We start from the raw sequence: 49,177 nt of genomic DNA on the forward strand, positions 1-49,177 counted from the left end.
GCACATATCTATAATTGATTGTTTTTCGCTGCTTTCATTGATTATCAAGAAACAACCGAAGCCCCCGAAACCATTAGGTTTTGGGGGCTTTTTTGTTTTCGTTTGTTTTATTGGCTTTCATTCTTTATCATTCTTTTTGAGTACACAAATGAGTACATGATTTGAATCAGTACTTGTTTCGTAATTTTATTTCACAGGGAATTACAAAATGATATCGGATGCGTGGCTGAAGAGTAATAACGGCAAGGCTCGGGATAAGGTTGAGGTGTTTTCAGATCGTGATGGTTTGGGGGTGCGTGCGACGATTAAAGGAAAGCTGGTTTTCCAATGGCGCTATCGATACCACGGCAAGCAGTTGCGTTTAGACATTGGCGCTTATCCTGCGATCGGCTTAAAGCGCGCTAGAGAAAAAATGATGGAGCTGCAGGCGGTTCTTGAGGAGGGGCGCGATCCTAAAGCTTATCTTATTAGGCAGTCTTTGTTTGATGCGCCTGACAATAAGCTCGAAGCACTTTATAGGGATTATCACAATGCCTTTGCTGTGCATCATCAAAAGAGCGCTGGCGACTCGCTGAGAAGCATGGAGCTGCACGTTTTTCCGTTACTGGGTGATTTTTCCGCCTCTGACATTGAGGTCTATCAATGGGTTAGGGTGTTTGAAGCAATCGCAAAGGATGTGCCGTCCATATCTGAACGTGTATTGACTGCGGCTCGTCAGATGTACGCGTGGGGCATTCGCATGCGACGTGTGACCAGCAATCCGTTATCTGATATATCAGCTAGAAAAGATCTCAGGATTAAGAAAAATAGGCGGGTGCGATCGTTAAGCGATGATGATCTTAGGCTTATCTGGAAGGGGATTAAAGAGTCTAATATTCGCCCTAAAAACCGTATATTGTTGCAGCTGCTTACAATGTGGGGGTGTCGGATTGGTGAGTTGAGGTTGGCTAAAAAAACGGATTTTGACTTGCATAACAATGTTTGGACCATTCCGCCAGAAAATCACAAGACGGGTCGTTTAACTGGGCGACCATTGAAGCGGCCGATAATGCCAGAAATGGCCGCGCTAATTAAGCAGCTTATGCTTTGTTCGCCAGAGTCTTATGCTTATGCGATTCCGCTGGCGAAGGCGGATAGACCGGCTGTTGAAACGTCTCACTTATCGATGCCTAAGAATATCAATCATTGGATCAAGAAGCGCCTGGCAGCTGATGTTGATTCGTGGTCTGTGCACGACTTGCGAAGCACTGCGCGGTCGCGCTGGTCAGTATTTGCGCCGCCCCATATTTGCGAGATCGCTCTTGGTCATGCGCTGCCAGCGATGTGGCAAACGTATGACCATCATGACTATCTCGACGAGCAAAGGGCGCTTTACGAGCAATGGCTTAAGAAGCTGCACGAGATTGTTTCTTAGCGTTTGCTTGCTCCCACGCGATAACATCATCCAGCGACCATCTTGCCTCGACGCCCTCGCCAAACAACGGCTTGGGGAATTTAAACGCGTGGTCATCTTTCTTCCAGCGCCAGAATGTTGCAGGGCTTATTCTGTAGCGCTCTTGGATTTGCTTGCCGGACAAATATTCGCTTGGTAGTCCGTTCAGTGTGAATGCGTCGACCAGGCTTGTTGTTTGAGGTTGGCTCATTCCCCTTGCTCCTTTGCTTTGTCTAATGCGTTTTTGGCGATGTCGCCAGCGTCTGGCCAGTGTCGGCCACGGTTGCGGATCTCCATCAGCGCTTCTTTCATAATAGTGTTTTGTTTTTTATGCGTTTCGTATTCGACGTTGGCGGCGTCCATGATTGGACCTAGCTTTTTGACGCCTCGAAGGGTGTCTAAAATTAAGCGTCTTTGGTTGTGCATGGCTTCCTCCTTGCTTTCGTACCCTGGGGAAATCCCAAGGAACAGCATTGCATCGAGCAGTTTTTCAAGGTCGTCATAATCCAAACCGTATTGATCGTATTTGCTCGGTATCTCTGTTTTTATCAATTCGGCAATTTCAGCGTCACTGAGCAGGTTGTTTGAAAAGTCACCTTTGTGGTGGCTGTGCCAAAGCCTGCCATCCATGTTCACGCCAAAGTAGGCGTGAGCTTTATAATTGAACATTGTGGCACCTTCTGATTCTCTTTGTGCTGCTCCACCGACTTTCGCTAGGTTCATGATGTGCCTGTATGTATCGAAGGAAACTTGGCTGTTAGGTATGCAAAAGCCTTCAGGGTATTTATTTAAAATGCTCATGCCGCACTCCTAGCTTTCGAAGATTTCAATTTTTTATACCATTCCTCTATTTCCCACGCTTTGCTCGGTTTCACTGGTGAACTAGGTGCGAAGAACAAGCACCGGATTAATTCGCTTGCATCTTCTTCGCCTGAGCGCTTCTCAAGCTGATCAATAAGCTTTCGGTTTTTCGCTTCTACAAGATCAAGAACAGCCCAAAGCAGTCCGCTTTTAATGTCGCCTCCGCTGGCGTGGCCGACGGTAACGTCGAGTTGTTTTTCAATGCTTGCAAACTTGCTGTCGGCTTGGGCTTTGAGTAGCTCGTTAGCAATCCATCGCGCATGGGTGCTGTTGCCTGTTTTTTTGAACTGCTTTAGTTCTTTTTGAATGTTTAGGGTTGGTTGACCTTCAGGTTTTCCATTCACCCGAGACTCGATAGCTTTCCACGCTAGCTCGTATTCAGGCCAATCACTTTCAATGACTAAGCAAGTTAGTGGTTTTTTATTTTGCTCTTCTCTATGACGATCTGCTTTTGCTAAAAGCTTTTCAAGAAGCGCTCTCTCTTCACTCGTAAAAGCTGCCTCAACATCTGATGCTTTTAAGGCGTGGTATCTGTTTTCTCGTTTAAATGTCATGATATTTCCCGTTATTTGTTAAGATAATATTTGTTGTTTTCTTCGGTCAAAAAGCCTTCTTTTTTTAGCTCTTCGAGTGCTTGTTTGGTGCGTTGGTAGTTGGTTGTTTCGGCTGTTCGCATGACGGCTCTTACGCCCACTTGACCCGCTGGCATTTGTTTGATTGCCTGCTTTATTTCGTCCAGTGTTGGGCGTCCTGTTTCGGCGTTTGTTTGGCTTTCGTCTGGCTGTTCGTTTGGCGTTTGGCTTACTGTTGGGCGCTGTTGTTCAGGTGTTTGGTTTGGTGTTTTTTCGTCTGTAACGCCTGTTTTTACTGGTGTTTGGCGTACTGCATAGCTAGCAAAAGCAACGAGCGGACAGAGGTCGACAAGGGCGGCTAAAACGATCCAAAGCGCCCAGCGACCAGCGCCAATAACAGAGACTAGGGCGGTTGTTGCGTCGGTGTTTGGCGCTGTTTGGTTGCTCAGTTGAGCAATAGCAGAGCGGCGTTTTTCGCTCGCCTCGGCGGCTTTTATGAGCAGCTGTCCAGCGTACCAGCCGTTGCCTTTTTGTTTCTCGGAATTGGCGGAATCTGTTAGTGTTTTCGCCTGTTTTTCTAGGTCATCAATGACAGACATTTTTAGTTTGTAGTCATTGGAATTGTATAGCTGTGTTTGCTGGTTCTCTTGGAAGCGAGATTCAAAAAATCCCGCAGTGGCTGAGAAACTGATGGTAAACAACACGGCGGTGATTAGGTACATGGCGCACGCTATCAAGCGTTTGCTCGCCTGCCAAAATTTGGCAGCGGTCGCAGCAAAAAGGAATTGAAAGCATACCAAGGCCAAGCCGATGATCGCCGCCAAGGCGGTATCGATCGGCATAACGGTTTGCTCGGTAAAAAGCAGCACTTCACACACAACCGAGACAGCGGCCAGAACGAGCGCTAGGGCAAGCATGGTAAAGCGCTCTGTTTTGTTTAGGACTAAAGACATGCTTGGCTCCCTATGCTGCCTTGGTTTGTTTGGTGCTGAATCGTTTTAGGTGATTCGTTTCAAAAAAGTGGTAGCCGTAGTTGGCTCCGAAGTAGCTCATTGAGAAGTTTTCGTGCTGCACATAGGCTAGGTATCTATGCTGAAATTTCATGTTCCAATCATTTGGCTCGCGTTTTCCGCTTGCCGCATGGGTGGCGCTGAATAATTTAAACTCGGTGACCTTTCCGTCTTCTAAAATGACTCGAATGATTCCTTCGTATGTTTGATACCAGCCATCAGAAAGCATGACTCCGTTTTTGTAAGAGCAACCTTTTGTACCGAGCTGAGTAAAACTATCACCGGCTTTCAAACGCTCGCCATTTCCTAGAATCAGATCAGGCATACCTATTTTTTTCTTGTCATCGAAAGCTATGACGTAGCAAGTTTCCGCTGCGACGGCATCAACTTCTTCGCTGAACAGTATTGGCCACTGAGGGCATTGCTTTGACATAGTTGCTCTCCTTAAACTCTGTCTTGGCGCTGCTGTTCGGCGTCCCAGTAGCAAAAATCGATAAAGCTTTTGAAGCTATCGCCATATTCTAAAAATCGCTTATATCTCTGCTGAGATTTGGTTAATTTGCGGATGGCTGCGAACTCGTCAAGGTATATGACCTTCCAAGTGGGGTGACAGCGAGAAACAACCGATGCCTTATCTGCGTCAAAATTCACACCAAGGTGATGGCTTTTGTTTTCAACAATGACGCCAGACTTTCCGTCGACAATTACCTTTCTTCCTATATCAGCGGGGACGTTGTAGGTTTTTTTGATGTAGTTGCTCATGGTTACTCTCTCTGATCCGCTGCTTCGGTTGCTTTTATTTCGTCATAGCGCTTGATCACTTCTATGATGGCGTGGCAGATCCAAAGGTATTGCTCTGTGAATTCCTTGCAGTCATATTCGTAGAAGCTTTCAAGCTGGAAGTCGTTACACTCAAAATTCAGAACCCACTCGTTCGCCTCTTCTTCATGATCGATTTCTTTTATTGCCTCATCGATCGCTCCGCGAATCTCTGTGTTGATCTCGATGTCTTCCTCGTCATCCAGAGTTTCAATTGGATCTAAGTTGTTTTTTAGATAATCATTTACGCATGATCTGAAAGCATCTGCTGTCCAACGCTTCCCTTGCTGCGAGCGGTTTGGCTCGGCTTTAAGTTTTTCCCCCCAATAGCTTGGATTAATTTTTTTAGCACGAAAGAAACTGAACATGTCGTTTTTTCTGGCAAAAAGGTATTCGCCCATGTCGCCAGTTACAGCCAAATAACCAGGCCAAGTAACTATTTTAATGGCGTAAATTGAAGACCCGTCATCGAAACTAACATGGCGATAAACCCCATCATCTTTGATGATTTTCAGAGCGTGATTTACGGTGTCTTTTTTGAATGTTTCCAATGATTTGCTGTACATAATTACTCTCCCTGTGGGGCGGTTTAGGCCGCTTGCTCTTTGTTTTGTTGTAGTGCTTGCGCGGCGATTTCGAAGCCGTGGAATCCTTTGATAAACACGCTGCGCTGTTCTGTTTGCAGGTCGCCATGCTGATTGCGCGGGTTTGCCCAGTTGCGTGGGTCTGCGTAGATGGCTAGGGCAGATAGTGCTGCGTCACGCTTGATGTCTGCATGTTCGCTAAGCAAGTTGCTGATGCGTACATGGGCGCTGTTTAGGGTGCTTTCTAGCTCTTTGATTGTTCGCTGCTGATGCTCGTTTTGCGTCTTAATACGGTAGTTTTCAGCGGCGCGCATAGCCAGTGCATCGCGCATGCTTTCTGGCATGGCTGCGATTTCTGCAATGGATTCGTAACTCTCAATGGCGGCGACCAACTCGCGCACACTGATTTCATTTCCGTGTTTGTCGTGGCCAGCGAGGCCGCTTAAATTCCAATCGATAGAATGGGGGTTCATGCTGCTTGCTCCTGTTTTTTGCCGTTTAGCTCGACGATTTTGAATTCAATGATCCACACCCAAGGATTTTCACTCCAATTTTTATAGAGGGAGTCCCATGTTCCGCGAAACCAAGTTCGCGCAGGCGCGCCATCTTTGGGGTGCGTTTCCATGCGTGGGAAGCCTTCTTTTTTGGCGTCTTCTTCGGTGATGTCTTGGATTCGCTCAATACGCACATCGGTGATTTCCAGCACTAAACGGCATGCCCAACGGGGCATGTGGATTGACGGCTTCCAATCGTAACCGCGAACATCTGCGTCTTGACTCGCAAGCTTTTCAGTTGCCTTGTAGCGGATATCTTGATTCATTCCTTTAGTGGGCTTGGCTTGCTCATAGCTACCAGCATCAAGTGCGGCAAACGTCTCGCGCACCCATAGATGGTCGCCAACCTTGCCAAGCGGAAAAGCTGGGGCAATAAAATTATTCTTAGTTGCTTTATCGCTAAATCCAGCACCATAAAGATGGCCTTTCCAAGAAAAACCACTGTCATTTGTAAGTGTTGGCTGTGGGTTAGCTGGTCGACGCGTTTGGGTTTTGCGGCCGTCTAAGATGGCTTTCACCATTTCCGTATTGAATAGAATAGGGCGCTCTTTCATGCTGCTTGCTCCTGTTCGCTCACTTCGCGCTTTACTGCGGCCAACATTAAAATCTGTCCATCTTTTACTTTCACATCGCCAAGGCAGTGCTGTAAATTTCCTGATAGCGCGCCGCCCATGGGTTGAGAAAGCATCACAATGCGACCAAGTAGGTCGGCAATTTCTTCCCATCCGCTTAAATCGTTCGCTAGCTCTTGAGCAAACTCAAAAGCCTCCTCTTCATCATCAATTGCTTCAAACTTTTCAGGGTAAGCAAGTAGCAAAAGCTCATACATTTCTAGATCATCTAAAGGTTTTGATTTCATGCTGCTTGCTCCTGTTCTGGCGCTGAGATTTCAAACCAGGCGCATAGGCTGGCGAAGAATTCGCGGGTGGTGAGTGTGGTTAGGGCAAAGGTAGCGTCCATATCAGATAAGCCACCGCCTTGGGAGTCGTTGAACGCGGCCTCTTTAAGCTGGTCGTCCCATTTGATTTTTCGGATAGTCAGATCATCGTGTAGCACAAAACTAATTTTGTCGGTCCAGCGTAGGGCGAGGCTTTTAACGCTCATGCCTTGCTGTAGATGACGGGTGACGTCTTCGGACAATGGCTCAAGGTTTTTAAACGCAATGCTTGCTTTGTCTTCGCTGCGGTCTTGAATGTCGCACGTTGCGCCTGTTTCTAGCCAAGCGGGTACGGCGTTCATCATGAGCCAGTGAGTCATGATGGCAGATGGCGACACTTGTGCCTGTAGCGGTAGCATCGGGAAGCTGCCGAGCATGGTTTGCAGGTGCTTGAATGCTTGCTCAATCATGTTGGCGCTGGTGCTGTAAATGGCGATGAAACCCGCTTTGCTGTCGATGTGCATCCACACGTCGGTGCGTTTCGCGTACGCTTTTGGGCGCATGGTAAAGATCAGCTCGTCTTTCATGTCGGTTTTTTCTTTACGGTAGACTTTGCGGCCTTCGATTAGCTCTATTTGCGCCACTTTCTCTTCCAGTGCTTCGCGGACGATGGCGCTGGGTAGGTTCTTTTCTTCTTTACCAAAACGCATAAGCAAGCAATCGCCAGAGCGTAGCGACCATGTTTCGCTGTTGCGGATCAGCGGCATAGAGCCGAACGTGTACTCGTCTTGTGAGCCCACTTCTTTTAGTGGGAAATTAGGAAGCGCGGCTTCTAACGTGTCGAAATCGACGGCTTCTTTTAACTGGAAAATGGTTGCGTTAGTGAAAAACATGGGTGGCTCCTATTTGTTTGCGTCTACAGAGACAGGGCAGTCTCTAACAAGACTGGCGGCCATCAACATTCCAACCTTGAACCACTTGACCTGCTCAGGCTCTGTGAGCTCAAACTCACCAAAAGAAACTTTAGTGGCGTCAGTACGAGCGGCGGTTTCAATGTCATGTATCTGAATTTCATGCCATAGGCTTATATAAGCCGCTGCACTTTCTTGGTTGAGGTTTTCGCCTAACGTTTTAAGCTTGATTTTTCGGTTTTCTTGCGTGTTTTCATAAGCAAATATCGCGGTATAGTCGCCTTCTGCCCATGCTTCTCTCTGGAAAATGGCCACAGGAAACGCGCCCTGATAATTGGACTCTGGCGTCCAGTAGTTAATCGAAAAATCAGCGTCCTCAATTTCAACGATGTGCGCTTTAAGGCCGTGTTCTTTTATCCATGCTACGGGCTTACAGCCGTTCTCTAATTTCAACTCAGGGTGAAAGCGGCCTTGATCATTTTCGATAAGTTCAGCTGGCAACAGTGTTTTCTTTTGCTCTGTCATGATGATTCCCTTTAGCCGTTTAAGGCTGTTTTGTAGTTTTCGTGGCGCACGACTTGTAAGTAGTGCGGGAATTTTTCGATGGTGATTGCTGTGCGGTGTGGTTTGCTGTCTGCGTTAACAGAGAACACCACCTCCCCAACTGCGAATTGATCTCCATCGCTGCGTGTGTGGTCTTTCCGGCTTACTTCGCCATTTGAAATGGTGGCGATTTTTAAGCGGGTTTGGTGACCCTTGCGGCTACCGAATTCGATGATGGCCAGCGGCAGGGCTTGATCATTCAAGATGATGATCTTTTGCCCTTTTTTGCGTGTCATCGTGAAGCCAGACATTACGCGGCACCCTGTTCAGCGGCCTTGCGGTCGCGTTCGATCAGTTCATCACGTAAAACGCTGACGGATTTTGGCGCGTTTATAGCAAAGCGGGTTTGCTTGGCGTTATGCGGGTTTGGCTCCGCGATAACGTGTATCACCGTGCCTTTTTCGCTGGCTGGCACGTTGATCGTGATTCCTTCACCTGGCTTGCGTGTTAGTAGTAAATTTCCCATTTTGCCTTCCTTATGGTCTGCGGTGTGGTGCTGGTTGTGGCGGTGCCGCTGGGTGCTGCTGTTGTGGCGCTTGCTGCGGTGCATTGCCCCAGCTGCCGTAAGATTGTGGTGCTGGCTGCGGTGCTGGCTGATAGCTTTGCTCTGGATAGCCTTGCTGGTATCCGCCTTGTTGTGGCTGTTGGTTGGCGTCTGCTCGGCTGTCTAGTAGCTGCATTTCGTTAGCAACGATTTCTGTTGTGTAGCGTTTAATGCCGTCTTTTTCCCATTCGCGAGTGCGTAGGGAACCCTCTACATAAATCTTCGATCCTTTTTTGATGTACTCGCCCGCGACTTGACCAAGGTGAAAGTTTCCACGATCCATAAACACTAGGCGGTGCCATTCGGTGCGCTCTTGCATTTGGCCTGTTTGCTTGTCGCGCCAGCTTTCTGATGTTGCTAGGTTGACGTTTGCCACGGCTGCGCCTGATGGCATGTAACGCACTTCGGCATCATTGCCTGCGTTACCAATTAATATGACGAGGTTTTTTCCGCGAGCCATGGTGTTTTCTCCTAAACGATTAGTAGGTCAAGTGGGTTATCACGACGTCCGCCCTTGATGCCGCTTTTATGGCCGCGGACGTGGCGAGCGGTGCGTACAAGGGAATGATCAACATCGCCCACGAACGGGGTGTCGATGTAACTGACGAACCCAGCGAGCAGGGCGAACAAAAACGCACTGCAGCGTAGGGTGTTGGCGTAGGTTGATTCGTATTTGAATTTGATGTCGCCCACTGCGATGGCCACAGCCACGGCATGAATGTTGTTGCGGGCGTTGTAATGCTCACGCGCTGCAACAAGATGATGGACGATGGTTGGCTCGGCTTTGCCAAGGTTGTACGCAATGGTTTTGGCTGGAAGGCCGTAAGCAGACATGACTAGGGGTTCTAGTTGTGTCGCTTTGAGCCCTGCGGTTTTTGATGGGTAAAACGTAATGTTTTCGTGTGACATCTTGTCATCTCCTGTGTTGTTGAATATAAATTACACATATCGCATTTTTTAGTCAACAAAGAAAACAAAGAAAACATTAATAGTTTACTGTTTATATATACAGTAAATAGATGTTAGGATAGGAAATACAAGGCTTAGCGGTCGCTAATTAATTTTGAAAAATGTTCAATGATGGTGACGGCATGGTGTTGTTTTTTGGGCGGCAGGCGCGATATAGCACGGCCAAGGTTGCTAAGGGCGGTTGTGTAATCGACGTCTTTTGAGCAGGTGAGGTGGCCTTTTTCGAGGCCAAACAGCACCTCGATACGGGCCATAATTATGGGTTTCGGGCGGTGTCGATCCAGCTCCCACGATTTGATCGTGTGAATAGAGCAGTTAAGATGTTTTGCTACTTCGTTCCGTGACATGTTGGCGGCGATCCGTGCGGTCTTTAGGCGCTGGCCTACCGTCATAGTATTCACTGTATTGAATTAAACTCCGCATTGTACAAAAAAGCCGTGTATTAAACTGTGTGATTATTGTGTTGAACAGTAGGCGGATAGCGGGTCTACACGTTTTTTGGGTAAAGCGGGTAGACTTTTGCATATATCGTGTAGACTTTTTGTCACGCACTTGTCAAAAAAATGTAAAGCGGATAAAAAGTAAGGGAACGGAGGAACACCCTTATGGAACATACGGATTTAGAGGGGCGCATCAGGCGCTTGCAATGCTTGCTTGATGCGGCAAAAGAGAATGGTAATTATGGGGTGGTGGTTTATTATCAAGTGATGATGGATGAGTTAAAGCAGGCTATCAGGGAGGCCGTATATGAGGACTTGTAAAAACTCATATTGCGTCATGGTTTTCATTGCGCGATGACGGTATTTGCCTTCTGTTTTTTTGAGCACCGAAAAATCGACTAGGCCGTAGTCGATTAAATTTGTATCTTTTACTCGTCTTACGGCGTTTGCCATTTTAACTTGTAGGCTATAGTTTCCGCATTTCGAGATAAGCAAATCGCCTTCTTTAAAATAAATATAAGGGCTTTGCGTCCACACCATGTACGGAACTTTGCTTTTCCGGCGCTGATCAAACGACAACCCTAGCGCATCTCGAAAGGCATAGCCTACGCAAAAAGTCCAATGGTCATTGTTCAGATGGCCGTTTTTCTGGTGTTCATCAAACGTAACGCTGCTCACTATCAATTTTGTTGATTTGTCGGCGCGATAATATTTTTCGCCAGTTTCTTTGTTGGTAACAAGTTTCCAGAGCTTATCTAGGTGCTGTGCTTCTGCGAACATACTATTTTCCTTCCATGACTCTCGCCAGCTTACGCTTGGCATTTTTTAGTTCTTTTGCAGCGTCTTGCGCTTTTTTCTCGTGTTCTGCGAGCCCCTTGAGCGCCGCTTCTAGTTTTGTGCCAGGTATCCATGACGCAATTAACTTTAAATGCTGTGCCGTTTCTTCTGTGTAAATGACGTTTTTATAGTCACCCGTTAGCAGTGCGATTCTATGTTTACAGTGCGTCCCATTGGTGCCGGCAAGGCAATCACAAAGCATTTCCAATTGACCGTCTTTCTGCTTGACGGTATTGATGTGGTAGGGCTCGGCTTGGGATCCGCGATATAATATTTGCACACTTTTCATCATCACCTCTTTTTTATTTGCTTCTTTGTGCGCGACGACTGAGTTTTCAGTGCCGCGCGTTTGGTGTGATCAGAAAGACACAGTGCCTTTTAGCTCCGTAAAGTCTGCATCGTCCATGGTTGAGTAGCCCAATGCTAAAGAGAATTTGTCGTTAAAGTGATAAGCGCCAAATGCGCTTAAGATAGTGTCGCTGTCGCTTTCGCCGTCGTCGCTCAGGCGGATGAAGTTGGCAGATGCGCCTAGCTCTACGCTGTCCAACACTAATGAGCGCAAGCCGAGCTCAAACGAGCCACCACTGGCGTCCTGGCTCACGCTTGTGTTTCTTATTGTGGCTTTTACTTCGTAGTTTTCGGCTGATAATTTACCGTAAATATCGGTAACATCGCTAACAGCGTGGCGGTAGCCAATGCCGATGTGTGAGCGGTTGATTTCAGCGTTGACGTTCTGTCCGTTCACGCGAATGTCTGTGTCTGTGGATTCTGCGCGACCACCGATGAAAATGTTATCATTCAGCAAGAAGCTGCCGCTAAGCGCAACGCCTGTTAGTTTGTCTTCTAGTCCATCAATGTCGGCCGACACTGCGCCAAAAGAGACCTGATTCCATTGCGGTGCATCGACGGCGTGCGCTGATACGGCGGTTAGTAGTAGCGCTGAGGCCAAAAGGGTTTTGTTCATTGTTATTGCTCCATGCCCATCCATTAGATTGCCAGCGCTTAGGGCAGCAGCGCTGGCAACAGGTTAATCAAATTTCCACAGCCCCTCTTTCATTTTGAGCTGCATGGTGAGTTGGTCAAATACCACTTGGAATTGTGCCGCGTCGGTCTCTGGGTCAAATCCATCGCGCGTTGCTATTCGTGCGTTGTAAAGCTGTGACACGGCTGTTAGGTAGGGCACGAGTAGGTCGCTGTCCACGTCAAAGCCAGCTTGTTTAACCGCACCTAACAACTGGCTGCTGGTTTTGGCGATTAAATCAGTATTTATCTGCTGACCAGCTGGCGGCGTCATGGGCTTTCGGTCTAGCCATTCCTCAGGAAGTCCAAGGCGCTGCTCAACGACGCGACAAATCCGCCCGATCAACTTCCCTTTTCCAGCCAATATTTTACTAATCCAGCCCTTCGTATAGCCGCACATTTCAGCGATTTGTGTCTGAGTCAAGCCCCTGTCTGCTTCAAGATGCGCGACGTATTTAGCAAGATTTTGTCGGCGCCACTGATAAACCCAAGCGTTTTGAAATTCTTCATCAGACATGTTGGCGATTTTTAACGCATCAGCTATCGGTATATCCATTAAACGGCAAATTAACATCGCCTCTTCTAGCGCAAAACTTACAGCCCCGCGCATGCGACGGTCAATTGCCGCAACAGATAGCCCTAAATACTCCGCAACATCGCTTTTATCGTAGCGCGAGGCGTTAATGATCCTCTGCATAGCAAGTGAGCAAGCCGCTTTTGAGCTTTCAATCACTTCTTTTTCTAGCGCTTTTTGTGCCGTCATTGCGAAACCTGTTGAGTGGATATTGCTGTTTTTGATGTTTCAAATCGCTCTATTTGCGAATTGTGACATTGTAGAGTGTTTTTTCAACACAACAAAAATAATAAACAGTTGAATAAAAACTACGCTGAGTGTTATATTTAGTTTCAATGTGACGGCAGGGTAAATGATAAAGTGTTATCAAGCCGTTAAATTCACTCTGTTTTCCCGCTGTGAAGCGCCATTCAGAGTATTTGAGGAGGGGTTATGTCTAGTCAGCTTAACACATTAGACCACACGATTATGGGGATTTTATTCAAATCCGATAGGGCGTTATCTATCCCGACCATAAGCGCGCTGTCTGAGTCACCTACTCACAAGGTCCGTTATTCGATTTACAAAATGATGGATTTGGGTTTTGTGGTGCGTCGTGTTGATGTTGGTGCGTTTCCTCTTTATTCCGCTGTGATCGATTGCCCTTATTTCCCGCCTGTTGCGCTTGTAGCAGAGCGGGCTTTTTTGGCTTTTGATGATGCGGAGTTTTCTAAACTGGTGGCGGACGTTGAAAGACGCGCCAACACCAAAACTTTACACTGAATATCGAAACAAGAGGTTTTTAGGACAAGATGTCCACGATGTTCTGATTATCTGATTTGACAGGTACAGAGCAATGATTAATAATTTAACCGTTACTGCAAAATCAGTAACCTGGATTACCACCCAGCAAAATTACAAGGGCAGACGAACCGCCCATAAAAGCGGTTTTTTTATGTCTGCACGCCTGTACCTACCTGTTATGGTCGGATTGGCGGGGCCGTCTTCGGGCGGACCAGTTTACCTTGTAGCTGGTTGTGGTAACCCTGTTAGTCCGGCCACCCAAATTTCGAAATTACCACTTCGATGTGGTGGCCCCAAAAAATATACAAGGGGTTCCATCATGGCACAATTACGTCAAAAATCTGACATGTTGTCTGTATACGGCAGACGTGTACGCAACGCTATCCAATATCACCTTCCTAAATTTGGCGATTCGCCACGCATCTTGTTAGATCCTAACGAGATTTCTGAGTTATCCCGTATTTCTGTTGATAAAGTTCAGCTCGCTGTAAAAGAGCTGGAGCGCGAGGGCTATATCGCCCGTATGTTCAAAGGCCGCCGCACGAAAGCGCACGTTTACGCACTGTTGAACCCTGAGCTAAAAGGACAAGCGGGGGTGTGGGCATGAGTGAATCAATGTCAAATAATACGAGTCCACTGTCTGATTTTGATATTTGCAAGCTTCAGCGGGCGTTTGAGCATCTAAAGGCAGAGAATGACCGTCTGCATTCTAATTTAGGAAAACTAGCTCGCGTCCAGTTTCGTCGTTTTAATGATGAGGAGTGTTGGATTTGGCAGGGTGATGGAAGCGATCACCTTGAGTCTCTCGTTTGTCCTGTTGTTATTTCGGCATCAGATCTAATGGCGTTAATTGGTCAAAATCGCGTCGCAGTTAACGAGGTGACGCCATGAGTATGGATAAGCGCTATCAAGAGAAAATTCGTAAATTGTTGGCTTTGTCTCAATCTGATAATCCTCATAAAGCAGAAACCGCAAAGCGTCAAGCTATGTCGCTGATGAGAAAATACCGTATTGATGCTGATGAATTGAATATCATTTCAACGTATTCGCGACCAATTAAGCGCCAAAGCGTCAAGCAGTACGAACAAATTTTGGTTTCGGCCATTATGGAAATTTCAGGGTGCTATGCACAGCATGGAACCCGCAGACGAATTTCTTGCGGTCGTATTGCTTGGGAATCTAGGGTTGAATTTATTGGTTTGGAGCGCGACGCAGAGTTGGCCGCTTACTCTTTCGATGTCATTTATCCGCAACTAGAGAAAGCCCGAAAAGAGTTTCAAAAAACATATAGCGCCAGCGCTCAGCAAGCCGATTTGTATTGCAAGGGCTGGATTCTTTCAGCCTGCCGGAAGTTGATTAACGTTTTTGGTGAACGCGACCGCCCCGAAGAGGTTGTCAAACACAAGACCAAGAGACAAGAGGGAATGGAGGCGACCAAAGTTAAAGAGGCCAAACTTTCTGGTAATAGCAGCGTGGACGCCCATTGTTTAAATCTCGGGTCACGCGACGGACAGGACGCAACATTGAATGTTGCCACCACCGATCAGCAAGAAAAACAGCTGAGACTTGGGGGTGTTCCTGCATGATTCAGCGCCTTATTTCCCTGTTCAGGCCCCGCAACGTGCATTACTACCGCTGTACGTTGGCTTATTGTCGAGTCGAAAATCTTCAAGCACGCGAGATTTGTAATAATTATTTTACGTTTCAGATGCGTGAAAAAAATGGCGTTATCGATATCTCTGATCGTTACATAAAGCAGAATGTCGCGCCTTTTTTGATTGGAAAAACGCCTAAACACTTGCTATGCAATGGCGAAGTTAAAGTGGTTAATGTGCAGTACCTCGGCGCGTTTAAGGCGTTTCCGAAACAGAAAGCGGGGGTGTCGGCATGAGTGTTGATGCTACCCGTTGGGCTTGGTTGGCTAGTCCAGCTAAATCTTCTGAGCTGCTTGTTTTGTTGTCTATGGCTGATCGCGCAGGCGAAGACCACACGTGTTGGCCGTCTGTTGCTCGTTTGGTAAAAGATACGAAGCTGAATGAAAAGACGGTTAACACGGCCTTAAAAGGGCTGGTTGCTCAGGGTCTTATACACGATACAGGTAAGCGTGTAGGCAGCACTGGCCGCGTTAAAATCTATCGTTTGGTGGGGGTTTTGGGGCGTGATGAGCAATCCGGTAATTCAGGGAATTCACCCCAATCAGAAAAATCAAATACACCCAATAATGGTGGTATTCAATCTGGGGATGAAATAGGCCCAAATACGGGGGAAATATCTAATACCCCCAAAAACGGAATACTTCCTAATTTACCGTGTAATACCCCCGAAATTGGGGGGACTAAATACCCCCAAAATAGGGGGTCAGAACCTATCACTTTAGAACCTAACATAGAACCTAACACTTCTTTGGGTTCGCCTCCGGCAAACGCTACCAAAAAACCAAAACGTGCTTGTTCGTATCCGAGTGATTTTTCGGTTGATCAGGACATGGTTGACTGGCTGAACGAAAAAGGGATTACAACACCTTGGCCGCTGGAAACGGAAAAGTTTGCCAATTACCACATCGCGAAAGGTTCTACGTTCAAAGATTGGAAGGCCGCATGGCGAGGCTGGATGCTGAATTCGATGAAGTACAGCGTTCCTGCTCAATCAACAGCGCCCGCTCAAAACGGTCGCCAAGGCGTTAACGACGAGCTTAACAACATTCACAACACGGATTGGTAGGGGGGCTGCCATGTTTGATTCTAATAACGATTTGTTTAACGAATTTCCAGCGGCGGCAGATGCCTATTTTGAAGCCGCGAACAATGCCCACGATGTGGCGAGCTGGAAACCTAGCCACCCAGTGGTGATGGAAGCAGCGCGCCGTGTAGGTTTTCAGGCTCTTCGTCGTCGTGACACTGGCGCGGGTAAACGAGCCTTTGGTAAGCATTACAACGATGTGTGCAAGGCGTATTTGCGTGGCGAGCGATTTAAGCCGGTGATCATTGATAAACCGAAATTCGCGGAAAAGTTAAGTGAGCATGAGCTTCATCAGCGAAAAATGGTTGGGCGTCAGCGTGTTGGTGATCTTAAAGCACTGTTGGGGAGGGCGTGAGGATGGATAATTCAGTTGTTTTGAATGCGTTGAGGTTTTACCGAGACAAGGTGCAGAAGGATTTCGATAAATTGGATGCGGTTTTTAGTGCTCGCCCAGGACAGGAATTAGTAGACGTTTTGAAGGAAGCCCAAGAAATTATTTTCAAAGAAAACTGGTTTGAGTCTCATGGTGAGCGAATAAAAGAATTAGCAGACAAAGAAAAACAACTAAAAGCGGTTATAAGAAAGCAGCTCGACATTAAAGCTGGCGATAAACGCACCGCGCTACGGATTGAGCTTGATGAGATAGCTCGGGAGATAGTAAAGCAAGAGCACTTATACTTACAGTGGCGGAGGGAGCGAGGATGAGTGAATTAGATTACGTCGGTTTTTTGGCGATGCTGTGGATTGCGTTTGTTTTCGTCGGCATTTATTACATTTTGACTAACAAAATAGCTCAAAAAGAATCGGCTGAAATGCCGTTCTTGCATTGGATGGGGGCGTTTTGGCGCTTACCTGTTGGGATTATCGATTTGGTATTCGGGCGTAAGTTGCCCGATTGGATGGGGCCTGTTATTTGGTTTGCTCCGGTTTATTTGGTGGCGATTGTTAAATATTCGGAATTTCATTTTCTTGACTATGGCTGGGCTTTTTCTGTCGGAAAATTGATCATTATCAGGCTTTATTAAGAGGTGGGTATGTTTGAAAACAATATGAAGCATGAGGCTGGGTTAAATAAACGCTACAAGCAAAGCATGAAGGGTAAATGGTTTAAAACCATTGATCGTATTCGTCTGCGAAGAAATGGCGCCACGATTAACATTCATAGGCACAAGTTGAACAGAAAGATACGCGCCTGTTATCCGAGGGGTAAGGCATTTTTTAAAATGGTTGATCTGATGATATTAGCAAGAGATCAAGCGTAGTTTAAACAATCATCGCTGTGAAGCGAGGAGGTCATTATGTTGAACATTGAAACACCCGCCGCGAAAGCCGGTGACCCAGAAACCAGCCACTTAGCAGCGGAGGCGATCACGAAGAGTGGTGCGCGTCAGAAGCAAATGGAGCGCGTTGTTGCCATGGTCCAGAAAACCAGCGGTCTGACAAGCCGAGAGCTGGCGAGCAAACACGGTGAAGATCGCTACATGGTTGGTCGTCGATTGAGCGAAGCGGAAACCGCGCAAGAAGTGGAAAAAGGCCCTGTTCGTATTTGTGAAATCGGTAAGTGCAAAGCGGTTACCTGGTGGGTCAGGGGGACGGCTCCACGTGATTGATAAAAAGAAAGAGCTGTTTACTTTGGAACAGTTGTACGAATCCGGGCTTATCTCTTTGCAGCATTACACAGAGCAGAAGATAGATATTTTAAATAATAGAGAGGGCGTTATGTCGAAAGTTGTTTTGGTTGGGTGTGATTTAGAAACGGGTGGTTTGAACGGTTACGAGACGTTAGCGAGCGGCGAGCGCGTTCATGGAGCGTTGCATTATCCGATTTTGGAAATGGCGTTTGTGATTTGTGATGACAAGTTGAATGAGCTTCGCAGCCTTAGTGTTGGTATTTGGGACGAGTCGTTTTTAGAGCGTCTTAGCCCTTGGGCGCTAAAGGCTCACACAGAGTCAGGCTTGATTGATCAGCTGCGCAATAAATCGGGTGAGCATACCGCAGTTTATGGCAGCAATGAGCTGGCGGTGAGGCATGTTTTAGGCTGGCTGATGCATCATGGTGTGGCGAAATACGACCGCAAGGCGAAAACAGGCGGTATTTTGTTTGGTAATAGTATTGCGTTTGATGTGTCGTATCTCGATGCGCAAATGCCAAACCTTAAAGACTTCTTTCACTATCGCACGATTGATGTGTCCACCATTGATTTGCTGCGCCAGACCGCTTGGGCGAGTGTTGGCTTGCCAAAAGCTGAGAAGGTTTATGCCCATACGGCCATGAGCGACATCAAAGAGACGCTGACGGAATTGAAGGGTTATACGGATATATTTCGTCCTATTTGCGTTACAACTGGAAGTAACGATGTGCTAATGAGCCGTGATAATCGTCACGGCTGGAAGCTGGAAGAGTTGCTTGGGAAGGTGGCGGAGGAGCTGGCTGTCAAAACCAAGCGGCTGGAAGAGTCATTGGCGGGTGATTTGGCTGATGAAGCGATTCGCAACAATCTAAGAATTAGAGACTTTCTTTTGAAGGCTCAGTCAATACAGTTTTCTACAATGAAAAGTTTTGAAAAGTTAGGTCCTGATCGCGGGCCATCTAACCCACGCATTTAGTTTTCATTTTAAAGGGCGTTCGCTGAGCGCCTTTGTGAATGTTCTCTATTAAACAGAAAATCAATCATCGTCGTGATGACGAGGAGTAAATTATGCGCTGGAAAGATTCAACTAAAGTTGGTTCGTTGGGCTGGTTGTCGTGGACAATCGTTAATCGCCACATTGACACGCTCATCAGTACGTCTGCGGATGCAGGGTGGCGCGGTGTCAGCAACGCGGGGAAGATCTGCGATATGTTGGAGTCTGGTGTGGTGCCAGAGTTTGGCGGTGGGGGCGACTCTAATGCGAAGATGATCAAGGCTATTGAGCAGCTGACGACGAAAGACAGCGGTTACGCGCATTTGTTTGACTCGCTGTCGCCTATGCAAAGGCTGTGTTTGTTTGCGGCTGTGTTGGCTGAGGGGCGACGAGACGAGCGAGGTCAACCGCCGCTTAACGCTGTAATAGCGTCTCAAATCGGTCGGTATGCGGCTGAGTTGAGAATGAAAGCGCCACTCAAACGCCTCACTCCTGTTAATTATTCGGTGCATTTGTCGCGTGGCCGCGATGCTTTTTTAAAAGCTTTGCTTGCTGAGATCGCGGCGGTGGCTGAATGACTAAGCGCATTACGGATTCATCTATTAAGTTTTTCTTGGCAAACAGCGATAAAATGTGGTGTTTTGACTCTCGCCGTGTTGAATTTCGTGCCAATCCATCCCGCACGGGTGGCACGTTTTACGATGTGGTTTACCAAGGTAAATTGAAGAAGCGCACGGTGCTGGGAAAGTGGCCAGCACTGAAAGCCTCTGATTTGTTTAAGCGATTGAGTGAGATTCGCGGTCAATTGATGGCGGGTGAACGTACTGGCAAGAAAGTTGATACAGTGGCTGAGTGCGGTGCGCTTTTGTTATGGTTTGTTGATCATATCGAGAGCGATAAGACGTTTAGTTCGAACTATGTCAAAACCGCTTATTCGATTATTCATACCCATTTATTGGGCTGTTTTGAGGGTTTGCCCGTGGTGGGGCTGACTCGTAATGCGATTTATAAGCGGCTTTATCGCGCTAAGCAAACAGAGCTGGCGCTGTCGTCTATTCGCACCGCTTGGGCGGTGTTAAAGCGCGCCTGTTCGTTAGCAGCTAAGCTGGAAGTGGTTGCGGCGGATCCGTTAAAGGGTATCGGCTGGCGGGATTTTTCGACCAGCAAAGAAAAAGTGAAATCGGGGCGTTTAAAGGTCGATGACCTGACAACGGTTGCGGCAGCGATTGGTGAGGCGCAGGCGTTGAGGCGTTTGTTTTTTACGTTGCAGTTGTGCCAAGCCACACGCATTGAAGAGACATGCTTGGCGGAATGGTCGCAGTTTTATTTAGATCGTGGCGAATGGGTTATCCCCGCTGACGATACAAAAACGGGCGTGGAATTACGCACTCCGCTGGCCCCTGAGATTGTTGAGCTGTTGCGGCACGCTAAAGCGATGCGACGCGGCAAGTACGTGTTTAGCCGTTGCGGCACGCGACCCATTAGCACTATGACGGCTAGCAATTGGTACAAGGATTTGCGGCACGGCATGGATATGTATTTTACATCGCACGACATGCGCAAACTGGCCAATGATTATTGGATGCAAAGTGGTGTGGATAGTACTGTGCGGAAAATGCTGCTTAACCACACGCGCGGGGATTTAGAGGGGCGATACGAAAGCGAATATGCATGGCCGCTGATGAAAGAGGCTGTTGGGAAACTGGCAGGGGTGGTGGTCAAATAGAGCGATATTAATTGTGAGGTGTTGCCTGAAGCAAAATAAGCCCAATGATGAATCATTGGGCTTACAGTTATTCCCATGCATATGGGTAACGTAGATCATGTCAGGTCTATTATTAGGCTGACTATTGGTTTATCCCCGCGTTTGCGGGGAGCAAAAAAATATTAGAGTGTTTATTAGTTTTCGTCAACATCAAAATTATATATGATCAGGCCATTAACAAACGCCTCTAGCGCCTCGTCGGGCATGGGTTTGTACATATTAACAGCTTTGCCATGAGTGTTCCCGCTAGAGGTTTTTTTGCGGTGTGGTGCGCTTAGCCATCTGTCTATTTGAGATTTTGATGTCTCGTATCCGCCCGCCGCCAGGATGCTCAGCATCTCTGATCGGCTTGGTTTAAGTATGTAGCACAGTTTTTTTAGTACAGAATTGTTGTCGATCATTATCCTAGATCCCTCGATCCTGTTATGTGGTTTTCTCCCGCCCAAATTTCGCTTTCAATTTGCTCGGAAATTTCTTTGGCGGTCCAGTCGAGTTCGCTAACTCTCAGCCACCCAGTAGTGAGGAATGACACTCGCCACTCCCCTGATTGTTTTATTCCGTTAGAGTAGTGCGCCCTCATTAAATACATTGTGCCGCTGCTTCCCTCTTCTGGCTCTTGTCGAACCGCTTGTCCATTAACAATTACAGGTAGGCATTCGTAGTGGTCCACTATGTCGCCGTTGCTGTCCATGTGAATTTCCTCTGGTTTGAGCGCGCTTATGTCGTGAGCAATACCACCAAAAACAGCAAACACCTGATTTCCTCGCTGACGGATCGCGTCGCTGCGTGGGTATTGCACCCATCCGTCTGATTCGCGCTCTCGCTCCTCGCATTTTTTCAACTCGTCGCTGACCAACTCAAGTTGTTCTTCTGTGTATTGAGTATTCAAAATATCCATGACTTCTCCTTGTTTCCGGGTTTGGGACGACCTGACAATCAGGCCGTATGTTTTTGGTGATCAACATCTATATTTTTTGGTGTATGCGTCTTGACGTTCAATTTCCTCAATGTCGGTTTGCTTGGTGTCGTACTGTAGCAGTTCCGCTGGCAGATACTCGCCTTTAGCGGATGGGTAAAACCAGAATTTGTAGTCTGGGTTCCATTTTGCGCCGTGTGATTTTGCGTTGTTTTTTTCGCTATAGTCGACGTCTAGGTAAATGTTGCAGGCACTTTTAGTCAACTCGGCTTCTTTTTGGTTTGCCTGGAATTCTGCGAATTCGTTCACGTGGGCGTCAACTGGCTCGCCGAAAATTGCAATAAAGGCATCTTGAATGTCTTCTACTGGTACAGCGTGGAAGCTGTTGTATTCTGCGCTGAAAAGCACTTCGCCTTGGTTTTTGTTGCGAGGCTTTTCGCCTTTAACGATTGTGACGATGGTATCTCCACGCTTATTTTTGGTAGTAATGAAGACGCGGATGTTGTCGCCGTTATCAAAAGTGCGGAAGTCGTTTGTGGTTGTGTATTTCATGTTATCACCTATCTATTCGTGATTTGGTTAGGGCCAATCCCTCACTCCATGTAAGTTATATTAATATGGGCTAGCCCATAAGTAAAGCGTTAATTTGAATTTATTTTAAATTATTTTCTAGGGCTTCAAATGCTGCTAATAATGCGGCTTCACGGGTGCCGCCGTGGCGGGAAACCACGCTCTCTATCCATGTCTTTTTCTGCTCTGGCGTTTTATCTGCTTCAGTGAATCGGACCGGTGCAAACACGGCGGCACCTTTTCTTTTTTCAGCGCGTTTTTTTTCAGCGCGCTGCTGTGCTGTTAATTCCACTTTTTCTGTCATGCTATTCCCCTGTTGTCGCGTTGATCAATAATGGCGGTAACCATTTGTAGATGAACTTTCTATCCTGCCCTGCTTTCGCCCCTGTCCAGTAGCCATGCCAATGGGCGCGGCGAATGTGTGGAGCGGGGCCGTTTCTTGTTTCGCCTTTTGGCTCGCTGTAAATTGCCCTTAATTGCTGGGCGACTTTCTCGCCAACTTTCCATGTTTTCGGCTTTTTGGGAGGGAAAAGCTTCCACTCGCCCTTTACTTTTTTGGCTTTCGGTCGCTGCGGTAGTTCGTGCTCTATGCGCGCTATGTCTGGCTCTTCACTGCACAGATAAAGCAATAGGCTAATGCAGTGGTGCGCTATTTTGCTTTGATGTTCAACCATTTTTTCAAACGGCCAGTTGTATTTATTAATGCCGCCTTGCTTTGCGCCTTCGCTGATCGCTCGGTCTATGGCTTCGGTCACTGTGTGTTCACCCATGTGCAATATGATGGGGTAGAGCATTTCGTCACTGTCGATTAGTAAGCGTAACTCACTGCGTTTTGTGTTGATGTCGAATTCTAGGTGGGCAAAAAAACCATAAATGTCTTCTAGACCTGGCGTTTCGATATACATGCCCCATTCAGGTAGGCGGTGCAAAACTTCGACAGGCAAGTCGCCCTTGGCCGTGGTGCTGGAAATAGCCTCATAAACGGCCGGTTCGAATTGGTAAACGCCTTGCGTGTAACGCCACGCGATTAATGCGGATAATCGCGCCACATCGCCAATGCGATTCGGTGGCATGGCACCACCTTCTGACACGATGGCGTAAGTCGCGGCCATGGGAAGGAAACACCAAGACGGCCAATCGGGCAGATCTTTGCCTTTGCTTTGACGGAATGTGTTTACCTGTTTCCAAGCGTTTGGGTACATGTGGCCTGCAGCGGCTAAATGATTTGATGGGCGCATATTGGTTCCTCGGTTTGAAAATTGGGCGACTATCGGCGCCCGATTTTTGATTAGTCGTCAAGCTCTGCGTCAGGGTAGGCGAACTCGCGTAATTCGTCTTCCCATGCGTCTGGGTAGTTGCCGCGATCTAGGATAAATCCTGCCACCGTGATTGGTAGTTCATGGCCTGCCACCAAATACTCAATCCAAACGCCCTCTAACTGATCTAGCATCCACTCTAGCGTAGGCTCCCGCTCAAACAGGTAGCCGTTATCCTCGCTGTCCGCCACTTCTTGGGCAAACGCTTTGATTGACTGGTTTTCGTTCGGAAATAGCTGGGTTTCAATCCATGTAGCAATATCGATAATCCCGCCATCAAAATTGCTCTCTAAATCTAGCGACTCAATGATAGATAGGGCTTCGTCAGTAAAACGACCAACGTAGTTGTTGCCGTCCCATTCCTCAGTCGCGCCGTCGAGGATGGTTTGGAATTTCTCGGAGTTGTCTCCAATGACCTCCGCTATCTGATTTGCTGGTGTTTCTGGATTAATGGGAAAGCGCAGTTCGGGGCTGTGCCATACCGCCGCACTTGCAGCATTGTCAGTTTCGCGACTGTAGTCTGCATTGATTTCGCCGGTGCGAATATCCAGAGAAATAAAGGCCAACTGGGCCTGAATTTCCTGAGGGTATTTGCGGTAAACAGGGAAGCGGTGCGCTGATTCAGGGTTAAAAACGATGGTTAGTTGAGTAGTCATAATTTCACCTATCTATTCGTGAATGGGTTCGGGCCAGTCCCTCACTCCATGTAAGCTATATTAATATGGGTTAGCCCATAAGTAAAGCATTAACTCTGATTTATTTTAAATTATTTTCCGTCACCATGCCGTCACTAATGGTATTTTGATGAGTGGCATTTTATCAATGTTTTTGCTGCTTTCGCGTCTGTTGTTTTGTATTCCAATGAAGAATACAAAGTTGGATATTCGCGCGCGTAGGGCTTGCTGATCGCTAAGTTAGGGGCTATATTTTGTTCATGCTCTGATAACTGCGTTTGAAGGGCGAACACATTACCAAGAACCCGCCGGATGAGCGGGTTTTTTCGTTTCTGGCCTTGAGGGTTTCTATGACTAATTAGATTGGCGTTGCTATAGCGTGTTAGATCGCACGTTTTATCCGTTAGATCGCATGTGATGTCGACGTATCCCGCATGATGTGGCCCAAGTGGCAGGGATTAGGTAGGGTTCGCGCCCCTTTAGTGAGTAAGTTAGCGTTATATGATTTTTTAGAGCCTCGCATTCGCGGGGCTTTCTTGTTTCTAAAAGGCCATTTTATGAAATTCCTACCCGATGAGCTGCTTCAGACTGCCGCATTTGTGTTGGTGGGGGTTCTGGGGGGAGCTGTGAAATACCTTCGTGATTTTCAACAAAACGCCAAAAAATTCTCATTAATTCATATGCTTATCGCTGTTTTTACTGGCGGCTTTTTGGGTATGTTGACGTTCTTTTTGTGTACGTCGATGAACATGCCGCCCGCTGCAACAGGTTTTATGTCCGGTGTGGCAGGGTTGATGGGCGATGAAGCAATCAAGCTATTTATCAACCGATTCAAGCGGAGCTTGTCATGAGTTTAAATCTCTCTCAATTTCGTGAATACGTTGTGATTCCTGCGTTAAATCAATTAGATGGCATTGCTTATTCGTTAGTTGCTGATCAGTTAGTGATGGGGACGCTGGCTCAAGAGTCGCATGGAACATACATCAAGCAGCTCGGCAAAGGCCCTGCAATGGGGTTGTTTCAGATGGAGCCAGCAACGCATAAAGATTTGTGGCTTAACTTCATCAAATACAGACGCCCTGTTCAGTGTTCGTTATTGCTGATGACTTCGGATAGCGTGGATGCGAATTATTACTCCAACGGCTGGCCCGACCATAACGCGCTCGTTTGGAACAATCGTTATGCTGCAGCAATGTGCCGAGTTCACTATTTCAGACGGCCTGAACCGTTGCCGAAAGCCAATGATATCAAGGCGTTAGCGTCATACTGGAAGAAGCACTACAACACTGTTCACGGTGCTGGCACTGTTGAGGAGTTTATTAAAAACTTCCCATACGATCTGTATGGGCTAGAGAAAGAGGGTTAGTTATGCGTGTAAGAAAGGTAATGATAATTGGGGTTGGTATTGCTGTTGCTGCTGTGGCGGCGATGGCATCGCTTGCTGGCTTTGATGCGGTTTCGGCTTCTGGGTTGTTAGCGATATCAGATGGTTGGTTGGGCTTGACGGTTGGTAAGTCGCCAATGGCGCTTGGTCTGCTTGTTTTTGCTATTGGCGTGTTGTGTTCGTTGGTGTTTTATCGACGACTTCTTCTTGGCTCTTTGCTGTTCTTCTTCTCGTTTGCTGCTTATGCGGCTGAGGTTGTAGCGGTTGATGATGGCGGCTTGATTGCCATGATTTTTGGTGCATTGCCTGCGTTGATTGAGCTGCTACCCGCATGGGTTGGTGTGCTGGTTGGTGTGCTGTATGCGGTGGCGCACTTGGTTGCTACATTGCCCGCTAAATTTACGGCCAATTGGCCTAGTTGGTTGAAATCATTGATTAATTTGATGGCCGCTAACTATGGCAAGGCTAAAAATAAAGATGGCTAGTTTGCTGAAATTACTGCTCATTCTTATTGAATGGGCAGTGCAGTTGAAGAGACGTGATGATGAAGCACAGAAGCAAGAGCGACTTGATGAGGCGCGCAATGATCCTGCCAGTTATCTGCGTCGGTTTGGTCGGGTGCAGCGCGCTAAGCCCTACGACTCAAGGGCAGACATGCACGACGGTGGAGCCAGTACTGATAAACACGACAGTCAATGACGTGGCTTTCATCGTGCCGATAGATGAGATGGGGCAGATAACCGCCTACATAGAGCAGCTGAGGCAGTGTGTTGATGGATGATTTCAGATTCTCAATCAAAGATGATGCAAAGTATGTCGAGCGCGTATTGAATCAGTTGCACAAGGATGTGATTCCAAAGGCTACCGTCCGCGCTCTGAATCGTACAGCCGACAAAGTTCAAGAGCATTTGGTTAAGGTCGTCTTGCCAAAATACATAGACAGACCAACAAGATGGACGCTTAATTCTGTTTATAATCGATACTCCAATCAAAAAAACTTAGAGGCCGCTGTGTTCTTGAAGGGGGCCAATGGTGGTGTGTTAAATCATCTAGACCCAATGATAGCGGGCGGAGACCGAAAGCCTAAAGCTTTTGAGAAAAGGTTGCGTCGCGCTGGTCTGATTCGGGCAACTCAGTACGCTGTGCCTGGCGGTGATGTAAAGCTGGATAGCTTTGGCAACATAACCAAAGCTATGACAGCCCATATATTACGTGATGTACAGGCGTTCACAGAGGCAGGGAGCCATCAGAATACATCGCGGCAAGCGCGCAAGTATTTCATTCTACCCAAATCGCCACACAAACCTATCGGCATTTACTACAAGCAAGGGAAGAAACTTAAGCAAGTCATTGCGTTTACTGAGAGCGTGCCGAGTTACGAGAGGCGTCTGCCGTTTTATAAAGAGGCTGACAAGATGGCACGACAGGTAATAAGTGAGGAATTTTCGGAAGCTGCGAAATATTATGCGTCTAAGATGGCTAAGTGATTGATAAATATACTTTACGGGTCCTTCCCAGCCCTACCCCCTATGGGGGTTATTCTGACCCCATAGTATTTCTAGCTATAAAATGTTCCTAGGACTTCCTTCCTTTTTGATGACTGGTCACACGAATTCATAACCTTTATCTTCGAATTTTATGTGATCGATTTTGCAATGGTTTTTTATTCCAATTTTCATTTTTAAAACTGGCGGTTGAGGCGACCACTCCGACCGCCTCTTTATCTGTTTTTCACTAAGCAACATTGTTGTGCGCATGAGGGTGCTTTCTCTTGATCGAATAATGTTTGCTTTCAAATGTTTAGCTTTTCTTTGTGGGTTTTTGAAATGGGTAAAAAAGTCCAGAAAAAAGAGCTTGCCGACATACTCGGAGTGACTGAAAAAACACTCACTACGTGGCAAAAAAACGGCATGCCTATCGAAATTGTTGGCGGTCGAGGCCAGCGAAATACATACGACACTGAGGACGTAATTGAATGGCTTGTTACCCAACGAATGATGAAAGCAGGAGTGGGGCAGGGTAAGGAAGTTTCTAATGCTTATGATCTGGAAATAGAGACCGCTCGGCTGAAGCACTGGCAAGCAACAGAAAAAGAGATTTCAGTGCGCGAAGAGGCTAAGCAGTTAATAAGGAGACCTGATATCGAATTTAAGCTAGGCCAGATTATTACCTCTGCAAAATCAGGATTGATGAACTTAGCACCGCGTCTTTCTCAGCGCCTTGGATTAACTAAAGAACAAAAAGCGATCGTAGAAGACGAAGTGAAATCGGCGTTGGTGAGTATGGGGGGTGATCATGTCATTGATGAGTGATAATTTCCTGCCAGATATAAACTTCGCCAACATGGACGAAGTTTATGAAAACCTAGAATCGCTTTGGCTACCACCGCCAGATGAATCAATCACAGAATGGGCGGAAAAATACCGCAAGCTTTCAAGAGAAAACAGCGCATTACCTGGTGATTACCGAGTATCGGTAACACCGTTTTTAAAAGAGATCCAAGACGCGTGCTGTGACCCAGAGATACCGCGTGTTGTTTGTCAAAAATCCGCTCAGGTTGCTTGGACAGATGGCGTAATAAACAACGTTATCGGCTACCACATTCACCGCGACCCCTGTCCGGCGCTTGTGTTGTTCCCGACTGAGGATATGGCCGAGCGTTATTCAAAAGAAAAATTCGCGCCCATGATTAGGGATAGCGAACCGCTTGCCGAAAGAATCAATCAACAATCTCGAAACGCTGGCAACACGATATTAAGTAAGCATTTTCGAGGCGGTCACCTTGAGCTGGTCGGTTCGAATGCACCATCAAAACTGGCATCGTCTCCCATTCGATTGATATTGGTCGAAGAACCAGACCGCTGTTCGCGCAACTCAGGTGGCGAAGGTAACTCGCTCAAGCTCGCATACGAGCGCGGCAAAACCTTCTATAACCGAAAAATCATTCTTGGCGGCTCCCCCACATTAAAGGGGAAAAGCGAAATAGAACGCGAAATGGCGCTTAGTGATAAGCGCCATTTCTTTATCCCATGTCCATGCTGTGGCGATTTTATAACGCTTAAGTGGAATATGGTCGTGTGGGAGAAAGCCCAAGAAGAAATTCACGAGGTTTACGAAGAGCACTTACCAGAAACCGCCAAAATCAAATGCTCAAGCTGTGAAGGGCTTTTTACAAATAACCAAAAAAACGAAGCGCTGCAGCTTGGCGAATGGCGAGCGACGGCCCCCTTTACGGGCGTGGCAGGCTTTTACATAAATGAGCTATACAGCCCATTCCCGAACGCCAAACTGCAGGATGTAGTCGAGAAATTTTTAGAGGCTCATAAATTCGAAAAGATGGGTGACAACACCCTGATGACGACATGGAAAAACACGTCAATGGGTGAAACCTTTGAAGTGGAAAGTGAAAGTATTGACGCCACGGGCTTTGAAAATCGTCGTGAAGTTTATCAAGCCGATGTACCGCACGATGGCATCATCATAACGTGTTGGTTTGATACACAGGACGATCGCTTGGAGGGTGAGTTCGTTGCGTGGGGGCCAAACGAGGAAACGTGGTCACTAGATTACGTCAAATTACATGGCGATCTATCCCGTCCTGAAATTTGGAACGAACTAGAAAAACACATGAACCGCGAATTTATCAGCGCTACGGGCGTGATTCATCGCGCTAGATTGTGCGGCATTGATGCTGGCGGTCACTTCACGTCAGAGGTTCATAAATTCTGTCGTCGTGATCCGTTCCGATATATCCCGACATTCGGATCAAAGGAAAAAGGCTCAACGAAACCTGTTGCCAGCTTCCCAGATAAAGCCAATGCCAAGCACAAAACATACCTCACTGAGCTAAATACAATCACAGCTAAACAGGTGATCTATGCGCGAATTAAGCACCAGAAACACGGCCCCGGCTACTGTCATTTCCCTCTCAAAGAGATATATGACGAGCGGTACTTTCATGGGCTCGTGATCGAGAAAATGACGATCAAGCATAAAAACGGCCAAGGTTATGTGGATTTTGAAAACCCACCTGGAGGCCGAAACGAGCCGCTAGATTGTCGCGTCGGCAACTTCGCAATGATCCGAATACTACAGCAAAACTATGGTATGCAGCTCCGATCACTCCAAAAACTCATGGACAAAACAATGCCAACGATCGAACCGTCCGCGCCTCAATTCGTGCAAACCGAAATCGAACCAGAGTCGCCAAAGCCAACCGAAGCGCCAGCGCCAGCAGCAAAGCCAGCCGAAGCGCCAGCGCCAAAGACAGACGAGAAAGCGGTGACATCAAGCGAGCCACCAAAGCCTAAAAAACGATCCTTTGGCAAGACGGGGAGTATCAAAACGTGACAGAGCTACAAGAAGCGCAAGCTGAATTGGCCGCACTCAAAGCGGCCAAGTTAAAACGCCTGCAAGGCACAGCAACACAAAGTGTATCGGGCGATGGTGACAGCATCACATTCGCCACGGTGTCAATTCCACAAATGAATGCCGAAATAACCCGTCTTACTCGTCGCATTCGTGCGCTCGGTGGTGGGGGTCGAGGCATCACAGCTAATCCGGTGCCACGATGATACTTGACCACACAGGACAACCTTTTCGAAGCGAGCCAGCGTATCGAGGAGCAAACAGCGATCACCACAAGAATTGGCGGCCACGAAAACGCAGCGCAGACGCTGACCTACTGCCAGAAAAAAGCATTCTAGATGCCCGTCAAGCGGATCTTTTCCGCAACAACGGCGTAGCAAAAGGCGCAAAGCAAACCATGACCGATCACGTTGTCGGCTCCATGCTAATGCCAACGCCAAAGCCAAACTATCAAGCGCTTGGGAAAGATCCTGAATGGGCGCGCGAATGGGCCAGAAAAGCAAAAAACCTATTCAAGTTATGGGCGAACTCGCTAGATGCATCATTGGCGCGAAACCAAACGTTTCACTCCATGACGCAGCTTACCTTCATGCAGTCGTTTGATGCGGGTGAAAGCTTTGCCGTGCCGCGTTGGAAAAAGGCGCGCGACAATGCATTTTGCATTCAAATTATCGACCCTGATCGCGTTTGTACGCCATATGGCAAAACAGACGGTGCAGGAATGCGACGAGGTATAGAGAAAAACAGTGATGGTGAAGCAATCGCGTATCACATAGCTAATCGTCACCCGATTGATGTTTCTCGCGACCTGCTGAAATGGACAAGAGTGCCAGCACGAACCCCTTGGGGCCGTCGCATGGTTATCCATACTTACGACATTACGCGGCCGGAGCAATCGCGTGGCGTCGGTGCGTTGGTATCTGCGTTATCTGAATTTAAGATATTAGACGATTATTCACAAGCCGAGCTCAAAGCGGCGGCTAACAACGCCCTGATCGCGGCCTTTGTTAAATCGGATATGCCGGATGAGCTGATAAAGCAAATCTACAGCCCGACCGCAGATAGTGATGCAGGCGCCACGGTATCAAGCGAATACCTAGACGCCAGGAACAGCATGGATTACTCCATGAGCCCTAACTCAGTTATTCCGCTACTGCCGAACGAGGATATCACCCCGTTTTTACCAGGGCGACCAAACCCATCGTACAGCGCTTTTGTAGAAAACATCTTTCGTCAAATCGGCGTTTCGCTCGGCATGCCCTATGAAATGCTGATGAAGGATTTCAGTAAAACCAACTACTCAAGTGCCCGAGCCTCCATGCTTGAAGCCTACAAGTTTGTGAAAAATCGCCGTGCTTGGCTTATCTCGTCATGGGCACAACCCGTTTATGAGTTGTGGCTAGAGGAGCAAGTCAACAAGGGCACCTTAGATGCGCCTGATTTTTATGCAAATCGCGCGGCTTATTGCCAGTGCGGATGGATTGCCAGCGGCAAAGGTTGGGTTGACCCAGTGAAAGAAGCGCAAGGCGCCAAGCTTCGAGTTGAGTACGGTTTTTCAACGTACGAAGCCGAATGCGCTGAGCAGGGGCTAGATTGGGAAGACAACTTAGAGCAAATAGCTCATGAGCGCCAAGTAATGGAAGAAAAAGGCGTCAAACTCTCCGACATTTACCAACTCATAGGTGATTCCAGTGACACAGAAGAATCGAATAATGCTACTGCTTGACGAGATTTTTAACCGAAATCTAGCTATAGATCAGCAGTATTTATTGGTGGCGCTTGGTGCGCTGACCAATCTCGGAAAAATCGACTTTTCCATGTTAGAAATGAATGGCGAAATTTTTGAGCCAGCACAGTTGGTTGGTATGGCCGCTGGGTTTAGTCGAGAAACAGTTCGACCTTATCACATTCAAAATGGTGCGGCGGTTATTCCGGTTCATGGCTCGTTAACGCATCGTTTTGGTAGTTTGCGACCATCTAGCGGCATGACGGGATATGACGGCATTCGTGCCAACATCCAAATGGCGCAAGATGACCCACAAGTGAAAGGCATTATCTACGATATTAATTCCCCTGGTGGTTCTGTCGATGGTTTGTTTGATTTAACCGATTGGGCAAAAGAGTTTGTTACCAAGCCCACTCGCGCCATCGTTGACCCACAAGCGTGTAGTGCCGCGCAAATGTTTGCATCTGTTGCGGACTTGGTAACGCTTTCCCGCACAGACCGCATGGGTTCCATCGGTGCCGTTTCTGCGCACACAGACGTATCTGAAATGATGAAGGGGCGCGGCCAAAAAATCACCTTAATTGCTGCGGGCTCTAGGAAGGTCGAGGGCAATCCGTACGAAGCTCTTTCTGAAGAAGTCTACAACAGCCGCAAAGCATCGCTTGAAGATCTACGAACCATGTTCGTGCAAACCCTTGTCGACAATCGTGGCTGTGATTTTAACGCACTGATGGCCACCGAAGCGGCGGTACTCAATGCAAAACAAGCCGTCGAGCTAAAGCTAGCCGACAAAATCATGTCTCCAGCGGATTCGTTGGCAGAATTCATTGATCAGATCAACCCCACCAACGGAGTAATCCCAATGCTAAAACCAGATACAAACGCAAGCGTGACAGAATCACAAAGCCCACAGCTAGACGAAAGCGCAATTCGTGCCGAAGCAACCACGGCTGAGCGCGCCCGCATCAAAGGCATCATCATGTCGGCACAGAGTGAAGGTCGTGTCGCTATGGCTCATCACATTGCGTTCAACACAAGCATGAGCGCAGCGGAAGGCGAAGCCTTGCTTGGTGTTTCGCCAAAAATGTCCGCAACACTTGAAACAACAACCGAACAAACGACAACGACTGACTTCGCCAAAGTCATGGGCTCGTTTGATCCAAACGTACCGTCAGACGACAACGATTTGGATGCTAGCGCAGACACTGATGGCAAGAAAAAATCTAGAAACCCGCTGATCGCGGCTCACTCACAAATGCATGCCTAACTGAGCGCCAGCGCTCTTTTCTGACTCATAGCTAATTAAATAAAGGTTTGATTATGTCTGATACCTACGGAATGGCGTCTTGTGAAGACGTTAGCGAAAACTTTGTCCCGTTTATTACCGGTGAAAAACCACAAATCACTGACACGGTCACGATTGCCAGCGGTAGCAATGTTGCTCAACGAGCGTTGCTGGGCCGTGTGACAGCGACGGGGAAATACATCCCTTGCGTGAAAACAGCGACCGACGGCTCACAAATTCCCCGTCGAATTGCGATTTATGCAACCGATGCCACAGAGGCCGACGCGCTATGTCCTGTTTACTGCGAAGTGGAATGCAACCCAAGCTTGTTGGTGCTGGATGCATCATGGTCCAGCACGGACGAAGTTAAAGAATTGTTAGCAGATCAAGGTATTTACTTGCGCTTGCCTGCTTAAGCAGCCCCACAAAAACGCCCTTTTAAAAAATCAATCAAGAACGCCCCAAGAGGGCGTTTTTTTATGGAGTTAAGTTATGCCTAATCCAGTAAATGACCGCTACGAGTTAGCCCAGTACATCGAAGAACAAGCCGTCACCCCAACGTTTTACCTAAACCGTTTTGCGTCGACCATCATCGAAAGTGAGGAAGAATATGTCCTTGTCGAGATGAAGTTCGCAGGCAAAGAAGTAGCGCCATTGGTGATGCCAATGGAGCAAGGCCAAGTGATTTATGAGCGCGCAACCTCTACTAAGCGCTTAACACCTGGCTACACCAAGATGAAAGATATTGTTACCCCGTCTAATTCTTTGCGTCGACGTGCTGGCGAAAGAGTACGCGACAAGGTCACGCCTAAAGATCGATTAAACGCAGCAACAACAGAGCAATTTATCACCCATGATCAACGTCTAACACGATTATGTGAATTGATGGCGGCACATGGCTTTGCTGATGGCAAGCTAACGCTCACTTACAAAGATGGTCGTCAAGCCTTGGTTGATTTTGGGCGTGCGCCAGCGTTGACGGTTATTTTGGATGGTTTAGCAGGCAATGAATACTGGAATAACCCAGCCGCTAAAATTGTTGATCAGATCGACATTCAGTGTAAGCGCATGTCAGACGCTGAAGGCGGCGTGGCGCCAACAGACATGATTTTGCCGTTAGATGTGTGGCAGCCGTTCAAAAATAACGCCCAAGTGAAAGATTCGCTAGATACGGACTTTTCTGGTCAGTCTGGCGCATTAGAGCGTGGCGTAACCATGCCCGAAGGCATTGTCTTGAAAGGCGTGTTGGGCAATAACTTAGCGGTCTGGGTAGACACTCGCACAGTGTCAGTAAAAGGCGTTCAAACCGCTATGCAGAAGGCCAAGAAAGTGACTTTCTTGTCTGATGCGGTGGCAGGGGCGCAGCACTTCGGCGCTATTTTAGACGTTGAAGCCATGATTGCTATTCGAATGTTTAGTAAATACAAAGACGAGTTTGATCCATCTCTGCGTGTCGCTTTATCCGTTTCCGCCCCACTTGTTGCGCCTGGCAACCCGAATGCAACGTCTTCCATGACTGTATTGGAATAATTCAGCGGCCATCAAGTAAAACCACCTAACTAAAAGCGGCCCGCGGGTCGCTTTTTTTATTGGAGAAATACCATGACTCAAGCAAAAAGCAAAACAGCAGAAACTAAAGCAGCGGAAGAAGCCAAAGCAGCGGAAGAAGCCAAAGCGGCGGAAGAAGCCAAAGCGGCGGAAGAGGCCAAAGCAGCGGAAGAGGCCAAAGCGGCGGAAGAAGCCAAAGCAGCGGAAGAAGCCAAAGCAGCGGAAGAAGCCAAAGCGGCGGAAGAATCCAAAGCAAGCGGCCTCGATATGATCGCCATCAATACGGTTGGTAATCATGCGCCAGGCGCTCGCTTCACTGCGAAAGACAAAGCCGCCTTTGATCGCTTTATCTCACTAGGTGCAGCGAAAAAGGCGTAACGCCATGAACAAGCTCGAAATGTTCCGGTTGATGTCCCAAAACTTTGGCGAAGAGGCTTTCCACGAATCAGCGCCAGAGCAGGCCATTTTAGTGCGATTTAAAAATGACTTCCTTGATGGAAATGATTTTGTTGGGGAGGGCAACGTGCTGACCGTTGCGGATGTGGATATTCCTGAAAGCCCGCTCGGCACAAAAATCACCATCGCAGGCACAGCGTATTACCTACGCCAGCCTGTTGGTGGTGGTGCTGGTGTCACTAAGTACCAAGTTGAGAAGGTAATGTAATGCACAAAATCGAATCCATCATGGTGGCTATAACCAATGCGCTAACCACGGCAATGCCGCCTACCGTGGTAGAGCGAACGCCTGTGTACAAATCCGACAAAACGCGAGTACTTATTCGCCAAGGCCAAGAAACCACCGAAAGCTTAGGGGCTTTTACGGATGCGGTATTTGATCTGGTCATTACACAAGTGGTGCTCACGCAGTCTACGCAACTGGAATTTTTGGCCAACCAGCATCGCGGCGAAATTCACAAGGCACTGATGGCGTTGCAAGGCATTGTGCCTGGCATGACAGAAATCAGCTCTTCTCGTGTTGGTGAGCCAGAAATCAATGCCGAGCAGCCAGCGCTTAGTCGTGAGCTTGTGTACCAAGTTCGCTACCGCTACAACACACAGGACCCAAGCTTATGAGCAAGAAAAAGCAGCCCGCACCACCAAAAATGACGCACAAGCCCCGCGAAGGCGGCACCCGCGTCATAGACAACGAAATCAAACCAAAACCAGCCAGCGAGACGACCAATGAAACTGACAAAGCGTAGTGTTATCGCTCTAAAAATTGAAGCCGCCCAAGGCACTGATGCCGAGCCAACCGCCGCAGACAACGCCAAATTAGTGGAAGACCTAAAATGGTCGCCTGCCAACGAGCGAATGGCGACCCGAAACCCTGTTCGCTCCACCTTTGGCGAACTCAAGAAAATTTACGCAGGTCACCTAGTAGAAGTCTCCTTCACCATGGAGATTAAAGGGTCTGGTGTTGCGGGTGTGGCGCCTGAAATGGGCGATGCATTAAAAGCCTGCGGTTTCCAAGAAACGATCACAGCAGACACATCGGTCGAATACTTGCCAGCGACAACAGGTCAGCAAGCCTGCACGATTTACGTGTGGGAAGATGGCGACGTTATCAAGTTAACCGGCTGCATGGGCAAGGTGACCTTTGATCTTTCAACTGGATCAATCGGCAAAGCGTCATTCACGTTCACAGGCCATCAGTCTGGCAATGTCTCTGCCACGTCAATGCCTGCCGCCTCTTATTCCTCCATTGTGCCAGTGCCGTTGATTGGTGTTGCGTTCAGCCTTGGCGGCGCGTTGGATGTATCGAAACTGTCTGTTGATATGGGCATTACCGTTGCCACACCGGATTCGATGTCTAGTGTAGATGGTTACGGTGCTATTTATATCAGTGACCGCAATGTGACTGGCTCCATCGATCCGCTGGCCAAAACGGCCGACCAAAAAGACTATCTGATCGATTGGAAAAGCGGTGTGGAATCTGCGCTAACAACAGGGGCAATCGGCACCCAAGCAGGAAATATTTACACTATTTCTATGCCAAAGGTTTACAACGCAGCGGCACCAAAAGCGGCCGATCGTAACGGTCAAGTAACTCGTGATCTAAGCCTCGCGGCCCTGCCAACCAATGGCGATGACGAATTCAGCTTGTTATTCACATAAGGAGTTAAATTGTGGAAGTAATTGATGAAGAGAGCAAAATTGTACCTACTTGGTTTGAGTCTGATCTAGACGAAAAACGTGACGTAAAGTGGCTGTTGAAACCGCTGAGCGGATTAGAGTTTATGCAAGTGCAATCAGGTGCCAGCATTAATGCGGCTGGCAATTTCACCTACAGCGGGCAAGCAATGCGGGACGCGCTACATTTTTCCATTCAGGATTGGGCAGGGTTTAACGATAAATCGGGGAACCCAATGCGATACGGTCGGCACCGATTGGGGTTTGCTAAGCAAAAATACTTGACTGAAGTGTTTAACGAGATCATGAATCGCGCCTTTATTCGAGAATACGAAGAAAAAAACTAATCATCGCAGTGGCTGTGTACAGTAATGCAGATCAATTTGACTGCAATCACTGTACATGGGGGCGACACTGCGACAAAAACAACCCAGCGCCAATAAAGCAATGGGTAATAGACGACGTGATCGAATCCGACACCTGTTTAAAACCCATGATCACCCACCAAAGTAACGAATTAATCAGCCTTTATAGCCATTTCCAAAAAAATCGGTTTCCACTATCTGGCGGTCTGCTTGATCAGCCCGAGTCCTTTATTCGCGCCATGAACATCATCGAAAAGGCAGAGCAAAAAAATGAGTAACACTCGCCACGAATTTATTGTGACCGCAACGGATCGCACACGCGTTGCGTTCGACTCCGCTAAAGCAGGCTTTCTTGATATGAGAAAAACCGCACTCTCTGCCACGTCTGCCATCGCAGCGGGTCTTGGCGGTGTGGGTGTCGTGGCGTTTACCAAAGAAATGGCAGAAATGGGTGAGCAATCCTTGCTTGCTGCCGATCGATTGAACACAACGACCGAACAAATCACCTCGCTGCAGTACGCTGCCAGCAAGTTCGGTGTTGATGGTGAATCCATGAACGGCATTCTGCAAGATATGTCGGTGCGTATTCAAGAGTTCGCGAACATAGGCACAGGCGAAGGGGCGGATTTCTTCGAAAACTTAAACCTAAACGTGCAGGACTTTGTAGACCTAGCGCCCGACGAGCTTTTATACAAAGTTGCCAAAGAACTGGAAAACGTCAGTGATGCCAGCGCCCGCGTGTATTTGGATCAGCTTGGCAGTGACAACCTTGTTGCCCTGTTGCCAGCGCTGCGCAATGGCGCACAAGGTTTGCGAGAGCTGCAAGACGAAGCCTACGCAACCAACAAAGTCCTAAAAGAAGCAGATGCTATCAAGCTGGCCAGCATCGCGAACGAAATAAACATCATGCAGAACGCGACAAAATCGCTTTCTCAGCAACTTGCAGCCGAGTTTGAGCCAGCTGTAAAAGCTATCAGCCAAGCGTTTAACGCCTTCGCTAGCGATGGTGAAGCCGTGTCCGATACGCTTGACATCATGGCGACATCAGGCACCTTGGTTGCCTCTGTATATGCTGGCCGTATGACTTCGGCCTTTATTGCGTCTGCCCAAGCAAAATACGCCGACACCATGGCAACGCGGCAAAATGCAGCGGCCAACGTAGAAGAAGCCAAAGCGGTATTGGCGAAAGCGGAAGCTAAGCTAAGTACCGAGCAAAAAGCGTATCAAGAATCTATCGTTGCAAAACGCCAAGACGCCGCAGCAAGTGAGCGTTTGTCAGCGGAAAATCTAGCGTTAGCCAAAACAACCAAAACCGCCGCAGCGGCGGAAGTTGAAGCGGCCAAGGCATCAAAGGCTCATGCCGAGCAATTAGGTTATGCAAAGTTACGTGCCGAAAAGCTAAAAGTGGCCGAGGCAGAATTATCTGCATCAAAAGACCGGCTGTCTGTCGCTACCAAGCGAGCAGAAAAAGCCGAGCAAGCCCATCAGGCGCAAATCGCTAAAAACACAGCGGCCATTCAAGTGGCAACGGATAACACGAAACGATTAGACCGTGCTAAAGCGGATTTAGAAAGAAGCACTAAAAAACTAACCACTGCGCAAAATGTTCATAATGCCTCTATGCGTGCAGGCTCTATTGCGGCTCGTGGGTTAAGCGCGGCATTGGGGTTGGTTGGCGGGCCATTGGGTTTGCTGTTCACAGGAATGACAGCCATTAGCCTGTTAAATTCAGATATTGCATCAGGGTTTGATGCCGTTACCGCGAGCAATGAAGACTTTAGCGAAAGCCTTAAAAATGCCAGCGCAAACGATTTGGAAGCCATGCTTAAATCTGTGCGCAGCGAGCTTGCGCTGACCAATCAACAGATCGAGGCCATTGATGCGAAAAAAGCTCAAACGGGCTTCCTCGCGATTACAAATGGCTTAAACGAGCTTGAAAACCGTCAGCAAAAGCCACTTGGTAAGCAGGCCGAGCTACAAGAGAGAGAGGCGGCTTTATCCGCAGCATTAGGCCAGCGCCAAACGCTTGAAAATGCCAAGCAAGCGGCCATTCGCCAAGCCATCGCAAGCCAAGAGCTGAAAACCAATATCACTAATTTGCAAGATGCATCCAAAACATTGGAGCAAATTAGACGAGCGAATTACGACAAAGAGCTCGCAGATATACAGCAAGCAGAAGATAAAAAGCTGCTCACAGCGTCTCAAGCGGACAGTTTGAGATACAGCTCCAAGCAGCGCTACGAGCTGCAAGAAGAGCAGCTTGAGGTGGCCCAGCGTCAGAAGCGATTAGCCGCTTTTGCGGACAACTACACCAAACGCGAACAGATGACGTTAGAGCATCAACAGCGCGTATTGGCGTACATGCAAGAAAATGGCATCACGAACGACCAAGACGCCAGAGTCATTGCATATCAGCAAGAGTCCTACGACTATCAGCTAAAAATGTTCCAAGAATTCCAAGATGGAATATTGAAACAGTACGACGACTACGGAAAGTCGGAGCTGCAAAAGGAAAAAGACCGCTATGCCGAAGAAATAAAGCTGCTTGATAAGCACTTGCGCGATAAGGACATCACACAAAAGCAATACGACAAAGCAAAATCTGTCGCGGAAGATCGCGCAGCCAAGAACCGAAAAATTGCCGAGCAACAAGACCTTGAGATCAGCCTAAACAAACAAAGAGAATTTAACGACCTCTTTGTGGGTATGGCTGACAGCAAGAACAAAGAGTTAGCAGCGATCGGTAAAGCGGCCGCAATCTACAACATTGGTATTAATACCTACCAAGGCGCTATGGCGGCTTATGCGGCTTTGGCTCCCATACCAATAGTCGGTCCTGCATTGGGTGTTGCGGCAGCGGCAGCTTTGGTTGCCTATGGTGCTGAGCAGATAGGGCAGGTCAACAACCAAACCTACCACACTGGCGGTATAGCGGGTCAAAAATCAGACGATTACTCAGCGCGACTTGCCGCAAATGAAGTGCCAGCGGTGCTACTAAAAGGCGAGGAGGTACTTACCCAAAGCGACCCCCGCCACCGCAACAACCTGACCATGTCTAAAAGCACGTCAAGCGAAAGCGACCAAGCTTCGACTGTCAGTCAAATAACCTTTGGTGACATCATCGTGCAGGTAACAGCAGCTAATCCGCAAGCGACCGGCACAGAAATTGGCGAGCAAGTCGCCACACAGGTTGTCGCGATATTGCAAAGCAAACTAGGTCAGAAGCTGGTTTATAACGCCGTCTCGGCTGAAGCAGGGCAGAATGGCGGCAAAATAAAAGGCGTTCGATAAACACAACTTAACACCCGCTTCGTGCGGGTTTTTTTATGCCTGCGAGGTGTCAATGCTCCCCTATATTGATGAAGCCGAGGTGTCCATCACTTCGAATGATCCTAGTGTTGTTTCGCGGTCGCGGTCTGGTCGCAAAGTGTCACGAAACCTTGAGCAGCAAAAGTGGCTGTTTGATGTGACGTGGCCAGCGTATTTAAGCGACAAATCCTTGCCTCTTGAAATTGCGCTAGACGAAATGAAAGGTCAGTCGGAAACGGCTTCGCTTGTTCACCCTGTACGATCGTTCCACTCCAATGCAAGCGGTACTTGGCAGGCCATAGAACCGGCTAACGCGGGTTCTAACCAGGTACTTTTAAATGGCACTGGCAGTTTATCACTTGGTCATCTAGTGCGTTTTTTTGGTCACGCTAAAGCCTACCGAATCACCAAAATTACAGGCGATATTGTCCAGCTTTACCCATCTTTAAGGCGCGGCGTTTCACTGTCCGAGGTCGTGCAGATAGACGCGGTCGCTATCGATGTGACGCGCACAGACGATGACATCACATACAAAACCAAAGGCCCATTAACCACTATTTCGGCCAGCTTTGAAGAGACTCTGTAATCATGATTATTCGCAACCTGATAAAAATGTCATTCCGCAATGGTGGCGATTTGATCATGACGGACGGCGGCATCCCTGTGTCGTTCATGGGGGATCTTTATGAGCCAGATTTGTATTTAGACAAGGACGGCATTGGTGAAGTGTCTGAATCGTTAGAAATCACCACGTCCGATTGGAATGTCTCGCTAAACATATCGGACGAATCCGACCCGGTGCTGCAGGCGTTTTATGCCGATCAATATCTAAACCAAACCGTGACCTATTACCGCCAATACATTTGGGATGACGGCAGTGAGCAATTCGAAAAGTTGTTCGAAGGTCGGATGATTGAATACGAAGCAAACGACTCAGAAGACGGTTACACAATCGACGTGACTGCCAGTGCCAATATCATCAACTGGCAGCAAAAACGCGGCCGCTCAACAAACTCAAACTCTCAGAATTTGTTATATCCAAGCGACAGAGGTTTGGATTTCGCAGGCACAGAAATAAGCGATATCAAGTGGGGTAAATAATGGGCTTTTTTAGCAAAATCTTTAGAGAGGTTAAGCGTGTTGTAAAGCAGGTTGGTGAATTTATAGAAGACACCGCCGATTGGATAGAAAATTTATTTTCCCCAGAGGTGCCGGATCAGTCCGATGTTTCAGCATCCGGTCTAACGGTCAACAAAAGCTCCGCCACAGCTAAGCCACCTAAAATTTACGGAAAGCGAAAGCTAGGCGGCACCCGCGTTTATTTGTCTACAAGCGGGAGCAAGAATGCGTTTCTTAATTCCGTGCTTGTTCACTGCATCGGCCCTGTTCACAGCTCCAGCTCAGTGACAGTGTCGGATAAAGCCGAGTCAACATTTGGCAACACCCTGCGCTATACGTTTCATGCAGGTTATCCAGATCAGGCGGCGGACGCCAATTTTGTGTCGGAGTTGTCGGACTGGACAGAGAATCACCGCTTGCAGGGTTTGGCGTATCAGGCGGTTAGATACACTTATGACCAGGACAAATACAGCGGCCTGCCTGTTTTTAATTCTATCATTGAGGGCGCTCTTTTATATGACCCACGCAATGGAAATACCGCGTATTCAGACAATTTTGCGCTGGTTGTGTTGGATTATTTTCGTTCGTCAGAATACGGTGTCGGTATTGCCGATCGTTTAATTGATTTTGAATCATTTAAAGTCGCGGCCGATCTGGCCGATGTTAGCTATCCAAGCAATTCAAACAGCGAAATCATGGTCAAGCGCTTTGCCTGTAATTTGGCGGTCAGCACGGATCAAACGCCGTTTGACAATATCAAAAAAATGGTTGCAGAAAGTCGCGCTTTTCTTACGCAAACAGCAGGACAATGGCGCTATGTTATCCAAAACGATTCTACGCCAGATCACACGGTTACCTACGACGACATAGTTGGGGATATTTCTCGCAGCCCAAACGGTGCGCGTGATAAATACAATCGCGTGACAGTCACTTACGTGGACCCAGACAAAGAATGGGATTCAAACGAAGCCACTTATCCGATTGACGATGCTGAATATCAAGGCTATTTGGAAGAAGATAATTGGGAAGAATCGCACGCTGATATCACCGTGGATTCTTGCACCAACCGCTATCAAGCGCTAGATATCGCCCGTCAGGCGCTGCTAGAAAGTCGCATTGGTGGTGCGATCGCTTTTGAAGGTCAGCCATGGATGATCAAAGTTCGTTGTGGTGACCTGCTGATCATGGATGTGCCAGGCTTGCGCGATGGTACTTTGTGGCGTGTTGCCTCTCGTAAAATCCCAGCCGATGGCGAGATCTCTTTTACTTGCGCGGCGTATGATCCGTCTATTTTTCCGTGGATTGAATTGCCGGATCAGCCAGTCATTACAGCGCCAGAATTGGCAGACGCCAGCATATTGTCATCACCAGAAACTGTGGCGTATTTGCCCAGCGAATGGAACGAATCTACTGTGGGCTCATTGACTTGGACACAATCAAACAGTGGCTTCGTGCATGACTATTTGATCGAAATCTATCGTGCATCAGATGGCATTCAGGTGCTGAGCACAACGCTCGCCCATTCGAACGATTGGGCAAACGACTATGCGCCAAAGCTTAACTTGCCTTATCTTGCCGCTGGCGAATATTACGCAACGGTTAGAGCTCGCAACGCTTTGACTCGTTCGCCCGTAACGACAGCAACATTTTCTGTAAACGTTCCTGCAGTAGGGCGCGTGAGCGGTTTGGTTGTGGTTGGTGAGTTTGACGATGCACTGACACTGTCATGGAATGCGCTTGCCAGTAATGCGCTAAAACACTATCAAGTTGAGATATACGACGCTGTTAACGCCGTTAGCTTGACGAAAGTCAGCACCGCCAGTGAGTCAGTGACTCTTGGTTTTGAGCTGTTTAAATCCATCGGATTGCCTCGCTCGTTTGAGGTGCGTGTTAGTGGCGTGAACGTGGTGGGTGAAGTGGGTGAGTCGTCCGCTTTAGCCATTTCTAAACCCGCTCCGCTTGCGCCAACCATACAGCTTTGGTCATCAGTTAACGATGTTAAATTAACGCTGTCTCGTCCATCAAATGCACGCGGCGCAGTTGTTTGGTTGTCGGAAGAAACACCGCCCCCTGAAACGGATGCAAGCCAACGCTACAAAGGTGAAAGTCTTTCTATTACGTTGGATGCGTTGGAGCCGTTGACCGATTACCACATTGCTATCGCCTCTTACGATGCCTTTGGTCTTGGTACGTCTTCAGCGCACTCTGTGACGACGTTGCGTGATGCTGTTGCGGATTCTATTCAGCAGCTGACCGAGCGGGATTTGTCTTTGACTGGCGACTTGGATGCGATCGCGCAAGCGGCTGCAAATCAAGCGCATAAGCAGCAAGTCAATACCGATGCTGTGGCAGAGCAGCTGTTTAATGCAGCGGCTCGCGCGGCAGAGGTGGAGCGTGTGCAGGCCAGCCAAAACGACGAGTATTACCGCATTCTGAATGCCGTTGTTGAAATCGACCCATCAACAGGGACGATCACAAACCGCGCATACGAATACACAAACGGTAAGTTTAGCGAAGCGGCGTTATTGATTAATGGTGTGAATGCGTCTATCAGCCTGCAAGCGACTCGTATCGAGACAGCCGAGGGGCGTTTGACGGATGCGGAATCCGAATTGTCTGTGCAGGCAGGGCTGATCAATCAGCGCGCAACGTACACGCAATTGACAGAAACCGTTGCGGGTGCGATCGCAGCCATTCAACCAGCTTACGTCACGAACTTTAATACCGGCTTAGATGGTTGGGCAGTGCAAAGCGGCACGGCGGTTTACAACGCGGGTGCATGGATTGATTTAACGCTGGGCGATATTGCCAGCGCAATGAACTATGCGGGCGCTGAAAACCCCGTTATACAGCTAACGATCGCACGCGCAGCGGGGGCGGCTTGGGTCGGTAAAATCCAATACCAAACCGCATCGCACAGCTATTCGTCAGCACATGAAATGGACATCAACGAAATCACAGACGACGGCCAGCAATATACCGTCTCTGTGGATTTTGGCGCAATAACGGATTACACAGCCAGCACAATAACGGGCATACGCATAATTTTGGGCGCCACGATTACTGATGCATATCAATTGCACAGCGTACAAGCGGGCAAAAGCACCGCCGCTCAAGCTGCTATTGAGGGCTTGCAAGGCCGCGTCAGTGTTGCTGAGCAAAATATCGATGCTGTAAACGGCCAATTGTCTAACTACGTTACTACGACGTTTTACGAGCAAAACACGCTCACTCAAAATGACGTGCAACAGACGCTAGACAGCTGGAACGCTCAATACAGCATCATTGCCACTGTTACTCAGCTAGATGAAAACGGCACGATCAACAAAGCCAATTCTGCAGAGCAATGGATTGATGGCGCTGAATCGCTGATCTCTCAAATCGCCCAAACGACAACGCAAAACGAATACGGCACCCGCATGAGTAATGTTGAGCAAACACTCAACGCCCAAGCGGGGACCATATCACAGCAAATTATCAGCACGCATAAATTGCAAGTTGCTGATGATGCGTTGTCAGAAAATGCGTTTCTTGAAGCCGCAAAATCCGCCGCTGCAGCGCGTGAGCAGACTGCACAAAGCGACACCATCGCCTTGGCCAGAAGCGAGACAAAAGCGGTCGCGAATGAAACCACAGCGCTCGCGCAAACAGTGGACGAACTCGCAGTAAAGGTGGGTGACAACAAGGCTGAGTTTGTTGACTACCGCCGCACTGCGATCGGCTATTGTGTCGACGCAGACGGCAACCCAACCAGCCACGAAACCGCAGAGTCCTGCGAGCTCGCGGGCAACACATGGATGGGCGAATCGTCTATTGCCGAAGCATTGCGAAATGTCACCGTGACAGGCACCAATGCCGCTGGCGAAGCGGTCGAAGTGTCAGCAGGGGCAATGTACCAGGCAATACTCGATGCAGATGGCAAAGCCACCGCCACCGCCGCTGTTATGGCCGTCTACGGCAATCAGTTAGCCGGTATCTTTGCCAACGTTGGCGAAGATGGCAGCTCGCTTGAATTCATCGCCAACGCAATGAAATTCAAAACGGCCAACGGCACGAAAACCCCATTTTATGTTGAGGGCGATGATGTCTACATCAACCAAGCATCGATAAAAGAGCTGCTGCTAGGCAAGTTGCAATCAGAAGACGGCACGCTCGTTTTCGAAAATGGCAAGCTGAAAGCCAACTTTGTTGACGCGGAAAATCTGGAAGTGGATTTCGCTAACATCAAGAACGCAATCATCAAATCTGCAAACATCGAAAATGGCGCGATATCAAGCGCGAAAATTAGCGATGAGATCAAATCTAATAACTTCGTGCAGGGCGTCAGCGGCTGGCGAATTTTGAAAAATGGCTCAGCAGAGTTCAATGGCGTCGTACTGTCGCGTGAAATGGTGGTTGCTACGGGTACATTCAATCTCGGCAATGTGTCGGGAGGGAATAGCTCCGGAATCAATACTGTCTATGAAGCAATACTGGATACCGGACATCCTGGAGCTGCTTGGTCTGGGACGAAATACTACACGGTCGCCACGGCTGGGTTTGAAAACACAAGCGTGAATGCTGATGTGCCAACGCTTGCCCAAACGGCATGGGGCGTGACAGCTGAGGCCGTACCATTAACGCGATGGAGTAGCGCATACGGTGGCACAACTGTCCATATACGCATCAGAGTATTGGCGCGCCGCGTTAACTATCTCAACCCATGCACTATTCGATGGCGATTATTGCAAGTCTCATAAATTTAATTCGGAGTTTTTATGGCTAATTGGATCACTTTGCCGTCTGTCAGCGTGACAAACGGCAGCATTACGGTGTCTGTCACGGGGGGCGTGGACTTGTCGTCTGTGCAGTCTGGATGGGCGCTTATTGTTAATAATATCCCTGTTGAGATCGCCAGCGGCACCGCTGCAAATGGCAGCGGGGTCAGCACGCTCACGCTGGCAATGCCGTGGGATGGATCGACTATCACCAACCAACCCGCCAAAGTCCAGCCGACAGGCGCGCCTTTTTTGGCTGGCATTAAAGCTATGCAGGATACCAACGAATACGCGATCAGTGTTCACAAGACGCTCGCGGAAATCGCCACGTTAGATAAAGACGTGACGATCAAAGACCCAACGGGTGAAGAACACACGTTTGCGACAATGCGGAAAATTGCGCGGGAAGCGCAAGAGTTCTTTGATGCAGCAGGCACCGCAGCAGGCTATGACGTTACTCAAAGTGCAACTGATACAGGGAATGGTGCGAACGGAAAGCCTAAGTTGCTGAGAGTTGGGGATTTTGGTCTTGGTGGTGGTGGGTTATACGGGGTTTTTGGTATTGATCTAAATAGCTATATTGAAACAGGTGTTTATAGAAATGCATCGCATGCTACTTGGAATAATTCGTTAAATAAACCTGCGTCCATTACAACAACTAATCAGACGTTTGTGCTGACGGTAGACAAAAATCAATCATCAGCGGTAACTCAAACACTGCATGTAGAATCTAATCGATATTTTATAAGATCTAGAAACATTTATGACGTATGGACTCCATGGCGAGAAGTCCTACACACTGGCAACCTGGTGGGCACAGTATCTCAATTATCAAGTGTGCCAACCGGTGCCATCATCGAACGCGGCTCAAATGCAAACGGTGAATACACTAAGTTTGCGGATGGTACGATGATCTGTAGTCGTACTGTAGTTCTTCAAAGCGGCTTTCCCACTTCTCTTGACAGCAAAAGTGTAATTGACGATTCGTTTGTGACCCCCGCGACTTTTATTAATACGCCCTCAGTGCAGCTGACAGCAACAGCATTAACAACAGGTAATGGAGGTTCTGCACGTAAAGCAATGAGCGCATGGATTAGAGATCAGGCCACTTCAATAGTCAGTACGCCAAATACTTTTTTTTCGCGGCACGGAGTTTTAATGAAGCTCGAAGAACGTCAATTCAATGAGCCCGACAGGGCTGTTTTGTTTTTCACGGCAATTGGCCGCTGGTACTAAGGAGTAGTTATGAAAATTATTTTATCCCCAGTTGCATCGAATAAAAAAACGGCCATAGCGTTGTCCGGCTTAGTTTTAACTATCGATGATGTTGAATATGATTTGTCAGCGATTCCAGAAGGTGGCCAAGCAGAGCCAGAAGAAGACTCTCATTTCATCGGCATAGTTACTCGTGAATCTGTCACGATTAAATACGAGTATGACAGCTCAAAAGCGGAGCCGAGCCAGTCAACTGATTGGGCTGATTACACGTTTGATATTGATGATGGCGAAGTACCATGCCCTATTCAATGGCTACCGATTGAGCAAGAAATTGAGCAAGAAATGGAGGTTGAGCAAGATGTTTAAAAACATTAAGACAGCAGAGCAATTAGCAGCAGAGCAGTTAGTATCTGCACAAGCACAGAAAGTTACTGAAGCAAAAGCTTATCTCGCAAATACCGATTGGATTATCTCGAAAGTAGGAGAAGCTGCAATGTTAGGTGAGGGAGCTGAAGTTCTCAAAACGAAATATGCAGTTGAAATCGCAGCACGAGAAGAAGCAAGAGCGTTAATCAACTTGCACGAGTAACAAACGTTCAAAGAACCCACGGCCGCGAAAGCGGTTTTTTTGTGTCAAAAATACGCAGGTGCCAATGCGCACGGTAACTGCGTATTTTATTGAAAAGTGGTAATGAGAAAGCGACTCAGAGGAAGCACCAATTCCAACGAGCCGTCAGATCACGTAACCAAGCTACGTGAACCAACCCAGGGCTTTCCCACCGCTGGCCAGCGGCGGGGCGAGTCTATCAGATTTATTCGGTAGGTTCACATGCAAAATATACGATGTTCAAAATGTAATAAATTACTAGCAAAAGGTGTTTTTCAAATGATCGAGATAAAATGCCCACGCTGCAAACACATAAACGAGAGTGCCATGAGCACCATTAACGGAGTAAAACCTCATGGCAAAACCCATCATTCCATGGATCGGCGGCAAGCGTAAACTTGCCGAGCATCTTCTTCCATTGTTTCCAGATCACGCAACATACGTGGAGCCATTCAGTGGCGCAGCGGCTTTGTTCTTCTTGAAAGAACCGTCTAAAGTCGAGATTCTAAACGACGTAAACGGTGACCTCGTGAATCTGTATCGAGTCGTAAAGCACCACCTTGAAGAGCTGTATAAGCAATTTAAGTGGGTGCTGTCGAGCCGAGAAACATGGGAAACAATGAAGAAAACACCGCCCGAAACCATGACCGATATACAGCGTGCAGCACGTTTTCTTTATCTGCAAAAACAAGCCTTCGGTGGCAAAGTGGAGGGGCAAACGTTTGGCACATCGACCACAAGCCGCCCTCGCTTTAACTTGCTCAACTTAGAGCAAGATTTGGCAGATGCTCATTTTCGATTATCCAGCACAACCATTGAAAACCTCGACTGGGCGCGCATCATCGAAAAATACGATCGACCAGGCACATTGTTCTACTGCGACCCGCCATACTGGGAAACAGAAGGCTACGGCGTGCCGTTTGGTTTTGACCAATATGAAAAAATGGCCGAACTCGCAAAAACGATAAAAGGCAAGATGATCATATCTATCAACGACCATCCCGACATTCGAAAAGTATTCAAAGATCTGCCTGTCGTCGAAGTCGACTACCAATACACAGTCGGCGGCAGCGACAAACGCACCGACTGCGTCGAACTCATATATGGCAACTGGGAAAAGGTTCCTGAAAAACGAGGACAAACCGCCATGTTTTAGGTTCTGGAATGCTGGTGTAAGTAGATTAACAAAACTATCAAGTCTAATGAACTCGCTGTATAATGCCTCGCATTGTTTTCATCGTTTTCTTAGCATTGCATTGAATTGAGTACACATATGAGTACATGATTTCAACAAAATGCCTAATTAGAGTAAAAAATGTCTAATAATCTCAAGCACATACGCAATTTCAGTATTATCGCACATATC

Annotated in this window: 70 protein-coding genes; 43 read left to right on the forward strand and 27 right to left on the reverse strand. The window is 47.9% G+C overall.

The features are described 5' to 3' along the window. Window positions 1-208 precede the first annotated feature (208 nt). Complete coding sequence (locus tag DKT73_RS18170; protein WP_111639937.1) at window positions 209-1,414, forward strand: tyrosine-type recombinase/integrase; 1,206 nt, start codon at window positions 209-211, stop codon at window positions 1,412-1,414. Here DKT73_RS18170 and DKT73_RS18175 read toward each other — a convergent pair. From DKT73_RS18175 to DKT73_RS18275, 21 genes are all read right to left on the reverse strand, one after another. Then, on the reverse strand, window positions 1,386-1,643 hold the full coding sequence (locus tag DKT73_RS18175; RefSeq protein ID WP_111639938.1) for a helix-turn-helix transcriptional regulator: 258 nt from the start codon (window positions 1,641-1,643) through the stop codon (window positions 1,386-1,388). The genes DKT73_RS18170 and DKT73_RS18175 overlap by 29 nt on opposite strands. Continuing rightward, window positions 1,640-2,233: a hypothetical protein gene (locus DKT73_RS18180; RefSeq protein WP_111639939.1), complete on the reverse strand. Its 594-nt coding sequence runs from the start codon at window positions 2,231-2,233 to the stop codon at window positions 1,640-1,642. Before DKT73_RS18180 ends, DKT73_RS18175 begins: the two co-directional genes overlap by 4 nt. Beyond that, window positions 2,230-2,847 (reverse strand): hypothetical protein, encoded by a 618-nt coding sequence (locus DKT73_RS18185; RefSeq protein ID WP_111639940.1) that lies wholly within the window; start codon window positions 2,845-2,847, stop codon window positions 2,230-2,232. The genes DKT73_RS18180 and DKT73_RS18185 overlap by 4 nt, the downstream gene beginning before the upstream one ends. 11 nt (window positions 2,848-2,858) lie before the next feature. Beyond that, a complete protein-coding gene (locus DKT73_RS18190) occupies window positions 2,859-3,818 on the reverse strand; it encodes a hypothetical protein (RefSeq protein WP_111639941.1) in 960 nt (319 codons plus the stop codon). A gap of 10 nt (window positions 3,819-3,828) precedes the next feature. Beyond that, window positions 3,829-4,308 (reverse strand): hypothetical protein, encoded by a 480-nt coding sequence (locus DKT73_RS18195; protein WP_111639942.1) that lies wholly within the window; start codon window positions 4,306-4,308, stop codon window positions 3,829-3,831. Between the two features lie 11 nt (window positions 4,309-4,319). Continuing rightward, window positions 4,320-4,637, reverse strand: a complete 318-nt coding sequence (locus tag DKT73_RS18200) for a hypothetical protein (protein WP_111639943.1) — start codon at window positions 4,635-4,637, stop codon at window positions 4,320-4,322. Between the two features lie 2 nt (window positions 4,638-4,639). Next, on the reverse strand, window positions 4,640-5,260 hold the full coding sequence (locus DKT73_RS18205; RefSeq protein WP_111639944.1) for a hypothetical protein: 621 nt from the start codon (window positions 5,258-5,260) through the stop codon (window positions 4,640-4,642). 23 nt (window positions 5,261-5,283) lie between these two features. Then, entirely contained in the window at window positions 5,284-5,751 is a 468-nt protein-coding gene (locus DKT73_RS18210) for a hypothetical protein (protein WP_111639945.1), read from the reverse strand. Further along, window positions 5,748-6,386: an ASCH domain-containing protein gene (locus tag DKT73_RS18215; RefSeq protein WP_111639946.1), complete on the reverse strand. Its 639-nt coding sequence runs from the start codon at window positions 6,384-6,386 to the stop codon at window positions 5,748-5,750. The genes DKT73_RS18210 and DKT73_RS18215 overlap by 4 nt, the downstream gene beginning before the upstream one ends. Next, window positions 6,383-6,691 carry a hypothetical protein gene (locus tag DKT73_RS18220; protein ID WP_111639947.1) on the reverse strand — a complete coding sequence of 103 codons (309 nt, stop codon included), beginning with the start codon at window positions 6,689-6,691 and terminating at the stop codon, window positions 6,383-6,385. Before DKT73_RS18220 ends, DKT73_RS18215 begins: the two co-directional genes overlap by 4 nt. Then, a complete protein-coding gene (locus tag DKT73_RS18225) occupies window positions 6,688-7,602 on the reverse strand; it encodes a recombination-associated protein RdgC (RefSeq protein ID WP_111639948.1) in 915 nt (304 codons plus the stop codon). The genes DKT73_RS18220 and DKT73_RS18225 overlap by 4 nt, the downstream gene beginning before the upstream one ends. Window positions 7,603-7,611: 9 nt before the next feature. Beyond that, window positions 7,612-8,145 carry a hypothetical protein gene (locus tag DKT73_RS18230; RefSeq protein ID WP_111639949.1) on the reverse strand — a complete coding sequence of 178 codons (534 nt, stop codon included), beginning with the start codon at window positions 8,143-8,145 and terminating at the stop codon, window positions 7,612-7,614. Window positions 8,146-8,156: 11 nt separating this feature from the next. Beyond that, a complete protein-coding gene (locus tag DKT73_RS18235) occupies window positions 8,157-8,474 on the reverse strand; it encodes a hypothetical protein (protein ID WP_111639950.1) in 318 nt (105 codons plus the stop codon). Continuing rightward, complete coding sequence (locus tag DKT73_RS18240) at window positions 8,474-8,689, reverse strand: carbon storage regulator (protein WP_157959208.1); 216 nt, start codon at window positions 8,687-8,689, stop codon at window positions 8,474-8,476. The genes DKT73_RS18235 and DKT73_RS18240 overlap by 1 nt, the downstream gene beginning before the upstream one ends. Window positions 8,690-8,699: 10 nt before the next feature. Next, window positions 8,700-9,227 (reverse strand): single-stranded DNA-binding protein, encoded by a 528-nt coding sequence (ssb, locus tag DKT73_RS18245; RefSeq protein WP_111639952.1) that lies wholly within the window; start codon window positions 9,225-9,227, stop codon window positions 8,700-8,702. A gap of 11 nt (window positions 9,228-9,238) precedes the next feature. After that, the gene (locus DKT73_RS18250) at window positions 9,239-9,676 is read right to left on the reverse strand and encodes a helix-turn-helix transcriptional regulator (protein ID WP_111639953.1); all 438 of its coding nucleotides are present in this window, start codon (window positions 9,674-9,676) and stop codon (window positions 9,239-9,241) included. Window positions 9,677-9,810: 134 nt separating this feature from the next. Continuing rightward, window positions 9,811-10,128 (reverse strand): helix-turn-helix domain-containing protein, encoded by a 318-nt coding sequence (locus tag DKT73_RS18255; RefSeq protein WP_111639954.1) that lies wholly within the window; start codon window positions 10,126-10,128, stop codon window positions 9,811-9,813. 327 nt (window positions 10,129-10,455) lie between these two features. Beyond that, window positions 10,456-10,956, reverse strand: coding sequence for a hypothetical protein (locus DKT73_RS18260; RefSeq protein WP_111639955.1), 501 nt, complete (start codon window positions 10,954-10,956; stop codon window positions 10,456-10,458). Between the two features lies 1 nt (window position 10,957). Next, complete coding sequence (locus DKT73_RS18265) at window positions 10,958-11,305, reverse strand: hypothetical protein (RefSeq protein WP_198666663.1); 348 nt, start codon at window positions 11,303-11,305, stop codon at window positions 10,958-10,960. 66 nt (window positions 11,306-11,371) lie between these two features. Continuing rightward, window positions 11,372-11,977 (reverse strand): outer membrane beta-barrel protein, encoded by a 606-nt coding sequence (locus DKT73_RS18270; RefSeq protein ID WP_157959209.1) that lies wholly within the window; start codon window positions 11,975-11,977, stop codon window positions 11,372-11,374. A 63-nt stretch (window positions 11,978-12,040) separates the two neighbouring features. Further along, a complete protein-coding gene (locus DKT73_RS18275; protein WP_111639958.1) occupies window positions 12,041-12,796 on the reverse strand; it encodes a helix-turn-helix domain-containing protein in 756 nt (251 codons plus the stop codon). 243 nt (window positions 12,797-13,039) lie between these two features. On the opposite strand from DKT73_RS18275, the gene DKT73_RS18280 reads away from it, so the two are divergent. From DKT73_RS18280 to DKT73_RS18345, 14 genes are all read left to right on the forward strand, one after another. Beyond that, window positions 13,040-13,369 (forward strand): hypothetical protein, encoded by a 330-nt coding sequence (locus DKT73_RS18280; protein WP_111639959.1) that lies wholly within the window; start codon window positions 13,040-13,042, stop codon window positions 13,367-13,369. 340 nt (window positions 13,370-13,709) lie between these two features. Beyond that, window positions 13,710-13,997 carry a hypothetical protein gene (locus DKT73_RS20375; RefSeq protein ID WP_232827926.1) on the forward strand — a complete coding sequence of 96 codons (288 nt, stop codon included), beginning with the start codon at window positions 13,710-13,712 and terminating at the stop codon, window positions 13,995-13,997. Continuing rightward, window positions 13,994-14,281, forward strand: a complete 288-nt coding sequence (locus tag DKT73_RS18290; RefSeq protein WP_111639961.1) for a hypothetical protein — start codon at window positions 13,994-13,996, stop codon at window positions 14,279-14,281. The genes DKT73_RS20375 and DKT73_RS18290 overlap by 4 nt, the downstream gene beginning before the upstream one ends. Then, window positions 14,278-14,976: a DUF2786 domain-containing protein gene (locus DKT73_RS18295; RefSeq protein WP_111639962.1), complete on the forward strand. Its 699-nt coding sequence runs from the start codon at window positions 14,278-14,280 to the stop codon at window positions 14,974-14,976. Before DKT73_RS18290 ends, DKT73_RS18295 begins: the two co-directional genes overlap by 4 nt. Further along, a complete protein-coding gene (locus tag DKT73_RS18300) occupies window positions 14,973-15,281 on the forward strand; it encodes a hypothetical protein (protein WP_111639963.1) in 309 nt (102 codons plus the stop codon). The genes DKT73_RS18295 and DKT73_RS18300 overlap by 4 nt, the downstream gene beginning before the upstream one ends. Then, the gene (locus DKT73_RS18305; protein ID WP_111639964.1) at window positions 15,278-16,111 is read left to right on the forward strand and encodes a helix-turn-helix domain-containing protein; all 834 of its coding nucleotides are present in this window, start codon (window positions 15,278-15,280) and stop codon (window positions 16,109-16,111) included. The genes DKT73_RS18300 and DKT73_RS18305 overlap by 4 nt, the downstream gene beginning before the upstream one ends. Window positions 16,112-16,121: 10 nt before the next feature. Next, the gene (locus DKT73_RS18310; protein WP_111639965.1) at window positions 16,122-16,484 is read left to right on the forward strand and encodes a hypothetical protein; all 363 of its coding nucleotides are present in this window, start codon (window positions 16,122-16,124) and stop codon (window positions 16,482-16,484) included. 2 nt (window positions 16,485-16,486) lie between these two features. Next, window positions 16,487-16,834 (forward strand): hypothetical protein, encoded by a 348-nt coding sequence (locus tag DKT73_RS18315; protein ID WP_111639966.1) that lies wholly within the window; start codon window positions 16,487-16,489, stop codon window positions 16,832-16,834. After that, window positions 16,831-17,154 carry a hypothetical protein gene (locus DKT73_RS18320; protein WP_111639967.1) on the forward strand — a complete coding sequence of 108 codons (324 nt, stop codon included), beginning with the start codon at window positions 16,831-16,833 and terminating at the stop codon, window positions 17,152-17,154. The genes DKT73_RS18315 and DKT73_RS18320 overlap by 4 nt, the downstream gene beginning before the upstream one ends. 9 nt (window positions 17,155-17,163) lie before the next feature. Then, window positions 17,164-17,391, forward strand: a complete 228-nt coding sequence (locus tag DKT73_RS18325) for a hypothetical protein (RefSeq protein ID WP_111639968.1) — start codon at window positions 17,164-17,166, stop codon at window positions 17,389-17,391. A 36-nt stretch (window positions 17,392-17,427) separates the two neighbouring features. Next, window positions 17,428-17,739 carry a hypothetical protein gene (locus DKT73_RS18330; protein ID WP_198666664.1) on the forward strand — a complete coding sequence of 104 codons (312 nt, stop codon included), beginning with the start codon at window positions 17,428-17,430 and terminating at the stop codon, window positions 17,737-17,739. 109 nt (window positions 17,740-17,848) lie between these two features. Beyond that, on the forward strand, window positions 17,849-18,736 hold the full coding sequence (orn, locus tag DKT73_RS18335; protein ID WP_157959210.1) for an oligoribonuclease: 888 nt from the start codon (window positions 17,849-17,851) through the stop codon (window positions 18,734-18,736). A gap of 92 nt (window positions 18,737-18,828) precedes the next feature. After that, window positions 18,829-19,332 carry a hypothetical protein gene (locus DKT73_RS18340; protein WP_111639970.1) on the forward strand — a complete coding sequence of 168 codons (504 nt, stop codon included), beginning with the start codon at window positions 18,829-18,831 and terminating at the stop codon, window positions 19,330-19,332. Then, on the forward strand, window positions 19,329-20,480 hold the full coding sequence (locus tag DKT73_RS18345; protein ID WP_111639971.1) for a tyrosine-type recombinase/integrase: 1,152 nt from the start codon (window positions 19,329-19,331) through the stop codon (window positions 20,478-20,480). The genes DKT73_RS18340 and DKT73_RS18345 overlap by 4 nt, the downstream gene beginning before the upstream one ends. Window positions 20,481-20,653: 173 nt before the next feature. Here the strand turns inward: DKT73_RS18345 and DKT73_RS18350 are convergent, their stop codons facing one another. From DKT73_RS18350 to DKT73_RS18375, 6 genes are all read right to left on the reverse strand, one after another. Beyond that, on the reverse strand, window positions 20,654-20,920 hold the full coding sequence (locus DKT73_RS18350; RefSeq protein WP_111639972.1) for a DUF1456 family protein: 267 nt from the start codon (window positions 20,918-20,920) through the stop codon (window positions 20,654-20,656). After that, window positions 20,920-21,417, reverse strand: coding sequence for a hypothetical protein (locus DKT73_RS18355; protein WP_111639973.1), 498 nt, complete (start codon window positions 21,415-21,417; stop codon window positions 20,920-20,922). Before DKT73_RS18355 ends, DKT73_RS18350 begins: the two co-directional genes overlap by 1 nt. A gap of 60 nt (window positions 21,418-21,477) precedes the next feature. Next, on the reverse strand, window positions 21,478-21,987 hold the full coding sequence (locus tag DKT73_RS18360; protein WP_111639974.1) for a DUF5710 domain-containing protein: 510 nt from the start codon (window positions 21,985-21,987) through the stop codon (window positions 21,478-21,480). A 100-nt stretch (window positions 21,988-22,087) separates the two neighbouring features. Further along, window positions 22,088-22,309, reverse strand: coding sequence for a hypothetical protein (locus DKT73_RS18365; RefSeq protein ID WP_111639975.1), 222 nt, complete (start codon window positions 22,307-22,309; stop codon window positions 22,088-22,090). 1 nt (window position 22,310) lies between these two features. Continuing rightward, window positions 22,311-23,243 (reverse strand): AcrVA2 family anti-CRISPR protein, encoded by a 933-nt coding sequence (locus DKT73_RS18370; protein ID WP_111639976.1) that lies wholly within the window; start codon window positions 23,241-23,243, stop codon window positions 22,311-22,313. A gap of 50 nt (window positions 23,244-23,293) precedes the next feature. Then, window positions 23,294-23,977 carry a hypothetical protein gene (locus DKT73_RS18375; protein WP_111639977.1) on the reverse strand — a complete coding sequence of 228 codons (684 nt, stop codon included), beginning with the start codon at window positions 23,975-23,977 and terminating at the stop codon, window positions 23,294-23,296. A 452-nt stretch (window positions 23,978-24,429) separates the two neighbouring features. Here DKT73_RS18375 and DKT73_RS18380 point away from each other — a divergent pair, with 452 nt between their 5' ends. From DKT73_RS18380 to DKT73_RS18505, 28 genes are all read left to right on the forward strand, one after another. Then, a complete protein-coding gene (locus DKT73_RS18380) occupies window positions 24,430-24,846 on the forward strand; it encodes a phage holin family protein (RefSeq protein WP_111639978.1) in 417 nt (138 codons plus the stop codon). Further along, window positions 24,843-25,361 carry a hypothetical protein gene (locus tag DKT73_RS18385; protein ID WP_111639979.1) on the forward strand — a complete coding sequence of 173 codons (519 nt, stop codon included), beginning with the start codon at window positions 24,843-24,845 and terminating at the stop codon, window positions 25,359-25,361. The genes DKT73_RS18380 and DKT73_RS18385 overlap by 4 nt, the downstream gene beginning before the upstream one ends. 2 nt (window positions 25,362-25,363) lie before the next feature. Continuing rightward, on the forward strand, window positions 25,364-25,864 hold the full coding sequence (locus DKT73_RS18390; RefSeq protein WP_111639980.1) for a hypothetical protein: 501 nt from the start codon (window positions 25,364-25,366) through the stop codon (window positions 25,862-25,864). Then, window positions 25,857-26,078: a hypothetical protein gene (locus DKT73_RS18395; RefSeq protein WP_111639981.1), complete on the forward strand. Its 222-nt coding sequence runs from the start codon at window positions 25,857-25,859 to the stop codon at window positions 26,076-26,078. The genes DKT73_RS18390 and DKT73_RS18395 overlap by 8 nt, the downstream gene beginning before the upstream one ends. 74 nt (window positions 26,079-26,152) lie before the next feature. Continuing rightward, window positions 26,153-26,866, forward strand: a complete 714-nt coding sequence (locus DKT73_RS18400; protein WP_111639982.1) for a phage tail protein — start codon at window positions 26,153-26,155, stop codon at window positions 26,864-26,866. A gap of 339 nt (window positions 26,867-27,205) precedes the next feature. Next, window positions 27,206-27,691, forward strand: a complete 486-nt coding sequence (locus DKT73_RS18405) for a DUF1441 family protein (protein ID WP_157959211.1) — start codon at window positions 27,206-27,208, stop codon at window positions 27,689-27,691. Next, the gene (locus DKT73_RS18410) at window positions 27,675-29,729 is read left to right on the forward strand and encodes a phage terminase large subunit family protein (protein WP_111639984.1); all 2,055 of its coding nucleotides are present in this window, start codon (window positions 27,675-27,677) and stop codon (window positions 29,727-29,729) included. Before DKT73_RS18405 ends, DKT73_RS18410 begins: the two co-directional genes overlap by 17 nt. Further along, window positions 29,726-29,953: a hypothetical protein gene (locus tag DKT73_RS18415; RefSeq protein WP_111639985.1), complete on the forward strand. Its 228-nt coding sequence runs from the start codon at window positions 29,726-29,728 to the stop codon at window positions 29,951-29,953. Before DKT73_RS18410 ends, DKT73_RS18415 begins: the two co-directional genes overlap by 4 nt. Continuing rightward, window positions 29,950-31,473: a phage portal protein gene (locus tag DKT73_RS18420; protein WP_111639986.1), complete on the forward strand. Its 1,524-nt coding sequence runs from the start codon at window positions 29,950-29,952 to the stop codon at window positions 31,471-31,473. Before DKT73_RS18415 ends, DKT73_RS18420 begins: the two co-directional genes overlap by 4 nt. Continuing rightward, window positions 31,460-32,740 carry a S49 family peptidase gene (locus DKT73_RS18425; protein WP_111639987.1) on the forward strand — a complete coding sequence of 427 codons (1,281 nt, stop codon included), beginning with the start codon at window positions 31,460-31,462 and terminating at the stop codon, window positions 32,738-32,740. The genes DKT73_RS18420 and DKT73_RS18425 overlap by 14 nt, the downstream gene beginning before the upstream one ends. 53 nt (window positions 32,741-32,793) lie before the next feature. Further along, on the forward strand, window positions 32,794-33,174 hold the full coding sequence (locus DKT73_RS18430; RefSeq protein ID WP_111639988.1) for a head decoration protein: 381 nt from the start codon (window positions 32,794-32,796) through the stop codon (window positions 33,172-33,174). Between the two features lie 76 nt (window positions 33,175-33,250). Next, entirely contained in the window at window positions 33,251-34,288 is a 1,038-nt protein-coding gene (locus DKT73_RS18435) for a major capsid protein (RefSeq protein ID WP_111639989.1), read from the forward strand. 72 nt (window positions 34,289-34,360) lie between these two features. Next, window positions 34,361-34,684: a hypothetical protein gene (locus DKT73_RS20235; RefSeq protein WP_198666665.1), complete on the forward strand. Its 324-nt coding sequence runs from the start codon at window positions 34,361-34,363 to the stop codon at window positions 34,682-34,684. Window positions 34,685-34,688: 4 nt separating this feature from the next. Next, window positions 34,689-34,970, forward strand: a complete 282-nt coding sequence (locus DKT73_RS18445; protein ID WP_111639990.1) for a hypothetical protein — start codon at window positions 34,689-34,691, stop codon at window positions 34,968-34,970. After that, window positions 34,970-35,380 (forward strand): hypothetical protein, encoded by a 411-nt coding sequence (locus tag DKT73_RS18450; protein WP_111639991.1) that lies wholly within the window; start codon window positions 34,970-34,972, stop codon window positions 35,378-35,380. The genes DKT73_RS18445 and DKT73_RS18450 overlap by 1 nt, the downstream gene beginning before the upstream one ends. Further along, the gene (locus DKT73_RS20450; RefSeq protein ID WP_269814516.1) at window positions 35,377-35,508 is read left to right on the forward strand and encodes a hypothetical protein; all 132 of its coding nucleotides are present in this window, start codon (window positions 35,377-35,379) and stop codon (window positions 35,506-35,508) included. The genes DKT73_RS18450 and DKT73_RS20450 overlap by 4 nt, the downstream gene beginning before the upstream one ends. Next, a complete protein-coding gene (locus DKT73_RS18455; protein WP_111639992.1) occupies window positions 35,489-36,421 on the forward strand; it encodes a phage tail tube protein in 933 nt (310 codons plus the stop codon). Before DKT73_RS20450 ends, DKT73_RS18455 begins: the two co-directional genes overlap by 20 nt. An 11-nt stretch (window positions 36,422-36,432) precedes the next feature. After that, the gene (locus DKT73_RS18460; protein WP_111639993.1) at window positions 36,433-36,783 is read left to right on the forward strand and encodes a hypothetical protein; all 351 of its coding nucleotides are present in this window, start codon (window positions 36,433-36,435) and stop codon (window positions 36,781-36,783) included. Window positions 36,784-36,797: 14 nt separating this feature from the next. Continuing rightward, entirely contained in the window at window positions 36,798-37,079 is a 282-nt protein-coding gene (locus DKT73_RS20100) for a hypothetical protein (protein ID WP_157959212.1), read from the forward strand. Further along, the gene (locus tag DKT73_RS18465) at window positions 37,072-40,092 is read left to right on the forward strand and encodes a coiled-coil domain-containing protein (RefSeq protein ID WP_111639994.1); all 3,021 of its coding nucleotides are present in this window, start codon (window positions 37,072-37,074) and stop codon (window positions 40,090-40,092) included. Before DKT73_RS20100 ends, DKT73_RS18465 begins: the two co-directional genes overlap by 8 nt. Window positions 40,093-40,144: 52 nt before the next feature. Beyond that, complete coding sequence (locus DKT73_RS18470; protein ID WP_111639995.1) at window positions 40,145-40,696, forward strand: hypothetical protein; 552 nt, start codon at window positions 40,145-40,147, stop codon at window positions 40,694-40,696. Window positions 40,697-40,698: 2 nt separating this feature from the next. Continuing rightward, the gene (locus tag DKT73_RS18475; RefSeq protein ID WP_111639996.1) at window positions 40,699-41,211 is read left to right on the forward strand and encodes a DUF2163 domain-containing protein; all 513 of its coding nucleotides are present in this window, start codon (window positions 40,699-40,701) and stop codon (window positions 41,209-41,211) included. Next, a complete protein-coding gene (locus DKT73_RS18480) occupies window positions 41,211-45,968 on the forward strand; it encodes a phage tail tip fiber protein (protein WP_111639997.1) in 4,758 nt (1,585 codons plus the stop codon). The genes DKT73_RS18475 and DKT73_RS18480 overlap by 1 nt, the downstream gene beginning before the upstream one ends. Window positions 45,969-45,986: 18 nt before the next feature. After that, the gene (locus tag DKT73_RS18485; protein ID WP_111639998.1) at window positions 45,987-47,222 is read left to right on the forward strand and encodes a pyocin knob domain-containing protein; all 1,236 of its coding nucleotides are present in this window, start codon (window positions 45,987-45,989) and stop codon (window positions 47,220-47,222) included. A gap of 9 nt (window positions 47,223-47,231) precedes the next feature. Next, on the forward strand, window positions 47,232-47,570 hold the full coding sequence (locus tag DKT73_RS18490) for a hypothetical protein (protein WP_111639999.1): 339 nt from the start codon (window positions 47,232-47,234) through the stop codon (window positions 47,568-47,570). Further along, window positions 47,563-47,793, forward strand: a complete 231-nt coding sequence (locus DKT73_RS18495) for a hypothetical protein (protein ID WP_111640000.1) — start codon at window positions 47,563-47,565, stop codon at window positions 47,791-47,793. Before DKT73_RS18490 ends, DKT73_RS18495 begins: the two co-directional genes overlap by 8 nt. Before the next feature lie 240 nt (window positions 47,794-48,033). Then, entirely contained in the window at window positions 48,034-48,207 is a 174-nt protein-coding gene (locus tag DKT73_RS18500) for a Com family DNA-binding transcriptional regulator (protein ID WP_111640001.1), read from the forward strand. Continuing rightward, window positions 48,167-48,967, forward strand: coding sequence for a DNA adenine methylase (locus DKT73_RS18505; RefSeq protein WP_111640002.1), 801 nt, complete (start codon window positions 48,167-48,169; stop codon window positions 48,965-48,967). Before DKT73_RS18500 ends, DKT73_RS18505 begins: the two co-directional genes overlap by 41 nt. Window positions 48,968-49,177: the final 210 nt, after the last annotated feature.

It is taken from the genome of Marinomonas shanghaiensis, from assembly GCF_003259175.1.
GTDB lineage: Bacteria > Pseudomonadota > Gammaproteobacteria > Pseudomonadales > Marinomonadaceae > Marinomonas > Marinomonas shanghaiensis.

Coding starts and splice junctions, on each gene's coding strand:
- DKT73_RS18200 (WP_111639943.1), bottom strand. CDS start 4,637: ATGAGCAACTACATCAAAAAAACCTACAACGTCCCCGCTGATATAGGA.
- DKT73_RS18475 (WP_111639996.1), top strand. CDS start 40,699: ATGATTATTCGCAACCTGATAAAAATGTCATTCCGCAATGGTGGCGAT.
- DKT73_RS18180 (WP_111639939.1), bottom strand. CDS start 2,233: ATGAGCATTTTAAATAAATACCCTGAAGGCTTTTGCATACCTAACAGC.
- DKT73_RS18410 (WP_111639984.1), top strand. CDS start 27,675: ATGTCATTGATGAGTGATAATTTCCTGCCAGATATAAACTTCGCCAAC.
- DKT73_RS18465 (WP_111639994.1), top strand. CDS start 37,072: ATGAGTAACACTCGCCACGAATTTATTGTGACCGCAACGGATCGCACA.
- DKT73_RS18265 (WP_198666663.1), bottom strand. CDS start 11,305: ATGATGAAAAGTGTGCAAATATTATATCGCGGATCCCAAGCCGAGCCC.
- DKT73_RS18380 (WP_111639978.1), top strand. CDS start 24,430: ATGATGTGGCCCAAGTGGCAGGGATTAGGTAGGGTTCGCGCCCCTTTA.
- DKT73_RS18240 (WP_157959208.1), bottom strand. CDS start 8,689: ATGGGAAATTTACTACTAACACGCAAGCCAGGTGAAGGAATCACGATC.
- orn (WP_157959210.1), top strand. CDS start 17,849: ATGTCGAAAGTTGTTTTGGTTGGGTGTGATTTAGAAACGGGTGGTTTG.
- DKT73_RS18220 (WP_111639947.1), bottom strand. CDS start 6,691: ATGAAATCAAAACCTTTAGATGATCTAGAAATGTATGAGCTTTTGCTA.
- DKT73_RS18395 (WP_111639981.1), top strand. CDS start 25,857: ATGGCTAGTTTGCTGAAATTACTGCTCATTCTTATTGAATGGGCAGTG.
- DKT73_RS18175 (WP_111639938.1), bottom strand. CDS start 1,643: ATGAGCCAACCTCAAACAACAAGCCTGGTCGACGCATTCACACTGAAC.
- DKT73_RS18495 (WP_111640000.1), top strand. CDS start 47,563: ATGTTTAAAAACATTAAGACAGCAGAGCAATTAGCAGCAGAGCAGTTA.
- DKT73_RS18290 (WP_111639961.1), top strand. CDS start 13,994: ATGAGTGAATCAATGTCAAATAATACGAGTCCACTGTCTGATTTTGAT.
- DKT73_RS18185 (WP_111639940.1), bottom strand. CDS start 2,847: ATGACATTTAAACGAGAAAACAGATACCACGCCTTAAAAGCATCAGAT.
- DKT73_RS18295 (WP_111639962.1), top strand. CDS start 14,278: ATGAGTATGGATAAGCGCTATCAAGAGAAAATTCGTAAATTGTTGGCT.
- DKT73_RS18345 (WP_111639971.1), top strand. CDS start 19,329: ATGACTAAGCGCATTACGGATTCATCTATTAAGTTTTTCTTGGCAAAC.
- DKT73_RS18435 (WP_111639989.1), top strand. CDS start 33,251: ATGCCTAATCCAGTAAATGACCGCTACGAGTTAGCCCAGTACATCGAA.
- DKT73_RS18315 (WP_111639966.1), top strand. CDS start 16,487: ATGGATAATTCAGTTGTTTTGAATGCGTTGAGGTTTTACCGAGACAAG.
- DKT73_RS18250 (WP_111639953.1), bottom strand. CDS start 9,676: ATGTCACACGAAAACATTACGTTTTACCCATCAAAAACCGCAGGGCTC.
- DKT73_RS18485 (WP_111639998.1), top strand. CDS start 45,987: ATGGCTAATTGGATCACTTTGCCGTCTGTCAGCGTGACAAACGGCAGC.
- DKT73_RS18275 (WP_111639958.1), bottom strand. CDS start 12,796: ATGACGGCACAAAAAGCGCTAGAAAAAGAAGTGATTGAAAGCTCAAAA.
- DKT73_RS18170 (WP_111639937.1), top strand. CDS start 209: ATGATATCGGATGCGTGGCTGAAGAGTAATAACGGCAAGGCTCGGGAT.
- DKT73_RS18355 (WP_111639973.1), bottom strand. CDS start 21,417: ATGGATATTTTGAATACTCAATACACAGAAGAACAACTTGAGTTGGTC.
- DKT73_RS18365 (WP_111639975.1), bottom strand. CDS start 22,309: ATGACAGAAAAAGTGGAATTAACAGCACAGCAGCGCGCTGAAAAAAAA.
- DKT73_RS18260 (WP_111639955.1), bottom strand. CDS start 10,956: ATGTTCGCAGAAGCACAGCACCTAGATAAGCTCTGGAAACTTGTTACC.
- DKT73_RS20235 (WP_198666665.1), top strand. CDS start 34,361: ATGACTCAAGCAAAAAGCAAAACAGCAGAAACTAAAGCAGCGGAAGAA.
- DKT73_RS18370 (WP_111639976.1), bottom strand. CDS start 23,243: ATGCGCCCATCAAATCATTTAGCCGCTGCAGGCCACATGTACCCAAAC.
- DKT73_RS18210 (WP_111639945.1), bottom strand. CDS start 5,751: ATGAACCCCCATTCTATCGATTGGAATTTAAGCGGCCTCGCTGGCCAC.
- DKT73_RS18490 (WP_111639999.1), top strand. CDS start 47,232: ATGAAAATTATTTTATCCCCAGTTGCATCGAATAAAAAAACGGCCATA.
- DKT73_RS18190 (WP_111639941.1), bottom strand. CDS start 3,818: ATGTCTTTAGTCCTAAACAAAACAGAGCGCTTTACCATGCTTGCCCTA.
- DKT73_RS18390 (WP_111639980.1), top strand. CDS start 25,364: ATGCGTGTAAGAAAGGTAATGATAATTGGGGTTGGTATTGCTGTTGCT.
- DKT73_RS18430 (WP_111639988.1), top strand. CDS start 32,794: ATGTCTGATACCTACGGAATGGCGTCTTGTGAAGACGTTAGCGAAAAC.
- ssb (WP_111639952.1), bottom strand. CDS start 9,227: ATGGCTCGCGGAAAAAACCTCGTCATATTAATTGGTAACGCAGGCAAT.
- DKT73_RS18385 (WP_111639979.1), top strand. CDS start 24,843: ATGAGTTTAAATCTCTCTCAATTTCGTGAATACGTTGTGATTCCTGCG.
- DKT73_RS18445 (WP_111639990.1), top strand. CDS start 34,689: ATGAACAAGCTCGAAATGTTCCGGTTGATGTCCCAAAACTTTGGCGAA.
- DKT73_RS18340 (WP_111639970.1), top strand. CDS start 18,829: ATGCGCTGGAAAGATTCAACTAAAGTTGGTTCGTTGGGCTGGTTGTCG.
- DKT73_RS18375 (WP_111639977.1), bottom strand. CDS start 23,977: ATGACTACTCAACTAACCATCGTTTTTAACCCTGAATCAGCGCACCGC.
- DKT73_RS18470 (WP_111639995.1), top strand. CDS start 40,145: ATGCTCCCCTATATTGATGAAGCCGAGGTGTCCATCACTTCGAATGAT.
- DKT73_RS18455 (WP_111639992.1), top strand. CDS start 35,489: ATGAAACTGACAAAGCGTAGTGTTATCGCTCTAAAAATTGAAGCCGCC.
- DKT73_RS18360 (WP_111639974.1), bottom strand. CDS start 21,987: ATGAAATACACAACCACAAACGACTTCCGCACTTTTGATAACGGCGAC.
- DKT73_RS18195 (WP_111639942.1), bottom strand. CDS start 4,308: ATGTCAAAGCAATGCCCTCAGTGGCCAATACTGTTCAGCGAAGAAGTT.
- DKT73_RS18480 (WP_111639997.1), top strand. CDS start 41,211: ATGGGCTTTTTTAGCAAAATCTTTAGAGAGGTTAAGCGTGTTGTAAAG.
- DKT73_RS18505 (WP_111640002.1), top strand. CDS start 48,167: ATGGCAAAACCCATCATTCCATGGATCGGCGGCAAGCGTAAACTTGCC.
- DKT73_RS18330 (WP_198666664.1), top strand. CDS start 17,428: ATGTTGAACATTGAAACACCCGCCGCGAAAGCCGGTGACCCAGAAACC.
- DKT73_RS18235 (WP_111639950.1), bottom strand. CDS start 8,474: ATGTCTGGCTTCACGATGACACGCAAAAAAGGGCAAAAGATCATCATC.
- DKT73_RS18405 (WP_157959211.1), top strand. CDS start 27,206: ATGGGTAAAAAAGTCCAGAAAAAAGAGCTTGCCGACATACTCGGAGTG.
- DKT73_RS18205 (WP_111639944.1), bottom strand. CDS start 5,260: ATGTACAGCAAATCATTGGAAACATTCAAAAAAGACACCGTAAATCAC.
- DKT73_RS18280 (WP_111639959.1), top strand. CDS start 13,040: ATGTCTAGTCAGCTTAACACATTAGACCACACGATTATGGGGATTTTA.
- DKT73_RS18325 (WP_111639968.1), top strand. CDS start 17,164: ATGTTTGAAAACAATATGAAGCATGAGGCTGGGTTAAATAAACGCTAC.
- DKT73_RS18230 (WP_111639949.1), bottom strand. CDS start 8,145: ATGACAGAGCAAAAGAAAACACTGTTGCCAGCTGAACTTATCGAAAAT.
- DKT73_RS18255 (WP_111639954.1), bottom strand. CDS start 10,128: ATGACGGTAGGCCAGCGCCTAAAGACCGCACGGATCGCCGCCAACATG.
- DKT73_RS18450 (WP_111639991.1), top strand. CDS start 34,970: ATGCACAAAATCGAATCCATCATGGTGGCTATAACCAATGCGCTAACC.
- DKT73_RS18270 (WP_157959209.1), bottom strand. CDS start 11,977: ATGAACAAAACCCTTTTGGCCTCAGCGCTACTACTAACCGCCGTATCA.
- DKT73_RS18215 (WP_111639946.1), bottom strand. CDS start 6,386: ATGAAAGAGCGCCCTATTCTATTCAATACGGAAATGGTGAAAGCCATC.
- DKT73_RS18320 (WP_111639967.1), top strand. CDS start 16,831: ATGAGTGAATTAGATTACGTCGGTTTTTTGGCGATGCTGTGGATTGCG.
- DKT73_RS20375 (WP_232827926.1), top strand. CDS start 13,710: ATGGCACAATTACGTCAAAAATCTGACATGTTGTCTGTATACGGCAGA.
- DKT73_RS20450 (WP_269814516.1), top strand. CDS start 35,377: ATGAGCAAGAAAAAGCAGCCCGCACCACCAAAAATGACGCACAAGCCC.
- DKT73_RS18225 (WP_111639948.1), bottom strand. CDS start 7,602: ATGTTTTTCACTAACGCAACCATTTTCCAGTTAAAAGAAGCCGTCGAT.
- DKT73_RS18310 (WP_111639965.1), top strand. CDS start 16,122: ATGTTTGATTCTAATAACGATTTGTTTAACGAATTTCCAGCGGCGGCA.
- DKT73_RS18350 (WP_111639972.1), bottom strand. CDS start 20,920: ATGATCGACAACAATTCTGTACTAAAAAAACTGTGCTACATACTTAAA.
- DKT73_RS18425 (WP_111639987.1), top strand. CDS start 31,460: ATGCTACTGCTTGACGAGATTTTTAACCGAAATCTAGCTATAGATCAG.
- DKT73_RS18500 (WP_111640001.1), top strand. CDS start 48,034: ATGCAAAATATACGATGTTCAAAATGTAATAAATTACTAGCAAAAGGT.
- DKT73_RS18305 (WP_111639964.1), top strand. CDS start 15,278: ATGAGTGTTGATGCTACCCGTTGGGCTTGGTTGGCTAGTCCAGCTAAA.
- DKT73_RS18300 (WP_111639963.1), top strand. CDS start 14,973: ATGATTCAGCGCCTTATTTCCCTGTTCAGGCCCCGCAACGTGCATTAC.
- DKT73_RS18420 (WP_111639986.1), top strand. CDS start 29,950: ATGATACTTGACCACACAGGACAACCTTTTCGAAGCGAGCCAGCGTAT.
- DKT73_RS18400 (WP_111639982.1), top strand. CDS start 26,153: ATGGATGATTTCAGATTCTCAATCAAAGATGATGCAAAGTATGTCGAG.